Annotated in this window: 50 protein-coding genes, 1 tRNA gene and 1 riboswitch (1 of these 52 running past the window's edge); of the genes, 31 read left to right on the top strand and 20 right to left on the bottom strand. The window is 66.7% G+C overall.

Annotation, left to right across the window (positions count from 1 at the left end; translation table 11 throughout):
- A protein-coding gene (locus ACIRA7_RS00255) for a hypothetical protein (RefSeq protein WP_396218780.1) crosses the window boundary here: on the top strand, positions 1–141 show its end. Its footprint begins 732 nt before the window's first position; 141 of the gene's 873 nt are visible here — the last part of the coding sequence; its start codon lies off the left edge, out of view; the stop codon is at positions 139–141.
- Between the two features lie 18 nt (positions 142–159).
- Here ACIRA7_RS00255 and ACIRA7_RS00250 read toward each other — a convergent pair whose 3' ends face one another.
- On the bottom strand, positions 160–330 hold the full coding sequence (locus ACIRA7_RS00250) for a hypothetical protein (RefSeq protein ID WP_396218779.1): 171 nt from the start codon (positions 328–330) through the stop codon (positions 160–162).
- Here ACIRA7_RS00250 and lepA point away from each other — a divergent pair.
- Together lepA and ACIRA7_RS00240 are read left to right on the top strand one after the other, a co-directional pair.
- Entirely contained in the window at positions 274–2,076 is a 1,803-nt protein-coding gene (lepA, locus tag ACIRA7_RS00245) for a translation elongation factor 4 (RefSeq protein WP_396218804.1), read from the top strand. The two genes, ACIRA7_RS00250 and lepA, sit on opposite strands and share 57 nt — an antisense overlap.
- Positions 2,077–2,212: 136 nt before the next feature.
- On the top strand, positions 2,213–3,196 hold the full coding sequence (locus ACIRA7_RS00240; RefSeq protein WP_396218778.1) for a glycosyltransferase family 9 protein: 984 nt from the start codon (positions 2,213–2,215) through the stop codon (positions 3,194–3,196).
- Here ACIRA7_RS00240 and ACIRA7_RS00235 read toward each other — a convergent pair.
- On the bottom strand, positions 3,193–4,362 hold the full coding sequence (locus ACIRA7_RS00235; RefSeq protein WP_396218777.1) for a serine hydrolase domain-containing protein: 1,170 nt from the start codon (positions 4,360–4,362) through the stop codon (positions 3,193–3,195). The two genes, ACIRA7_RS00240 and ACIRA7_RS00235, sit on opposite strands and share 4 nt — an antisense overlap.
- Positions 4,363–4,453: 91 nt before the next feature.
- On the opposite strand from ACIRA7_RS00235, the gene ACIRA7_RS00230 reads away from it, so the two are divergent.
- The 10 genes from ACIRA7_RS00230 (at position 4,454) to ACIRA7_RS00185 (ending at position 13,227) form a co-directional block, all read left to right on the top strand.
- Positions 4,454–5,461, top strand: coding sequence for an ROK family protein (locus tag ACIRA7_RS00230; RefSeq protein ID WP_396218776.1), 1,008 nt, complete (start codon positions 4,454–4,456; stop codon positions 5,459–5,461).
- Positions 5,458–6,501: a PfkB family carbohydrate kinase gene (locus tag ACIRA7_RS00225; RefSeq protein ID WP_396218775.1), complete on the top strand. Its 1,044-nt coding sequence runs from the start codon at positions 5,458–5,460 to the stop codon at positions 6,499–6,501. Before ACIRA7_RS00230 ends, ACIRA7_RS00225 begins: the two co-directional genes overlap by 4 nt.
- Positions 6,498–7,445, top strand: a complete 948-nt coding sequence (locus ACIRA7_RS00220; protein WP_396218774.1) for a hypothetical protein — start codon at positions 6,498–6,500, stop codon at positions 7,443–7,445. Before ACIRA7_RS00225 ends, ACIRA7_RS00220 begins: the two co-directional genes overlap by 4 nt.
- 7 nt (positions 7,446–7,452) lie before the next feature.
- On the top strand, positions 7,453–8,010 hold the full coding sequence (locus ACIRA7_RS00215) for a hypothetical protein (protein WP_396218773.1): 558 nt from the start codon (positions 7,453–7,455) through the stop codon (positions 8,008–8,010).
- Positions 8,007–8,339 (top strand): hypothetical protein, encoded by a 333-nt coding sequence (locus ACIRA7_RS00210; RefSeq protein ID WP_396218772.1) that lies wholly within the window; start codon positions 8,007–8,009, stop codon positions 8,337–8,339. Before ACIRA7_RS00215 ends, ACIRA7_RS00210 begins: the two co-directional genes overlap by 4 nt.
- Positions 8,340–8,402: 63 nt before the next feature.
- A complete protein-coding gene (locus tag ACIRA7_RS00205; RefSeq protein ID WP_396218771.1) occupies positions 8,403–9,422 on the top strand; it encodes a trans-sulfuration enzyme family protein in 1,020 nt (339 codons plus the stop codon).
- Between the two features lie 12 nt (positions 9,423–9,434).
- Complete coding sequence (gene ftsE / locus ACIRA7_RS00200; protein ID WP_396218803.1) at positions 9,435–10,136, top strand: cell division ATP-binding protein FtsE; 702 nt, start codon at positions 9,435–9,437, stop codon at positions 10,134–10,136.
- On the top strand, positions 10,133–10,993 hold the full coding sequence (locus ACIRA7_RS00195) for a cell division protein FtsX (protein ID WP_396218770.1): 861 nt from the start codon (positions 10,133–10,135) through the stop codon (positions 10,991–10,993). Before ftsE ends, ACIRA7_RS00195 begins: the two co-directional genes overlap by 4 nt.
- Before the next feature lie 11 nt (positions 10,994–11,004).
- Positions 11,005–12,219, top strand: a complete 1,215-nt coding sequence (locus ACIRA7_RS00190; RefSeq protein ID WP_396218769.1) for a murein hydrolase activator EnvC family protein — start codon at positions 11,005–11,007, stop codon at positions 12,217–12,219.
- An 18-nt stretch (positions 12,220–12,237) separates the two neighbouring features.
- Positions 12,238–13,227, top strand: a complete 990-nt coding sequence (locus ACIRA7_RS00185) for a deoxyribonuclease IV (protein WP_396218768.1) — start codon at positions 12,238–12,240, stop codon at positions 13,225–13,227.
- Positions 13,228–13,267: 40 nt separating this feature from the next.
- Here ACIRA7_RS00185 and ACIRA7_RS00180 read toward each other — a convergent pair whose 3' ends face one another.
- Together ACIRA7_RS00180 and ACIRA7_RS00175 are read right to left on the bottom strand one after the other, a co-directional pair.
- Entirely contained in the window at positions 13,268–13,840 is a 573-nt protein-coding gene (locus ACIRA7_RS00180; protein WP_396218767.1) for a type 1 periplasmic binding fold superfamily protein, read from the bottom strand.
- A gap of 109 nt (positions 13,841–13,949) precedes the next feature.
- Positions 13,950–16,346, bottom strand: a complete 2,397-nt coding sequence (locus tag ACIRA7_RS00175; protein WP_396218766.1) for a TonB-dependent receptor — start codon at positions 16,344–16,346, stop codon at positions 13,950–13,952.
- A gap of 186 nt (positions 16,347–16,532) precedes the next feature.
- Between ACIRA7_RS00175 and ACIRA7_RS00170 the strand changes: the two genes are divergently transcribed.
- Entirely contained in the window at positions 16,533–17,156 is a 624-nt protein-coding gene (locus tag ACIRA7_RS00170) for a hypothetical protein (RefSeq protein WP_396218765.1), read from the top strand.
- Between the two features lie 246 nt (positions 17,157–17,402).
- Complete coding sequence (gene pckA / locus ACIRA7_RS00165) at positions 17,403–19,025, top strand: phosphoenolpyruvate carboxykinase (ATP) (RefSeq protein WP_396218764.1); 1,623 nt, start codon at positions 17,403–17,405, stop codon at positions 19,023–19,025.
- A 111-nt stretch (positions 19,026–19,136) separates the two neighbouring features.
- Here pckA and ACIRA7_RS00160 read toward each other — a convergent pair whose 3' ends face one another.
- Both ACIRA7_RS00160 and ACIRA7_RS00155 read right to left on the bottom strand, forming a co-directional pair.
- Positions 19,137–20,780 carry a hypothetical protein gene (locus ACIRA7_RS00160; protein WP_396218763.1) on the bottom strand — a complete coding sequence of 548 codons (1,644 nt, stop codon included), beginning with the start codon at positions 20,778–20,780 and terminating at the stop codon, positions 19,137–19,139.
- A gap of 62 nt (positions 20,781–20,842) precedes the next feature.
- Positions 20,843–24,604 carry a carboxypeptidase regulatory-like domain-containing protein gene (locus tag ACIRA7_RS00155; RefSeq protein ID WP_396218762.1) on the bottom strand — a complete coding sequence of 1,254 codons (3,762 nt, stop codon included), beginning with the start codon at positions 24,602–24,604 and terminating at the stop codon, positions 20,843–20,845.
- A 196-nt stretch (positions 24,605–24,800) separates the two neighbouring features.
- On the opposite strand from ACIRA7_RS00155, the gene ACIRA7_RS00150 reads away from it, so the two are divergent.
- Positions 24,801–26,084 (top strand): HD domain-containing protein, encoded by a 1,284-nt coding sequence (locus ACIRA7_RS00150; RefSeq protein ID WP_396218761.1) that lies wholly within the window; start codon positions 24,801–24,803, stop codon positions 26,082–26,084.
- Between the two features lie 3 nt (positions 26,085–26,087).
- Here ACIRA7_RS00150 and ACIRA7_RS00145 read toward each other — a convergent pair whose 3' ends face one another.
- The 4 genes from ACIRA7_RS00145 to ACIRA7_RS00130 are packed head-to-tail and all read right to left on the bottom strand — an operon-like array spanning position 26,088 to position 29,821.
- The gene (locus tag ACIRA7_RS00145) at positions 26,088–26,780 is read right to left on the bottom strand and encodes a thioredoxin family protein (protein ID WP_396218760.1); all 693 of its coding nucleotides are present in this window, start codon (positions 26,778–26,780) and stop codon (positions 26,088–26,090) included.
- A complete protein-coding gene (locus ACIRA7_RS00140; protein ID WP_396218759.1) occupies positions 26,777–26,980 on the bottom strand; it encodes a hypothetical protein in 204 nt (67 codons plus the stop codon). The genes ACIRA7_RS00145 and ACIRA7_RS00140 overlap by 4 nt, the downstream gene beginning before the upstream one ends.
- Positions 26,973–27,764, bottom strand: a complete 792-nt coding sequence (locus ACIRA7_RS00135; protein WP_396218758.1) for a Stp1/IreP family PP2C-type Ser/Thr phosphatase — start codon at positions 27,762–27,764, stop codon at positions 26,973–26,975. Before ACIRA7_RS00135 ends, ACIRA7_RS00140 begins: the two co-directional genes overlap by 8 nt.
- A 59-nt stretch (positions 27,765–27,823) precedes the next feature.
- Positions 27,824–29,821 carry an ABC transporter ATP-binding protein gene (locus tag ACIRA7_RS00130; RefSeq protein ID WP_396218757.1) on the bottom strand — a complete coding sequence of 666 codons (1,998 nt, stop codon included), beginning with the start codon at positions 29,819–29,821 and terminating at the stop codon, positions 27,824–27,826.
- A 42-nt stretch (positions 29,822–29,863) separates the two neighbouring features.
- On the opposite strand from ACIRA7_RS00130, the gene uvrA reads away from it, so the two are divergent.
- From uvrA to ACIRA7_RS00115, 3 genes are all read left to right on the top strand, one after another.
- Positions 29,864–32,701 carry an excinuclease ABC subunit UvrA gene (gene uvrA, locus ACIRA7_RS00125; protein ID WP_396218756.1) on the top strand — a complete coding sequence of 946 codons (2,838 nt, stop codon included), beginning with the start codon at positions 29,864–29,866 and terminating at the stop codon, positions 32,699–32,701.
- A gap of 84 nt (positions 32,702–32,785) precedes the next feature.
- Positions 32,786–32,859: transfer RNA gene (locus ACIRA7_RS00120), tRNA-Asn, on the top strand.
- A 123-nt stretch (positions 32,860–32,982) separates the two neighbouring features.
- Complete coding sequence (locus ACIRA7_RS00115; protein ID WP_396218755.1) at positions 32,983–33,843, top strand: alpha/beta fold hydrolase; 861 nt, start codon at positions 32,983–32,985, stop codon at positions 33,841–33,843.
- On the opposite strand, the gene ACIRA7_RS00110 is transcribed toward ACIRA7_RS00115, so the two are convergent.
- Complete coding sequence (locus ACIRA7_RS00110; RefSeq protein ID WP_396218754.1) at positions 33,830–34,714, bottom strand: MOSC domain-containing protein; 885 nt, start codon at positions 34,712–34,714, stop codon at positions 33,830–33,832. The genes ACIRA7_RS00115 and ACIRA7_RS00110 overlap by 14 nt on opposite strands.
- Before the next feature lie 2 nt (positions 34,715–34,716).
- Entirely contained in the window at positions 34,717–36,087 is a 1,371-nt protein-coding gene (locus ACIRA7_RS00105; protein WP_396218753.1) for an APC family permease, read from the bottom strand.
- Between the two features lie 64 nt (positions 36,088–36,151).
- On the opposite strand from ACIRA7_RS00105, the gene ACIRA7_RS00100 reads away from it, so the two are divergent.
- The 3 genes from ACIRA7_RS00100 to ACIRA7_RS00090 are packed head-to-tail and all read left to right on the top strand — an operon-like array spanning position 36,152 to position 39,908.
- Positions 36,152–37,534: a M16 family metallopeptidase gene (locus ACIRA7_RS00100; protein ID WP_396218752.1), complete on the top strand. Its 1,383-nt coding sequence runs from the start codon at positions 36,152–36,154 to the stop codon at positions 37,532–37,534.
- Positions 37,534–38,991, top strand: coding sequence for a M16 family metallopeptidase (locus ACIRA7_RS00095; RefSeq protein WP_396218751.1), 1,458 nt, complete (start codon positions 37,534–37,536; stop codon positions 38,989–38,991). The genes ACIRA7_RS00100 and ACIRA7_RS00095 overlap by 1 nt, the downstream gene beginning before the upstream one ends.
- Positions 38,991–39,908 carry a sulfurtransferase gene (locus tag ACIRA7_RS00090; protein ID WP_396218802.1) on the top strand — a complete coding sequence of 306 codons (918 nt, stop codon included), beginning with the start codon at positions 38,991–38,993 and terminating at the stop codon, positions 39,906–39,908. Before ACIRA7_RS00095 ends, ACIRA7_RS00090 begins: the two co-directional genes overlap by 1 nt.
- 1 nt (position 39,909) lies before the next feature.
- Here the strand turns inward: ACIRA7_RS00090 and ACIRA7_RS00085 are convergent, their stop codons facing one another.
- Positions 39,910–40,893: an ion channel gene (locus tag ACIRA7_RS00085; RefSeq protein ID WP_396218750.1), complete on the bottom strand. Its 984-nt coding sequence runs from the start codon at positions 40,891–40,893 to the stop codon at positions 39,910–39,912.
- Between the two features lie 70 nt (positions 40,894–40,963).
- Here ACIRA7_RS00085 and ACIRA7_RS00080 point away from each other — a divergent pair, with 70 nt between their 5' ends.
- The 6 genes from ACIRA7_RS00080 (at position 40,964) to ACIRA7_RS00055 (ending at position 47,185) form a co-directional block, all read left to right on the top strand.
- Entirely contained in the window at positions 40,964–41,269 is a 306-nt protein-coding gene (locus ACIRA7_RS00080) for a hypothetical protein (protein WP_396218749.1), read from the top strand.
- Positions 41,270–41,565: 296 nt separating this feature from the next.
- Complete coding sequence (gene purE, locus ACIRA7_RS00075) at positions 41,566–42,069, top strand: 5-(carboxyamino)imidazole ribonucleotide mutase (protein WP_396218801.1); 504 nt, start codon at positions 41,566–41,568, stop codon at positions 42,067–42,069.
- Complete coding sequence (gene purK, locus ACIRA7_RS00070) at positions 42,066–43,253, top strand: 5-(carboxyamino)imidazole ribonucleotide synthase (RefSeq protein WP_396218748.1); 1,188 nt, start codon at positions 42,066–42,068, stop codon at positions 43,251–43,253. The genes purE and purK overlap by 4 nt, the downstream gene beginning before the upstream one ends.
- Positions 43,254–43,261: 8 nt before the next feature.
- Positions 43,262–43,639, top strand: a complete 378-nt coding sequence (locus ACIRA7_RS00065) for a hypothetical protein (protein ID WP_396218747.1) — start codon at positions 43,262–43,264, stop codon at positions 43,637–43,639.
- A 46-nt stretch (positions 43,640–43,685) separates the two neighbouring features.
- Complete coding sequence (locus ACIRA7_RS00060) at positions 43,686–44,927, top strand: acetate/propionate family kinase (RefSeq protein WP_396218746.1); 1,242 nt, start codon at positions 43,686–43,688, stop codon at positions 44,925–44,927.
- A 254-nt stretch (positions 44,928–45,181) separates the two neighbouring features.
- Positions 45,182–45,256: riboswitch (SAM riboswitch) on the top strand.
- An 81-nt stretch (positions 45,257–45,337) separates the two neighbouring features.
- A complete protein-coding gene (locus ACIRA7_RS00055; RefSeq protein ID WP_396218745.1) occupies positions 45,338–47,185 on the top strand; it encodes an alpha/beta fold hydrolase in 1,848 nt (615 codons plus the stop codon).
- Here ACIRA7_RS00055 and ACIRA7_RS00050 read toward each other — a convergent pair.
- From ACIRA7_RS00050 to ACIRA7_RS00040, 3 genes are read right to left on the bottom strand one after another with little or no spacing between them, the layout of a single operon-like run.
- On the bottom strand, positions 47,182–48,801 hold the full coding sequence (locus ACIRA7_RS00050; protein ID WP_396218744.1) for a hypothetical protein: 1,620 nt from the start codon (positions 48,799–48,801) through the stop codon (positions 47,182–47,184). The genes ACIRA7_RS00055 and ACIRA7_RS00050 overlap by 4 nt on opposite strands.
- Positions 48,801–50,012 carry a hypothetical protein gene (locus ACIRA7_RS00045; RefSeq protein WP_396218743.1) on the bottom strand — a complete coding sequence of 404 codons (1,212 nt, stop codon included), beginning with the start codon at positions 50,010–50,012 and terminating at the stop codon, positions 48,801–48,803. The genes ACIRA7_RS00050 and ACIRA7_RS00045 overlap by 1 nt, the downstream gene beginning before the upstream one ends.
- An 11-nt stretch (positions 50,013–50,023) precedes the next feature.
- Positions 50,024–51,235: a P1 family peptidase gene (locus tag ACIRA7_RS00040; RefSeq protein ID WP_396218742.1), complete on the bottom strand. Its 1,212-nt coding sequence runs from the start codon at positions 51,233–51,235 to the stop codon at positions 50,024–50,026.
- A 55-nt stretch (positions 51,236–51,290) separates the two neighbouring features.
- On the opposite strand from ACIRA7_RS00040, the gene ACIRA7_RS00035 reads away from it, so the two are divergent.
- The 3 genes from ACIRA7_RS00035 to ACIRA7_RS00025 are packed head-to-tail and all read left to right on the top strand — an operon-like array spanning position 51,291 to position 53,710.
- Positions 51,291–52,382 carry a hypothetical protein gene (locus ACIRA7_RS00035; protein ID WP_396218741.1) on the top strand — a complete coding sequence of 364 codons (1,092 nt, stop codon included), beginning with the start codon at positions 51,291–51,293 and terminating at the stop codon, positions 52,380–52,382.
- A complete protein-coding gene (gene moaC, locus ACIRA7_RS00030; protein ID WP_396218740.1) occupies positions 52,379–52,885 on the top strand; it encodes a cyclic pyranopterin monophosphate synthase MoaC in 507 nt (168 codons plus the stop codon). The genes ACIRA7_RS00035 and moaC overlap by 4 nt, the downstream gene beginning before the upstream one ends.
- A gap of 24 nt (positions 52,886–52,909) precedes the next feature.
- Positions 52,910–53,710 carry a lytic transglycosylase domain-containing protein gene (locus tag ACIRA7_RS00025; RefSeq protein ID WP_396218739.1) on the top strand — a complete coding sequence of 267 codons (801 nt, stop codon included), beginning with the start codon at positions 52,910–52,912 and terminating at the stop codon, positions 53,708–53,710.
- A gap of 41 nt (positions 53,711–53,751) precedes the next feature.
- Here the strand turns inward: ACIRA7_RS00025 and ACIRA7_RS00020 are convergent, their stop codons facing one another.
- From ACIRA7_RS00020 to ACIRA7_RS00005, 4 genes are all read right to left on the bottom strand, one after another.
- The gene (locus tag ACIRA7_RS00020) at positions 53,752–55,485 is read right to left on the bottom strand and encodes a transglycosylase SLT domain-containing protein (RefSeq protein WP_396218738.1); all 1,734 of its coding nucleotides are present in this window, start codon (positions 55,483–55,485) and stop codon (positions 53,752–53,754) included.
- 97 nt (positions 55,486–55,582) lie between these two features.
- Positions 55,583–56,008: a hypothetical protein gene (locus tag ACIRA7_RS00015; protein WP_396218737.1), complete on the bottom strand. Its 426-nt coding sequence runs from the start codon at positions 56,006–56,008 to the stop codon at positions 55,583–55,585.
- Positions 56,009–56,213: 205 nt separating this feature from the next.
- Positions 56,214–56,747: a phosphatase PAP2 family protein gene (locus ACIRA7_RS00010; protein WP_396218736.1), complete on the bottom strand. Its 534-nt coding sequence runs from the start codon at positions 56,745–56,747 to the stop codon at positions 56,214–56,216.
- Positions 56,748–56,816: 69 nt separating this feature from the next.
- Positions 56,817–57,503: a response regulator gene (locus ACIRA7_RS00005; RefSeq protein ID WP_396218735.1), complete on the bottom strand. Its 687-nt coding sequence runs from the start codon at positions 57,501–57,503 to the stop codon at positions 56,817–56,819.
- Between the last annotated feature and the right edge of the window lie 168 nt (positions 57,504–57,671).

Below are 57,671 nucleotides of genomic sequence, written 5' to 3'. Positions count from 1 at the left end.
ACGCTGAAGGGCGGCGCGGTGGCGGCGATCGAGGGCGGGCGCATTGTCTACCTGCCCCCGCCGCCGAAGCCGCCCACCGCCGAGCAGCGGGCCGGCCAGCCTGGCGCCGGGGCCGGGACGACGCCGCCTCCGCCTCGCTAACCGAGTCATCCCAACGTGTTACACGGCGGCCGCTCTCTCGTGACGGCCGCCGTTTTCACATCCGGGCACCAGATTGCCGCCGGAATCGATTATCTTGAAAGGCTGTCCACGCATCGCCCCTTCTAGCAAGGCATTCCGTTGGAACTCAGTCACATCCGCAACTTCTGCATTGTCGCGCACATCGATCACGGCAAGTCCACTCTCGCGGACCGCCTGATCGAGAAAACCGGCACGTTACAGAAGCGAGAAATGAAGTCTCAGGTGCTCGACACGCTCGACCTCGAGCGCGAACGCGGCATCACGATCAAGCTCAATGCCGTGCGCATGAGCTATAAAGCGGGCGACGGGGAGAACTACGAGCTCAACCTGATCGACACGCCGGGCCACGTCGACTTCACGTACGAAGTCTCGCGGTCGCTCGCCGCCTGCGAAGGCGCGATCCTGGTGGTCGATGCGTCGCAGGGCATTCAGGCGCAGACGCTGTCGAATCTGTTCCTCGCCATGGACGCCGGCCTGGAAATCATTCCGGTGCTCAACAAGATCGACCTGCCCGGCGCCGAGCCGGAACGTCGGCGGCAGGAAGTGGTGGATCTCATTGGCTGCATGCCGGAAGACGTGCTCTGTGTGAGCGGCAAGGAAGGCACCGGCGTGCCCGAACTGCTCGAAGAGATCGTGCGGCGCGTGCCCCCGCCGAACGGCGATGTGAACGGTCCCCTGCGCGCGCTGATCTTCGACTCGTACTACGACAAGTATCGCGGCGCCATTCCCAGCATTCGCGTGGTCGACGGCTCGATGCGGAAGGGCACCAAGATCACCTTCGGTGCATCGGACAACGTGTACGAAGTGGCCGAGGTGGGCTACCTGCAGCTGCGTCAGGTGCCCACCGACGTGCTGCATGCCGGCGAAGTGGGCTACGTGCTTGCCGCCGTGCGATCGGTGCGCGAAACGCGCGCCGGCGACACGATTTTCGACCAGGACAATCGCGCCCCCGAAGCGCTCCCCGGCTACCAGGAAGTGAAGTCGTTCGTATTCGCCGGTATCTACCCGACCGACACCACGCAGTACGAAACGCTGCGTGATGCGCTCGAGAAGATGAAGCTGAACGACGCGTCGCTGCAGTACGAGCCCGAAACGTCCACCGCGCTCGGCTTCGGATTCCGTTGCGGATTCCTCGGACTGCTGCACATGGAAATCGTGCAGGAGCGCCTGGAGCGCGAGTACAACCTGGATCTCGTGACCACGGTGCCCAGCGTGGAGTATCAGGTCACGAAAACTGACGGCACCGAACTGCTCATCGAGAACCCCGCCCTCATGCCCCCGGCGGTGGTCATCACGCGGGTGAAGGAGCCGTACGTGCGCGCGCGCATCATGTGCCCGTCGGACTACATCGGCCCCATCATGACGCTCGGCATGGAGCGTCGCGGCATCTACAAGAACACGCGCTTCCTCGACACCGTGCGCGTGGAGCTCGACTGGGAATTCCCGCTCGGCGAAATCATTCTCGACTTCTTCGACAAGATGAAGACGGTGAGCCGCGGCTACGCCTCACTGGACTACGAGATCCTCGAGTATCGCGAGAGCGATCTCGTACGCCTCGACATGCTGATCAACGGCGACGCGATCGACGCCTTCTCGGTGATCGTGCACAAGGACAAGGCGTACGAGTGGGGCCGCAAGGTGGCCGAGAAGCTCAAGGAACTGATCCCGCGCCAGATGTTCGAAGTGGTCATTCAGGCCACGATCGGCATGAAGGTCATCGCCCGTGAAACGGTGAAGCCGTTGCGCAAGGACGTGACAGCGAAGTGCTATGGCGGCGACATCTCGCGGAAGCGGAAGCTGTTGGAGAAGCAGAAGGAAGGAAAGAAGCGCATGAAGCAGGTCGGCAGCGTGGAGATTCCGCAGGAAGCATTCCTTGCAGTCTTGCAGGTCGACTGATTCTCACGTGAGTTTCGAGTGGCGGGTGAGGGTTTCGAGTGCTGTGTAGCAAACACTCACCACTCGAAACTCGAACTCGCAACGCGAAACTCACGTGACGACGTCGGCGATACTCCAAACCTCGTTCTTAGGCGACATGATCCTCACGACCCCGCTCATCGAGCGGCTGGCTCGTGAGGGCGAGGTGCACGTGGTGGCGACGCCGGCGAATGCGGCGGTGCTGGCGAATCACCCGGCGGTCGCGTCGGTCCTTGTGTACGACAAGCGAAAGTCCGACGCGGGCGTGGCGGGGCTGCGACGGGTGGCGGCGCGATTGCGGGCGACCGGCGCGACCACCGCGTACATGGCGCAGGGCTCGTGGCGTACGGCCGCGCTGGCGAGACTGGCCGGCGTGCAGAGCGTCGGGTTCGACACGTCGGCGGGACGGTGGCTGTACTCGCGCCGTGTGGTATACCGGACAGACTGGCACCACGCACGGCGGCTGTGGGCGTTGGCGAGTGATCCGCGCGAGCCTCCCGGGCCACTACGACCGTCGCTCTTTCCCGGCCCGACTGATCAGGCGCAGGTTGCCGCCCTGCTGGACGCCGCCGGCGTTCGTACCGGCGATCCGCTGATTGCGCTCGCACCGGGCAGCGTCTGGGCCACCAAACGCTGGCCGTCGTACGACGCACTGGCAGGTGATCTCGTGGCGCGCATGCCCGACTGCCGCATGGTGGTCATCGGCGCGGGCGGCGACGCGCCGTTGGCTGCCGCGATTCACGCGGCGGTGCAGGAGCGCGGCGGTCCTCCCGTGATCGACGCCACCGGCAAACTCTCCCTGCTCGGCTCGGCCGCCCTGCTCTCCCGGTGCGCGGTGCTCGTCACCAACGACTCGGCACCGCTGCATCTCGCGAGCGCGATGAACACGCCCACGGTGGCGCTATTCGGGCCCACGATACCGGCCATGGGCTTCGGCCCGTTGGCCGAGCGACAGCACGTGCTCGGGCGCGAGGAACTCACCTGTCGCCCCTGCAGCGCGCACGGCGGATTGGCGTGTCCACTGGGACACTGGAAGTGCATGCAGGACATTTCCGCGAGCAGCGTCGCCGAGCAGGTGGAGCGGGTCGGGCGCGCAGGCTAGTATCGAAATGCCGGCTTGAGCCTGCGCCACCACTGCTCGTCGAAGGCCGAGATGGCGAGGGGATTGCCCACCGAGGCATCCGCTTCCTCGCCGTGCCGCACGACCACGAGTTCGAGACTGGGCACCACGTAGATCTTCTTGTCGCCCTTCCCGAGCGCCGCTACCAGATCCGCGGGCGCCGACGGAATGAGCGGCCCCGATTGCGAGGGGAGCAGATACGGCCCGGGCGTGCGATAGCTGCTGCTGCCGTTGAGCCACCAGAGCAGGCCGTATCCGGCATTGTCCGGCGGTGTGGCGCGCCAAGACGCGGCGAACCATGCGCTGTCGGCGAGCACGGGCACGCCGTTCCATCGGCCGCGATGGAGTGCCAGCAGGCCGAATCGCGCCATGTCGCGGGCCGTGCTGCTGAGAATCCAACCCAGTTCGCCAGTGTCGACGTTGGGGAACCAGGTGGAGGCGGACATGCCGATGCGATCGAACAGCAGACGCCGCGAGACCGTGTTGATCGACTCACGGCTGGCTGCCTGCACGACCCCGAACAGCTGGTAGTAGGCGGGATTGTTGTAGTAAAAGCGCGTACCGGGGGGCACGATGGTTTGCAGGGAGTCGTTGAGCCCGGACATCATTCCCAGAAGGTGCCGCACCGTGATGCGGGACTCGGTGCCGGGGCTACGCGACCAACCCACACCCAGGTACCGTGTGACCGCGCTGTCGAGCGAGAGTTGTCCCGACCGCGCGAGTTCTCCCGTGATGGCGCTGAGCACCGACTTGCTGGCTGACGCGATGATGGAGTCCTTCGTTGGCGTCCAGCCGTTCCAGTACCTTTCGGCGACGATCCGTCCACGCCACAGCACCACGACGGCGGTGGATCGTTGCGTGCCCGCCCAGTCGAGGGCCGAGGTGAGGGCGGCCATGTCGTAGCCGAGTCGCGCGCCGGAGACCGTGTCCCACGACACCCCCGTGGTCGGGGGGAAGTAGGCCGCCAACGTGCGCGGATCGATCGCGCTGGGTGGCGACGGCGGTGCTGGCGCCGTTGGTGTGCCGGCTCCGTCCGGGCTGGCGCACGCGGTGGCGGCTCCCAGCCCGACCGTGAAGGCGAGCGCGAGAACTCGGGACAGCCGCATGGCAAGCAGGCACGGTGTGCGACGCGTGGGCAGAAGGCGCATGCCCTTTGGACGACCGACCGCGGCGCACGTTAACCGTGAGAACCACCGGCACCACCGCCGCCGCTGGGTGGCCGCATTATCTTTTCGGCTTATGACTGCCCTTCCAGCCAATCAGTTCATTGTCGGTGTCGACCTCGGCGGCACCAACATTGTCGTGTGCGCGATGTCCGCCGATGGATCGCACCAGTACGGTCTCCGCTCCGAACCCACCGGCGCGCACGACGGTGCGGACGGCGTGATTCGACGGATGGCCCGCATGGTGAACGAGGCGGTGGCTGACACGATGCGTGAAGCCGACGTGTCGCGGGAAGCGTTTCTGGGCGTTGGGGTGGGAGCTCCCGGTCCGCTCGATCGCGAGCAGGGCATCGTCCTCGTGGCACCAAACCTCAACTGGCACAACATCCCGCTGCGCGATCGTATGACCGAGCTCACCGGCTTGCCGGCGGCGCTCGACAACGATGCGAACTGCGCGACGTACGGCGAATGGTGGGTGGGCGCGGCGAAGGGGGCGAGGAACGTGATCGGCATGACCATCGGCACCGGTATCGGTGGCGGCATCATCCTCGATGGACGCCTGTATCACGGTTCGAGCGACGTGGCCGGCGAAATCGGCCATACCACGATCGACCAGACCGGTCGTCGCTGCGGCTGCGGAAACTACGGCTGCCTCGAGGCCTATGCGTCGGGCACGGCGATTGCCGAACGCGCGCGTGAGGCGCTGTCGTTCGATCAACAGTCGATTCTGCCGGAGCTGGTCAACGGCGACGTGTCCAAGATCACGGCGGCCACCGTGTATGCCGCGGCCGCGCAGAGCGACGCCGTGGCCATCGAGATCGTGCGCGACACGGCCCGCTTTCTGGGCACGGGGATCGCGAATCTGCTCAACGTGTTCAATCCCGATTGCGTCGTGATCGCCGGTGGCGTGACACAGGCTGGCGAAGCGTTGTTCGTGCCGCTGCGTCAGGAAGTGCGTCGTCGCGCGTTCAAGCCGGCGGTGGATGCCTGTCGAATCGTGCCCGGTACCCTGCCCGGCACGGCCGGTGTCGTGGGTGCCGTGGCCACGTTCATCGCGCAGCACACCGGTCGGCCTCCCGCGTGACGGCCGCTCCGTCGCCCACCGCCACGCGAAAGAAGCGGGTCGGCGTGATCGGCTCGTTCGTGTGGGACGTGCTGCACGGCCGTGACAAGCGCAGCGTACCGGTTGAAGAGTGGGGCGGCATCACCTACTCGCTCTCGGCGCTCGATGCCGCGTTGCCCGATGACTGGGAAATCGTGCCGCTGGCGCGCGTGGGCGACGATCTGGTGGATCGTGCGCGACTCTTCTGCCGGTCGCTGCGGCACATGGCACCCGACGCCGAGATCATCGGCGTGCCCTATCCCAACAATCGGGTGGAGCTACGGTATCTCGATGACGAACGTCGCACCGAACATCTCACCGGCGGTGTGCCCGCCTGGACGTGGGTGGGGCTCAAGCCGGTGCTCGATGCGGCTCGACTGGATGCGCTCTACATCAACTTCCTGAGCGGCTGGGAGCTCGACCTCGAGACGACGCAGCTGGTGCGGGCGCATTTTCGTGGCCCGATCTACTGCGATCTGCACATGAAGATCATGGCCGTGCTTCCCGACGGATTGCGCGTGGCACAACCGCTGCCCGACGTGGCGGCATGGTGCGCCTGCTTCGACGTGCTGCAGGTGAATGAAGACGAGATGCAGATGATGGCGCCCGACTCGATGGCGTTGGCGGCGACGGCCGTGGCGGCGGGGGTGTCGTGTCTGTGTGTCACGCTCGGCAAGCGCGGGGCGGTGTACGTGGCGGCGCCTGGCTTCGAGGGGCTGAGTGATCTGCCACCAGCGCGAGGTCACACATCTGCGCTATCCACATCCTCCCGTGGTGGTAGTGGTGCCCTCGGTGCGCTGCGCACGGGGCTGGTGCCAAGTGTTCCGCCACGCATCGATGGCCCCGGCGATCCCACCGGCTGTGGCGATGTCTGGGGGGCCACCCATTTCTCGCGGCTGCTGGCGGGTGATAAGTTGACGGAGGCGATTGCGACGGCCAACGCGGCCGCGTCGCGCAATGTCGAGCATCGCGGGGCCACCGGGCTCGCGAATCATCTCCGCGGAGAGCTGAGTCTTTCGTGACGACTGTCATCAGCGTGCCGCCCTCCCTCGATGAGCAGAGCGTCGAGCAGGTCTTCGAGCAGTTGGCGTTGGTACCCGACGGCGCCAAGATTCTCGTGGACGCGCGCCATGCACGGTGGGCGTCGCCATATGGGCTGACCGCCCTGCTGTGCGTCGCACAATCGCGCGCCGACCGGATGGGCTTCGCGGTGCCTGACCATGCCGATACGGTGTCGTACTGGTCGCGTGCCGGCTTCTTCCGCCACGCGGCGGAGTTGTACGACCTGCATGGAACCGTGCCGCGGGCGCGCGAGGCGCACGAGTCGGACGTGCTGCTGGAGATCACGCCGATCACGAAGAGCGACGACGTCCACGGCGTGGTGGGGCGCATTCAGCAGAAGGCCGCAGATATTCTGCACGGCCAGCTCAATCTCGACACGGCCATCACCGGCGCGTTCGGCATGACGCTGAGCGAATCGTGTCAGAACATCGTGGAGCACGCCGGCCTTGGCGGATGGGTCGGGGTGCAGACGTACAAGTACGCCCGCCGTCTCGGACGTCGCGTGGTGGTGATCGCGGTGTGCGACGCCGGCGTGGGGTTCCGGAAATCCCTCGAGAGTTCACCGGGGCATCGTCGGAACGATCGCTGGGACGACGCGATGGCGCTGGAAGATGCCGTGCTGCGCGCAGTGAGTCGCTTCCGGCACGGCGACAAGGGGCGTGGTCAGGGGCTGGCCGGCATTCGTCGCTTCGTGGGCCGGTGGGATGGCAAGCTGTCGGTGCGCAGCGGCACCGCACGCATTGCCATCACACCCGATTGGGACGAGGACGTACCGATGACCGAAGGGCTCCCGTTTTTCCCCGGCGCGCAGATGCAGGTCACGATCCCTGAACGCCTCGGCGACGCCCCCGTGCGGGCGCGTAACGCCGGCGCGTCGCGCGCCCGTCCGCAGGCCGCGCGGTGAGGACACGGTGACCGTCAACATCGACGTCGGGACCGTGCTGCGTGGGACCGTGTGCGACCTCTACTCGAATCTGGTGACGCGCCCCACCGGCGCGGCCGTGCGCACCGCGATCGAGGAGCAGGTCACGGAACTTGGCGCGTCCGTCGTGACCACCATCGATTTCTCACAGGTCAATCTGCTGGATTTCTCGTGCGCCGACGAGATCGTGGCCAAGCTGCTGCTGCGCTACGCGACCGACGACGGGCTGCCGGGATTCCTGACCTTTCGTGGAATTCACGATGGCCACATCGATCCCATTGAAACCGTCCTCGAACGTCATGCGCTGGCGTTGGTATCATGGCATGAAGGGGCGGCCGAGCTGTTCGGCCACGTGGATGACGACGAGCGGCGGCACTGGGAAGCGGTACGCGACCACGGACCCATCTGGGCCGAGGCGCTGGCCCCGATGTTGGCGGTCACCGAAGCGTTCGCCGCACAGCAGTTGGACCGACTCCGGGGCCGCCGTCTGATCATGCGACGGGACGACGGATTCACGGTGCCCGGCACCGTAGCGAGGACAGCGTGAACGACGACGAGAAGGCCAAAGCTCGCAAGCTGGGGATGTTCAGCGGATTTTCCCCGGTCCTGCAGGTCGTGGGATTCATCAGCAGCCGCCCGGGCGACGCCGAACGTGGGCCGATGGTTCGTCTGCGCTCGGACGACGCCTTGGTACGCCTCGTGACGGGACACGAGCTGGTGCGTGTGGTATCGGATCGACGCTCCGAACTGGCCGAGCTGCAGATTGACGACACCCTGCCTCGCGGCGGGTGCGTACTGCGGGATGTGGTCGGGGCCGCTCCATCCGAACTCGTGCGGGTGGTCAAGTTGGATACCGACTCCCGGACCCGCGTCTGACCGCGCCCGGCCAGAGGCCGGCCAACGCCGTCGCCATGCCGCATTCACCCCGCTGTGCCAGAGATGCGTGATATCGCTGCGATGCCCCCCTTGGCGTTGAACGGCGGCCCGGACGAGCGGGCCGACGAGGCGGTGGTGCGCGAGCTGGCGCAGTTGGAGCGGACCGAGTCAGCGCTCGTGCTGGCCAGCGGCGCCGCCGCACTCGCCTGCACGATGCTTGCCCTGCTTCGCCCCGGTGATCACCTGCTGGCGAGCCGCTGGCTGCGCGCCGACACGCGCCACTTCTTCGAGCACGAGCTGCCGGCGCTTGGTGTGCGGGTGAGCTTTGTCGATCCCGCCGGCACGCGTAGCTGGCGGCGGTCGCTCACGCGGACCACGCGCCTCGTGTACCTGGAGTCACCGGTCGATCCCACCACCCGTTTGGTGGACATGCGCCCCGCCCGCACACTCGCGAGGGAAATCGGGCTCGCGCTCGTGGTCGACGCGACGCTGGCCAGTCCCGTCAACTTTCGACCCGTGGAACACGGCGCCGATGTGGTCCTGCATTCCGCGCGCCCGTGTCTGGACGGGCATGGAGAGGGTTTCGCGGCCGGCGTCGTGTGCGGCAGCACGGCCGTGATCGACGAGGTACGCACCAAGATGCGGTCGTGGGGCGGTGAACCGCATCCGGCCGCCGTGGAGCAACTGGCCCGTGGGCTGAAGACCCTGCGTGTGCGCGTCGCGACGCAGAATGCGACCGCGCTCGCGGTGGCTCAGTGGGCTGCCGAGAAGACGATGACCGACGGTCCCCTGCGCGCCGTGTACTATCCCGGCCTCGCCACGCACCCCGATCACGCGGTGGCCACCGAATGTTTCTCGGGGCACGGTCATCTGATCACGATCGCCCTGCGCGGTGGTGATTTCGCGGTCGGTACGGCGCTCAACCGCCTGCAGTGGTTTCGCGTGCAGGACGCCGCGAGGGCCGCACGCCTCGGTGGCGTCGAGTCGGTCGCCAGTCCCCTCGAGGACGGATCGATCCGGCTCAGCATCGGGCTCGATGCGGCATCGACCCTGATCGGCGACCTCACCCAGGCATTGGAGTAGGCGGTGTCCGTCATTGTTCGCCTGACCAACGTCAGCAAGGAATATCCCCGCTCGGGCGCGATCCTGCGCGATATCTCGTTCGAGATGCGCAAAGGCGAGTTCGTGTTCCTGGTCGGTCACAGTGGCGCGGGCAAGAGCACCCTGTTGAAGCTGTTATCGATGGCCGAGCGCCCGACCACGGGGGAACTGCGCATCTCCGGGTTTTCGAGCCTGTCGATCAAGGCGCGAGAAATCCCTGCCTTGCGTCGACGGCTGGGGATCGTGTTTCAGGATTTCCGGCTGCTGCCTGATCGAACGGCGGAACAGAACGTGGCGTTCGCCCTCGAAGTGACCGGCGTCCCGCACGCGCAGATCCGCCCGAAAGTCGCACGGCTGCTCACGCAGGTCGGGCTGGCCTCCAAGGCCACGGCGTTTCCGCACGAACTCTCCGGTGGTGAACAGCAGCGCGTCGCGATCGCCCGCGCCTTGGCGAACGACCCGTTCGTGCTGCTGGCCGACGAACCCACCGGGAATCTCGACGACCGCGCGACCCATGCGATCTTCCTGCTGCTGCGCGAAATCAATGCGCAGGGCACCGCCGTGCTGATGGCCACGCACGATGTGGCGATGATTCAACGCGCGAATCTGCGCTTCCTCGAGCTGGACCACGGTGCGCTGGTGCACGACGGCACCGATGTGACGCGGCTGCTGGCCGATATGCGAGGCCGCCGATGAGGCTCGCCCTTCGCGAAGTGTTTCTGGCGTTCAAGCGCGCCCCCCTGCTGGCCGTACTCGGCATCACCACGATCGCGTTCTCACTCTTTGCCTTCGGCCTGTTCGGGTTGGTCGCGATCAACATCAAGGCCGCCCTGCTCGAAATCGAGGACCGTGTGGAGATCCGCGCCTTCCTGACGGACGGCGCGCCTGATGCGCAGGTGCTCGAACTGATGCAGGGGATCAGCAAGCTCCCTCAGGTCGCCGACGTGGGCTATGTGAGTCCCGACTCCGCACTGCAGCGCGCCCGCGCGGAGCTCGAGGAGTTCCGTGATGTGATGGACGGGGCGATGCTGCCCGGCTCGGTGGAGCTGCGCCTGAAGGAGGGGGCGCGCGACCCGGAATCGATGCAGATGATTTCGCGGCGGCTGCAGACATATCCGGTGGTCGAGGAAGTGCGCTACGGGCGCGAGTGGGTGGAGAAACTCTATCGCATCCGCAACATCGCCGGCATCGCCGGGTCGGTGCTGGGCAGCGTGTTCGCGCTAGTCGCGGTCATCATCATCGGGTCCACCATCCGCATGGCGATCCTGGCGCGCACAAAGGAAATCGAGATCATGCGGCTGGTGGGCGCCACGAACACGTTCGTGCGCCTGCCCTACCTGATCGACGGTACCCTCAAGGGACTCGCCGGTGGCGCGATCGCGGCGTTGCTGTCGTGGGCCGCCGTGCAGCTGGTATCAATGAACCTCATGGGCGCGCAGTTCTTTTCGGCGCAGCAGGTCGCGCTCGGCATCGCCGCGGGTGGCCTGCTGGGGCTGGTGGGCAGCTGGGTGTCGGTGGGGCGCCACCTGCGCCGCGTCTGGCGCGACGCGTAGTGCCAGGCGTCGTGCCACGCGTTGCCCGCCGTCGCGTCCTGCTCGCGTGCATGGTGGCTGGGGCCGCGATCAGCGGTGCCCCGTCGCTCACGGGGGCGCAGGGGACCGGCGCAGCCGAACAGCGACTGCGTCAGCAGCAGGATGAACTCGACAAGCTGCGGAAGGAGCGCGCCGACCTCGAGTCGAAGATGGACGCACTCCAGCGCAGCGCGCGCACGCTGGCCGACGAAGTGAACAATCTCGAGGAACAGCGCAAAGCCACGGCGCGGCTCGTAGTGGCGCTCGATCGACAACTCGAGACCATCAACACCGAGGTGATCAAGGCCGGCGCCGGCCTTGGCAATGCAGAGCGTGAGCTGCTCACCAAGCGCTCGGCGCTGCAGCGGCGCATGGTGAAGATCTACAAACGGGGCAGCCTGTACGACGTGGAGGCCATGCTGTCGGCCCAGTCCTTTGCCGGGCTGGTAGCCCGCTACAAGTATCTGCACGATCTCGCGCTGCACGACCGCAGCCTTGTGCGTCGGGTGGAAGGACTGCGCGACCAGATCATCTCCCAGCGATTGCTGCTGGTACGCCTGCAGGACGAGGTCGCGCGCAACCGCACGGAGAAGGATCGTGAAGCGCGCCGGCTGGCGGAGCTTGAATCGCGACGTCAGCGCAGTCTGACGACAGTGCAGCGCAGCGCGGCACAAACGCGTGAACGTCTCACGCAGCTGTCGCGTGATGAGGCCAAGGTAGCCAGCGTCATCGCGTCGTTGGAAACGTTGCGACGCCGCGCCGAAATGTCGCCGAACGCGCGACCGGCGGCGCCGTCGAGTCTTCGCACATCGGATCTCGGCAAACTCGATTGGCCGGTGGATGGTTCGATCCTGTACCGCTTCGGTCGGGTGGTCAATCCCAACAACACCACCACGCGCTGGAACGGCATCGGTATCGGCGCAGCGGTGGGTACCGCCGTGAAGTCGATTGCGGCCGGCGAGGTGGTGCTGGCCGACAACGTGGGCACCTATGGGCCGACGGTCATCGTGCAGCACGGCGGGGGCGACTACTCCGTGTACGGATCGCTGGCGCGCATCGATGTGCGGAAGGGGCAGCAGATCCCGAAAGCGCAGATGATCGGCACCGTGGGCGCGACGGACCCTGATTTGCCGCCGCATCTGCACTTTGAGATCCGCCCGAAGGGGCGCTCGGTGGATCCGCTGGAGTGGCTGCGCGGACAGCGCTAGACGCTGATATTCTTGGTCATGCCTGCCAAGAAATCCGCCAGCGCGGCGTCCGCCACTGCGGCGCCTGCACCGAAGGGCTCCACCCGCAAGGCGCCGTCGCCGCCTGCCCCGTCACTTGCGGCGCCCATCGTGGTCGATGCCGGCGACTGGACGAAGGATCGTGCGCCTCTCGGTGCGCACGTGTCCGTGGCCGGCGGGACGTGGGAGTCGGCGGCGCGCGCGCGCGAGATCAGCGCGACCGGTTCGCAGATTTTCACCAAGCAGGCGAACCGCTGGCTCGAGCGCGACATCGACGACGTCGAGTCCTCACGCTATCGCACGGCGATGATGGAAACGAACGTGCGTTGGACCTGTGCGCACGACTCGTATCTCATCAACCTCGCATCGCCGGATGATGCGCTCAGGGCGCGCTCGCTGGAAAGCTTCCGCGCCGAACTGCGTCGGTGCCATGCGCTCGGCCTCGATGCCCTGGTGTCGCATCCCGGCAACTTCATGGACGACCGCGCCAACGGCATCGCCCGCAACGCCGAAGCCATTACCGCCGCGCTCGAGGCCGAAGTGGGTCCGACGCGCTTGCTGATGGAGCTCACGGCCGGACAGGGCACCGTGCTCGGCTCGACGTTCGAGGAGATGGCCGACCTGCTCTCGCGCATTCCGGCGGCGCTGCGGCGTCGGGTGGGCGTGTGCCTCGACACCGCCCACATCTGGGCCGCCGGCTACGACCTGGTCACCGACTACGACGGCGTGTTCGCGAGGTTCGGGGACGTGATCGGCTTCGAGACGCTCGGCTGTCTGCACCTGAACGATTCAAAGGCCAAACTCGGGTCGCACCTCGATCGCCACGAGCTGATCGCCGAAGGCACAATCGGTGATCAGGCCTTCCGGCGCATCATGACCGACGAGCGGATGGCGACCACCCCCAAGGTGATCGAGACGCCCAAGGGCGATACACCGGCGGAGACGGATGGGCGGATGCTGCGGCTCTTGCGGAGTTACGCGGCGGGGTGAACCGCCAGCCGCCGTGGCGGCGGCTGGCGGTTCCTGTTCGTCACGGCGCGATGGTGTAGTTGAAGGTCACGTCGATGTCCGTTTCGCCCGTGCAGGTCGTGGCCGTTGCCACCTTGGGGGCCGAGTCGTAGTGGCAGAGCACCACGCGCATGGTGCCGTTCCCTGCCGCGGTGCCGGCCACGGCGGTGTTGAAGCGCACCCCGAGCGGACGGTTCTGCGAGTCGACGTCCGTCGTGGTGACGGTGACACCGTTCCCCGTCACCGTGTAGAACACACGATGCTCGTTGCTTTCCTTCTTCACTTCCTCGGTAATGTCTTCGGCTGGCGACGCCAGACGATTCTCGAACTTGACCACGCCGCTGTAGGTGACGCCCTTGACCAGCGCCGGCACCGCAACCTGAGCACTCGGCGCCGTCGGGCCGTTTCCGTCGCTGTCGTCGATGTAGGTGGTGAGTGCGACGCCGGCCGGCGACGTCAGCGTGAGCGTGACGCGTGAGATAATCTCACTCTCTCCACCGGGGGCGGTTGACGAATCGCCACAGGCTGACGACACGAGTACGAGGGCACCGCTGCCAAGCAGCATGATGCGACGGGATACACGCAGGAAAACCATGACACGACTCCATGGGCCAGGCAGGGGGAAAGAGATCGAATGCGACGACCCTGCGTCATCGCGATCCGTGGTGCAACACTACGACATGCGGGAGGCTTCGAGGCCGTACTCACCATGGCATCGTGAGGCGAGCGACCACATCGCGGCCGGCGTCATTCACGAACAGCCGATAGCGGCTGAGATAATCACGATAGCGCGTATTGAGTGCGTTGTTCACCGACACCGACAGCGACGCCTGGCGTCCCAGAAGCGCCAACGTGCGGCTTCCCGCTTCCAGCTGTAGCAGCGCGTAGCCCGCCGTGGGAAGTGTGTACACCGTTCCCTCGGGTACGCCGTCCTGCGTTCGAACCAATTGCGTGCCGGTGCCGACGAACCACTCACCCAGCCGCGCGTGTTGCCCCTGCCACCGCGCGGTCAGGGACAACCGATCGGCTGGCATATCGAAGAGCGGACCACCGTTTGCGCGATCCGTGCCGCGCACCGCCGTGCCATTCGCGATGAACTGCCACCGCGTTCCCGGATTCCACGTACCCGAGAGTTCAAGGCCACGGAGCGACGCCTCGGTTTGCGCGTAGCGATAACCGGGGAAGGCCCCACGGATCGTTTGCACCGGTGCGCCGGGCTGCAGAAACATGAACCCGGCAATGCGGTTGGCGTACGAAGCGGCCTCGAGCTGCAGCGACGGCCGGTTGTAGCGAATGGTGGCCTCTACCCCTTGCGACCGTTCCGGCGTCAGCGCGGCATTGCCAAGCTCGTACTGCGCGGTGCCATGATGCACGCCCTGCGCGTAGCGCTCGTTGACCGTCGGCGGGCGCCACGCGCGGGCCACACGTACCGCTACGTCGAGCCCATCGGCCAGCAAATAGGCCGCGCCGACCGACCCTGAAAAATCGCGCCACGTGCGCGTGCCGGCGGGGCTGCGGATACCCTGATCGGCATAGGGAATGGTGGTCTGCGCGATCGCGTCGCCACGGAGCCCGCCACTCAGCGACAGACGGCCAAGGGCGAGCTCTTCCTGCGCGTAGAGCGCTCCTTGCCACAGGTCGAAGCCGGGAATGAGGAACGCCTTGCCGAGCGTCTGATTGCCCTGCGCCAACGCACTGACGCCAATCGTTCCCTTCGTCCCGCGCCAGCGCTGATGCGTCCAGCGCAGGTCCAAGGAATTGCTGAACAGTTTCAGGTTGAATGCCGCCACGTCGCGGAACCGCAACGGGCCGTGGTTATCGTATTCCCGTCGATGATTGAACTGCAGCCCGTACACGACTTCGAACTCGCTCGCGTGCGGGGCCAGGAAGGTGAGCCGGGTGCGAAGCGTCGTGTGGTTGACCCGCTGGCTTGGGCGACCGATTCCGTACGTGAAGGCCGAGTCCGCGGGCGGCGAGGTCATCGAACGTGTCAGGTCGTCGGCATTGCCGACGTGCGCCTGACGCAGGATGCCGAGCTCGGTCCCGAAGCGACTGGCCGTGATCTCCGCCGTTCCCCACGGGCGTGACACGCCGGCGGCGACGCTGCCGTTGAGTTCACGGAAGCCCGTGTTCGAGAGAGCGTAGTCTGGCGCGCCGGCGTTGCCGGCCACGCGCGTCGTCAATCGGGCGCGGTACCCAACACGGCCAACCCCCGGAAGGACGAGATTCCCGCCTTCGGCGCTCAGGGACAGCGCTCCCTGACGACTGTTCGAAAACGTGTTCAGGGCCACATCGCCGCGGATCCCCCCGGAATCGGGAAGCGTTGCCCGATCCACGCGCACGACACCGCCAAGCGCATCGGCCCCATAGAGGACGGTTGCCGCGCCACGCACGACGGTCACCCCACTGGCCTCGAAGCTGTCGATGTTCGGCGCGTGCTCGGTGCCCCACTGCTGATCTTCCTGCCGCAGTCCGGCGTTCATGACGAGCACGCGCTGCGAGTTCAGGCCACGGATCACCGGCTTGGCCACGCTCGGGCCGAACTGGATCACGGCTACGCCCGGCAAGTTCTTGATGGTCTCGCCGAGCGTCTGACCACGCGTCGCCGCAAGGGTGGCCGCATCCAGCGATGAGGTGGCCGCCACGCGTCCGAGTCGCTCGACGAGCGTATCGGCCCGCACCGCTACCTTGTCGAGTCGTGTGGCGGCGCTCTCCAGATGCACAATGAGCAATCGGTCCGCGACCGTGAGATCGATGCGCTCTTCATATGGGGCGAAGCCGACCGCGCGAACTCGCAGGCGGACGACGGCAGCCGGCAGGTCACGGAAATCGAAGCGCCCCTTTGAGTCCACTCGAAGCGTGCGGGACGTCGGCACCGCGCCGGCGAACGCTCCCGGCATCTCGACGACGATGGTGGCCCCATCGACCGGACGACCGGTCGTCTCCTCCTCGACGACGCCATGGATATGGCGCGACAAACCGTGAGGGGTCGCCTGCGCACCGAGATCCCCGACCGGCGCGATCGAACAGACGCTCAGGGTCGCAAGGGCGACGACGGCCCGCGCGCGGCGGACGAGTGAATCGAGAAGGGCGAGTGGCATAGTGGCCTCTGGAAGCTAATGAGAACTCGACATCGTGTAAGCCGTGTTCGTGAGGGGCATCGGCTGGACGCGCCCGCACCGGTCAAACAGGTTTCCACTATGGAGAGTGTTCACCCCAGCATCGTACACCGGACGCGCCACCCGACGCCAAGTCGGCTGACGGGCCGCTCTGTGGTGCACGCCGTCATGATGTCGATGCTTCTGGTCGGATGCGAGAGTTCCACGGTGGTCCGCCCGGAGTTCGCGTACGATCCCACCTCCCTCACCGGCGGCCTGTTGTATCGGTGGAGTACCGGCGCGAGAGTGCGGGTATTCATAGAACCCATGGCCGCCGCCGGCGTGGATCTCGCGGCCGCCGTACAGCGCGCGACGATTGCCTGGAACGCGGTGCCGCAGGCGCGCGAGTTCACGCTCGAGGTCGTCGCGAACCGCGATGCGGCCGACGTCATTATGTACGATCGGAGTATCCCTCAGCCCGTCGTCACCGGCTCCTGCCCCTTCAATCCCTCGGGCGCCGCCGGCTACACCTACTTCTGCCCGCTCAATGGCCGCGCCGAGCGGCTGCGGCCCGTCGGATCGACCGTACTGACCACGTCCATCGTGATTCGCGTGGACATGACCACGACCGCCACACAGGCTGCGTTGGATGCCCTCGTGGCGCACGAACTGGGACATGCGGTCGGCATCGGTGGGCACAGTCCGGAGACCAGCGATGTGATGTACACGCGCCCGAGTGTGCGTGCGCCCAGCGATCGCGATCGGGCCACCCTGCGCAACCTCTTGGGGCGAGCACCCGACATTACCCTGTGAGACCTGCGTACCGACGGCCGACGTGCTGAGGATTCATGCAGGGAAAAGGGAGCACGGCGCTTGAGCCGAAGGGCCTCGTCCGTCATGTTTCAGTTTCGGTTCAAGAGGCTCCCGAACGAACACCGAAGTTCGTTGGCCGCAGTTTCATCATCACTGAAGTACACCTTCCGCAGGACAGGCCAAGCGCTGCACCGTGCGCGCTCAGTCGTGCCTGTCCCGCCGTACGTTTTCCGTGAGGGTCGCACCATGGCGACACAGGTCATCCCGTCCGCTGCCGTTCGCCGCGAAAGTCTCGAAGGGCTCGCCCCCCAGGGACTGAAGCCGTCCGGTGAGGTTCACTGGAACTTCGTCGCGCCCGAACTCGTCGAAGCGGCGATCCGCCGCGGCGAAGGTCGCTTGGCCGAGATGGGGCCGTTCGTCGCGGTCACGTCGCCGCACACGGGCCGTTCGCCGAACGACAAGTTCGTCGTCCAGGAGTCGTCGAGTGAAGCCGACGTGGACTGGGGCAAGGTGAACCAGCCGATGGCGCAGGCGCATTACGAAGCGCTGAAGGCAGACGTCAAGAACTATCTGAGCACGCTCTCCGAGCTGTTCGTGCAGGACCTGTATTGCGGCGCCGATCCCTCCACGCGATTGAGTGTGCGCTACGTGCTGCCGAATGCCTGGCACGCGTCGTTCGTGCGCAACATGTTCATCCGCCCGGCCGTCGAGGATCTGGCAACCTTCGCGCCCAACTTCACGGTGTACCACGCGCCGGAGTATCAGGCCGACCCGGCAAAGCACGGCACGCGCACCGGCACGTTCATTGTACTGAACATCGCCGAGCGCACGATCCTGATCGGTGGCACGCGCTACGCCGGTGAACTCAAGAAGGCGATGTTCACGGTCATGAACTACCTGCTCCCGAAGCAGGGCGTGCTTTCGATGCACTGCTCCGCCAACATCGGAGCCGCTGGCGATACGGCCTTGTTCTTCGGCCTGTCGGGCACAGGCAAGACCACGCTCTCGGCCGACCCCACGCGCGGACTCATTGGCGACGACGAGCACGGCTGGTCGGCGGAAGGCACGTTCAACTTCGAAGGTGGCTGCTACGCGAAGGTGATCAACCTGTCGCCCGAGAACGAGCCCGACATCTACCAAACCACGCAGATGTTCGGCACGGTGCTCGAAAACGTGGTGCTCAACGAGCCGTCCAGATCGGTGGACTTTTCGAACCAGTCGATCACCGAGAACACGCGCGCGTCGTACCCGCTGCACTACATCAAGAACCACGTTCCGAGCGGCCGTGGTGGTCACCCCAAGAACGTGGTGTTCCTGACCGCCGACGCGTTCGGCGTGTTGCCGCCGATCGCCAAGCTCACGCCGGAACAGGCGATGTACTACTTCCTGTCGGGCTACACGGCCAAGGTGGCCGGCACGGAGCGCGGGGTCACGGAACCGCAGGCCACCTTCTCGGCCTGCTTCGGTGCGGTGTTCCTGGTGTGGCACCCCACGAAGTATGCCGAGATGCTGGGCGAGTTGCTGCGCACGCATGGCTCGCAGGTGTGGCTGGTGAACACGGGCTGGAGTGGCGGCGCCTATGGCGTGGGACAGCGCATGAAGCTCAGCTACACGCGCGCGATGGTGCGTGCGGCGCTCGACGGCTCGTTGGCCAACGCGAGCTTTGCGGCCGATCCGATCTTTGGGCTGCACCTGCCGAACGCCGTAAACGGCGTACCGAACGACGTGCTCAACCCGCGCAGCACGTGGGCCGATGGCGCGGCGTACGATGCGCAGGCGAGCAAGCTGGCGAGCATGTTCCGCGACAACATCACGAAGTTCGGCGCCGCGGTGTCGCCGGCCATTCTGGGAGCGGGACCGAAGGGCTGACATTGAGCGGCCTTTCCGCGGATTGGCGCCGATGATCGCGGATAAAAAGGAAACGCCCCGGAGCAGCGTGCTCCGGGGCGTTTCCTTTTGCGCGATAGGCGATACGCGGCCTCACTCCTTCCGCATCACCTTCTCAACGATGATCTGTCGGCCATCGCGAGCGCCGAGGAAGATGGCACCGTTCGGGCCGAAGCCGAGGAGCTGACGACCAGCAGGCAGCTTCACACGCTCAATCATCTTGCCGGCGGGGCTGATGATGTCGTACACCAGCGGCGGCTGATTCATCATGGCCGCCATCATGCCCATCGCGGCGGCAGGAAAGGCGCCACGGGTAGTGTCTCCGGCGGCACGGCCAGCGCCTCGGGCACCGGCGGCACCGGCGGCACCCGCGGCCGGGGGACCACCACGACCACCCATACCACCCATGCCGCCGCCCATCCCACCCATGAACTGCGCGGCGAGCTGCGCCGAGAGGTTGGACGTGGCAGGCAGTACCCACAGGTTGCCGTCGAAGTCCGCCATCGTCGTCCCCGCCTTGATGGGCGGGTAATAGTCGGGAAGCTTCTCGGCTGCGACCGGCTCGAAGGACATACGGAAGCCACCGCCGCCACTGCCACCCGACCGTTCCGTCGCGGCCTTGGCGAGCGTCTGCAGTGAATCCACCAGTTTCGTCCGGTCGTCGTCGGTGATGCGCTTCCAGTCAAACGGCAGCTTGTCCGACGCCACATGCGACCCATCGGGATGGTAGTAGTCGACATGGAAGTCGAGCACGCGCATGATGGCCACCGTACCGTCGTTCAACAGCGCCCAGTCGTCGGCCTGCGGCAGCGGATTGATCTTGATCGTGAGCTTCGTGCTGCCGTCCTCGCCCCGCGTCATCTGCGATTCGCTCTTGGGCACCTTCACGTACGCGACGGTGTCAGCCTTGCGCGTGTCGAAGTCGACGCGCACGATGGGCACGGAATCCGGCTGGTTTGCCGGATTGAAACCGCGCCCACCCGGCCCACCGAACGGCTGACCGCCGCCCGGCGCACCACCACGGAAGGCCGGATCGTCACCGGCCGTGGGACGCGCGGGCTGCGCGCCACCACGCCCCTGCTGCTGGGTGTTGCCACCCTGCCCGCCCGGCTGACCGCCACGGCCTCCACCACCGCCACCACGGTCGTTGCCGCTGCCGAACATCATCGCCGCCGCGCCGCCGCCGGGCCCGCCGCCGGCGTTGCCCTGCCGATAGTACAAGCGACCCTTCTGATCGAAGGCGTGCGACCCGAGGTTCATGTTGGAGAGCGTGTTCACATCGTTCGTGCGCGGCGACGCCATCACGCGCACCGTCTTGCCGTTCTTGTCCAGCACGACCATCGACAGCGTGGCCGGATCGACCACGATCGAGGAGTCGCCCAGATACGGGATCAAGCCGATCGGACGTTGCCCGTACGGCATGAGGGCGCCAGGCGCGGTATCGGCCACGACCACCACGTTCTGCAACGTGGGGTCGAAGCGCAGCAGCTGGCGACGCTGTACGTCGTTGATGAAGATCGAGCCATCGGGGAGCGCACGGAGCATGTTCGCGCCGCCGATCGGGCGCGTGGCCTTGGCCAGCGGCGCGGTGACGTCACGCACGGGCACCGTAGCCGTGGACGGCGTCTCCGGCGACACCTGCGCCGACGCGGTCGAGGCGGTGGCGGCCAGGATCGACACACCAACCATCGTCCACGCCGCGAACTTCGTGCGCGACATGTTCATGCTGATGCTCATGCGAGTACCACGCTGTAGTCGAGAGAAATTTCGGTTCGTCAGGTTGATCATGATCAGTTGCCTCATCGGCCACCACCACCGCCACGACCCATACCTCCCATGCCGCCGCCGAACTGATTGCCTCCCGCCGTTCCCGAGCGCAATCCCTGAAGGGTGCGCTTGTCGAGGAAGCTGACCAGAGACGCGGGGAGTATCCGGATCTGCGCCGGCGTCAACAGGCTCTTGATGCCCGGGGCGAACTTGATGAGCATGTCGACCGTCTGTTCGCGGGCGTCCCGGTAGCGCGCGTACGCGTCATCATGATTGTACTTGTCGGGCAGCTCGGAGAGGAACTTGGTGACCGGATTCCAGATGCTGTCGGAGCGGAGCACGAAGTAGCGGTTGAGCGTGGCGAGACTGTCGGCCTGCCGGCGCGTGAGCTTGAGCGTATCCGACTGCTGGAGCAGCTGCTGCATCGGGTTGATGATACCCGACGTCGCCGTACCGCGAAGCTGCTGCAACGACGGCTTGTTGCCGGCACGCGAGCGACCACGGTCGAGTTGCTGCAATAGCTGCTGCTGTTCGCGTGTCGGGCCGACGTCGATGCTCATCGTCATGGTGATCGACACCGGGGTGGAGCGGAGCGTGGTCTGCGCCGGACGTGTGGAGCCGAAACGCTCGTTCACTTCATACTTGAACGTGTTACTCGTGGCATCGAAGCCGCGCACGAAGAGCAGCTGGCCGCTCGGGCTCGGATTGGCGCCCCACCCCTTCAGTCCCGCCTCGCCGTTGATCAGGCGATCGAGACCATTGAGCGGATTGGCGATTTGCAGATTCAGGTTCGCGCGCTGCGGCAATCCGATCTTGAGCGAGTTGAACGAGATGTTCAGGTTGCCCTGCATCGTCCACGGGCTCGTGCAGGAATTGCGCGCCGCGAACTGGCCGATCTGGCTGCGCAGGCACGACACCGCTTCCCGCGTGCCGGTCGCGAGCAGGTTCTCGAGACCGGCCTTGAGCGCCGGATCGGTCACCGTGGCCGGATCGTAGATGAAGGCGCGGTCGTTGCCATAGCTGTCGCCGTTCACGTCCTGATTGATCGTGGGCGTGTAGTTGATGCCCGAGCGGAAGTTGCCGTTCCACGAGATGCGCACCGCATCCCAGGCGTTGTAGCTGAACGAATACTGGATCTGATGGCGCGAGAAGAACGCGCTCTTCGACCATTCCGTACCGGTCGGCGACCCCACGGTGCTATTGAAGCCAAGGAACTGTTCACGCACGTCGGCCAGTACGTACGCCAAGCTCCAGTTGTAGTGCGAATTGAACACCGCCGGGCGCAAGCTCATGTTGATCTGCTTGCTCTCCGACTCGAGCGTGGACGTCTGCCCGGTCACACGACCGAACGCGTCGGCAACGCGCGACTGACGCCACGCCACCTGTCCGGTACTCGGTACGATCGCCGCGGGGGTGACAAAGACGGGTCGGCCGAGTTCGTTGGCCAGTGTGAACCGCTGGATGCCCGGGAAGTTGAGATCCACACCACCCTGCTGGCGCTGATTGCGCGAGAAGGTGCCGTCGACCGAGAACATGAAGCGATTCTTGAGGACGGCGCCGGCCCACTGCAGGTTGCCGCGAATGGAACGCTGGGCGAGGTAGTCGGGGACGAACAGCGTGATGTTGGGTGAGCTGTTGGCGAAGACCGTACCGCTGGTGCCGTCAGCGCAGGTACGTGGGATGTTCGCTTCGTCCACCGAATACGCCGACCAATTCGGTCGCGGCGTCGCTGCACCAAAACAGGTGAGCTGCTGCAGCGCCGAGGGAAGACCCGTGTTGTCGATGGCGTTCGAGATGAGCTGGACGCCGGGGGTGTTCTGAAAGACGCCGACACCACCGCGGATGACGGCGCGCGGCGCGCGGATCATGCCCGGAAGCAGCGCCATCTGGTCGGCCTGTCCTACCGTCCACGAGAAGCCGACGCGCGGACTCACGTAGAGCCGATTCGGTGTCTCGGCATTGTCCAGGCCGAACGCTGACAGCACGGCCGGATTCGACTGCGGCCCCTTCGAGAAATGGTTACCATCGACGCGGACGCCGTACTGCACCTGCAGATCGTTCGTAGGACGCCAGGCGTCGCCGAGCGACATGGCGCCGACGATCTGGCTGCCGGTGCGCGTGCGGGGTGACAACGTGCGGGTGAACGAGGCCGGCGTGTTCGTCTGGAGGTCGGTCAGCGAGTTGTAGCTGAACGACCCGTATTGATTGAACGCGACGTTCTGTGAGAACTCGTCGCGGCGCAGCTCCGTGGTGAGCTTCACGCGATGACGGTTGTCGTTGGAGAACCAGGACAACGTGTTGTTGGCCGCCAACGAGGCGTTGGTCGACGCCGTGTTCAGACTTGGCGACCCACCGAACAGCAAGCTGCTGACCGCGGCCGATCCATCGACCAACTGGGAGTTTACGCGAACCGAACCAGCCGGAAGAATGGTAAACGGATCAGACGCGTTGTGGCTCATGCTGTAGCCGATCGTGCTTTCCGTGAAGATGCCTTGGAAGCCGAGCAGGCCACTGTGACGCGCCTGCAGGGCGCCGCCGTAGCTGTCGCGCGTGCCGTCACGCGTGGGTGTGAACAGACTCGCCGCGCCGCCACCAAAGCCACCAAACCCGCCGCCACCGCCGCCGACCGGCGCCGTGCCCGAGTAGTTGCCCGAGAGCGTAATCGCGAAGGTGTTGCCGCGATTTGAATTGGGCTGTACGTAGTCGAAGCTGTTGAGTACGGTGGCGCGATTGACGATGCGCTGCGGGGAGTAACCGCCCACCGTGATCGGCACATTACTGGAGCCGAGAATACTGAGCAGACGCGCGACGGAGTCGGCGGCCACGCCGGCCGTCTCGAAGCCCAGCGAGCTCTCGCTCAGCAGCGTCTGCAGGTCCTGCAATCGACGATCGTACTGGAACGACGAGTTGAAGAAGGCGCGATCGGCTTTGATCGGTCCCGACGCCGAGCCGCCCACCGACATGTTCGTAAACTGCTGACCGGTGGCGAGCCCAGTCTGGTCGAGCCACTGCATCTGCGGCGTAATCAGGTTGCCGCTCAGGCTGCGCCGGATGAAGTTCGAGCCCGAGCGCGTGCGCACCTGCAACTGACCACCGGAGAAGCCACCGCGCGATACGTCGTACGACGACGTGGCGAGCGAGGTCATGACGCTGGCATCGCGCGGCAGCGCCGCATCACCGAAGTTGAGCCCGTTCAGTTGGGTATTGTTCTGGTCGCCTCCCAAGCCGAACACGGAGAACGCGTCGGCGGCACCGTCGGCGCCCAGCAACAGCTGAACGCCTGGGATGGCCGAGGCCATCGCGGCCAGATCGCCCAATTGATCGGCGGTGAGGAATCCGGCCGCGGCATCGTCAACCGCTTTCTCGGTACCAGAGACATCGGTCACGGTATCGCTGCGCGACGCGGCAGCACGCTCGGTGACCTGCACCGCGTCGAGCGTGATGGTCGCCGGCGCCATACGGGCGTCGGCGATCAGGATTTCCTGGTCGGCCGTGCGCTTCACCTGATAACGGCGGGGCCCAAGTCCGACGGCCGAGAAGGTCACCCAGTAATCGCCTTCCCCACCGGGAAACGAGATCGTGTAGCGACCGTTCTTGTCGGTACGCGACGAGCGGCTGACGTTACCGCTGAGTGTCGTCGCCGTGACGAGCACATTGGGAATCGCTTGCGCATCCGTGCCGACAACGCGGCCCCGGATGATATCGACGGCCTGCGCGGCCAACTGCAGACTGCACACGAAGAGCAATCCGATGGCGCCGAGGAGCCGTCTGAGAAATGGAGAAGTATGGGTCACGACAAGGTAGACGGGGAACCTGCACCCGCGTTAAGAGCGGATTTGAGACGTCGATTCAACGGGAAATCCGACGTCGGCCTGCCTAATCCCATTACACGGGGCTTCGGTGTTTCGTTGGAATGTCGGTTCGAACCGGATTGAGCCGGAGCGGCCCCCGATGACGCCCCGATGACGGCTCCGCTTCATATCTTTCAGCATGGAGATTCTTCGCGATCCGCTGTGGAACAACATTCGCCTCGACCCGCTCGCGCTGGCGCTGCTGGAAACACCCGTCGTGCAGCGCCTGCGCTACGTGCGCCAACTGGGACTCGCCTTTCTGGTGTACCCCGGCGCCACCCATTCGCGGTTTGAACACGCATTGGGCGCGTGGCACCTGGCCGGCGTCGCCCTGCGCCTCCTCGAGGAGCGCAATGCCCTCGAGGGCATCGATGCACGGGCCCAGCAGATCGTGCGGGCGGCCGCGCTGCTCCACGACGTCGGGCACTATCCGTTCTCACATGCGCTCGAGGAGATCGGCGTCACGCACCATGAACAAGTCGCGCATCCGCTGATCACGTCGGGGCCCGTGGCCGACGTGCTCCGGCAGGCGCTCGGCGACTCGGCGCCCGAGGAAGTGTTCGCGCTCATCACCGGTCGCAGCACGGACGCCTTGCAGGGGTTGATCTCTGGCTCACTCGACCTCGACAAGATCGAGTATCTGAAGCGCGACGCGACCATGTGCGGCGTGCCGTACGGCGAGATCGATGTGGACCGGCTGCTCAACTCGCTCGTGATCGTGCAGACACCCGATCGCACGTCACGCGTGGTGGGCGTACACGAGAAAGGGTTGTCAGCGCTCGAATCGTTGCTGTTCGCGAAATACCAGATGTACCGCAACGTGTACTGGCATCACGCCGTGCGGAGCGCGACGGCGATGTACAAGCGCCTCGTGGCGGTGGCGCTCGACTCGGGGCATGTGGCCGCCGATGCGGTGGCGCACTTCACCGACGAGGGGCTCCTGGTGCATCTCGACGTCCCATCGTTGCCCGTCGAGGCGCGGGTGATGCTGGACGGCCTGCGCTTCCGACGGCTGCACAAACGGGCCTACGAGTGCCCCGCCGCCACGCTCGGCGAAGAGGTGGGCGAATGGATCGCCAGCGATTTCCGCCTCACTCGCCGCGTGGAAGATGCGTTCGCCCGTGAGCTCGGGCTCCCGGCGGGCGCGGTGCTCCTCGACTATCCGGCCAAGACGCAGATGCTCGGGCTCGATATTCCGATGCAGCGTCGCGATGGGCGGGTGGAGCAGCTCACGGCGGCTGGCTGGGAGGGCGCGATCAACCTCCCCCGGCTCAGCGACGAACTCTACCGCAGTGCGCGACGACTTCGCGTGTTCACGACAGACCGGGCCCCGGTCCCGGAAGCCCGAGTGCTGGCGGTCCTGCGCGAAGAGGCCGATGTGGTGCGGGCCCGACTCGATGCCGGGACCGCGCTGCTCGGCTAGGCGCTACGGCCGGGTTCCGCGCGCACAGCGCGGGGATCCGGCCTTCGCCGCTTCCAACAGCTCCACCGCTTCGGTGGTGATGGCGGCGCCGCGATTGGCGGCGTAGAACGCGCGGATGCCGGCGTGCAGCGAATCGCTGCTGACCGTGCCGCGCACGCCGTGGGCCCACTCGCGGATCTCACGCGGCAGCTCCACGATGCAGCCCATGTCGTTCCCCTTGCCGTCCAGAAGCACGATCGTCGGCGTGGCGGTGCGTCCGTCGAGCGAGCGGTGGGTATCCTGCACCGGCCGGCCGTTCACGGGCAGCACGATGCGCAGGTCGAGCCCGGGCACCAGTTCCGACAGCTTGGCCAGATACGGCACGTTGTTCATCGAGTCGCCGCAGGCGTCGATGGCGACCACCAGCAGATGCCAAGTGCCCCCCACGGCCTTGGCGCGCGCCACAAGCGCATCGTCCACTCGCGCGCTGTCGGCCATCTTGAGCCACCCCTCACGGCGCGCCTTGGCAGCGGCGAGAAAATCCGGGAAGCTCTGCCCGCTGCCGAACAACGCGAGCAGGGTGCTGTCCGGCGCCGCCGCGCACCTCGGCGCACGAGCGGCCGCCGTAGCGGCACGCGCCGGAGTGGCCGCCAAGGTCATGACGGCCGCCGAGAGGCCAGCGATGACGCCGGCGCGAAGACGCGTATGGGACATCATGGGCGGTCGGGTGAGGGGGAGTCTGGGAATCGGGGCTTCGTACGCCCGTGCGCATCGGCCATTTTGCGCCCGATGCCACGGTAGAAGGCGGCGTCGAGCGGCTTTTCGTCGGCTTCGAGCGACAAGGCGCAGCGCTCGATCGCATACAGAAGATTGCCGAGGTAGAGCTCGGCAACCTCCCCAACCGACTCCTCAGGCATGCGAAACGGCAGGCTGCTCGCCCGTGGTCCCCGTGCTGCTCGTGCCGTGCACTTGGAGCACCTGGACCACGATTGCCGTGATGTTGTCGAGACCGCCACGGCGATTGGCTTCGGTGATCATCGCATCGACCATGCGGCCGGGCGTCTGCTTGGACTCGAGGATCTTCTTGAGCTGCGGATCCTCGACCATGCCGGTGAGGCCATCCGACGCGACCAGATAGAGATCGCCGTTGAGGATCTCGCCGTGCAGTACGTCGGCTTCGACCGCCGCATTGGCGCCTACGCAGCGGGTGATCACGTTGCTGTAGGGATGGTAGCGCGCCTGCTCCGGGGTAAGGAAACCGGCGTCGACCTGCTCCTGCACGTAGGAGTGGTCCTTGGTGAGCTGGCGCAGGGTGCCGTCGCGCAGGAGATACACGCGTGAATCGCCGATGTGGCCGATGACCCAGCGACCCTGACCGATCATGATGCAGGAGGCGGTGGTGCCCATGCCCTGCTTGTCGGCTTCCTGGATCGTGCGCTCGTAGATGGCCAGATTGGCGGCCCTGAGCGCATCCCCCACCCGCGCGAGCACCGCGCTGCCCGTCAAGTCGCGAACATCGGTGAGGTCGCGCGCCACGATTTGCACTGCCATCTCGCTGGCCACTTCGCCGGCGGCGTGCCCGCCCATGCCATCCGCAACGATAAAGAGCCCTCGCTCCTGATCGGCGTCCGCATAGAGGCTGTCTTCGTTGCCGGCCCGAATGCGCCCGACATCTGTGCCGGCGGCGACGGATAGCTGCACGTGGATAGGAAGAGGTCTGACCGAGAAGGACGAACGAGACAGGGAACGACGAAGCGAAGCTACCCGAGAGTCGCGTCGGTTGGCAAGCGTGTCGTCGAGCTCGCCGGTAGATCGGCGCCCTCCGCGGAAGGCGCCTCCTCTGGCAGAGAAGCCCGCTGATCGCCCGGGGCGAGCCCTTCCGGATCACCCACCTGCAAGCGGAAGAGCCGATCGTACAGCCCCCCACCGGCGAGCAGCTCGCGATGCGTGCCGCGCTCGACGACTTCGCCGTGGTGCAACACGAGGATCTCATCGGCATCGACGATCGTGCTCAGTCGGTGGGCGATCGCGATCGTGGTCCGGCCGCGCATGAGCTCCGAGACCGCCCGCTGGATCTCCGCCTCGATCTGCGAGTCGACGGCGCTGGTGGCTTCGTCGAGGATCAGCAAGGCCGGATCGGCCGCGACGGCACGGGCAAAGGCCAGCAGCTGCCGCTCTCCCACGCTGACCCCGCCACCACGTTCGGCCAGCTCGTGCTGCCAGCCCCCGGGGAGACGGGCGATCACCCGGTCGGCACCAACCCGGGCCGCGGCCGACGCCAGCGCAGCGTCGTCGAGGTCGGCGTCGAGCCGGAGATTGCCCGCCACGTCGCCAGCAAAGAGGAAAATGTCCTGCTGCACATACCCGATGACCGATCGGAGCACGTCCACCGGCAGTTCCCGGATGTCGACGCCATTCACCAGAATGCGACCGCGCTGGGGCTCGTAGAAGCGGAGTAGCAGGTTCACGATGGTCGTCTTTCCGGCACCCGTGTGCCCCACCAGGGCGATCTCCTGTCCCGGGGCGACGGTGAAGCTGACCCCTTTGAGCACCCAGCGGGCCTCGGCCGTCGGCGTGGGTCGACGGGCTTCGGCGGCACGCTGCGCCGGCGGCGCATGATCCTCGACTACGCCTTGCTCCTCACCGTAAGCAAACCAGACCTCCTCGAACACCACCGTGACCCCGGCCGATCGCAAGGCGCCGACGCGGGCCTCCCGATCGGGGGTCGATGCGACACCAGCCGCCACCGGCGTGTCGAGGAGACCGAAGATCCGCTCCGACGCGGCCATCGCCGCCTGCAAGATGTTGTACTTCTCGGACAGATCCTGCAGCGGTTGGAAGAAGCGGCGGACCAGCTGCAGGAAGGCGGCTACCGTTCCCACCGTAATGGCGCTGCTCCCCACCCGGAAGCCGGCCGCCACGAGCAGACTGGCCAAGGCGAACGTGGTGAGGAACTCGATGACCGGGAAATACAGGGCGTAGACCGTGATCGACTTCAGATGCGCGTCGAGGTGCGACTGGTTGAGCCGGTCGAACCGACCCAGTTCGTGCGCCTCCCGCCCGAACAGCTGGACGATGCGCATGCCACCGAGGCGCTCGCCGATGAAAGCGTTCAGGCGCGCCAGGCGGGTCCGGATATCGCGATAGGCCGTGCGCACCGAGTTCTGAAACAGCCGCGACGCGATCAGGACCAGCGGAATGACCACGAACGCCGCCACGGCCAGCCGCCAGTCCACGTACAGCATCACCACGCCGATCGCGAGCAACGTGAACAGGTCGCCCACCCCGGCCACGACGCCGGCGGTGAACAGCTCGTTGAGCGCTTCGACGTCGCTGGTGACCCGGGTGACCAGACGCCCCACCGGATTACGGTCGAAGTAGGCCACCGGCAGTCGCTGCAGCCGTTCGAACAGCTCCCGCCGCAGATCACGCATCACCCGCTGCCCGAGCAGCGAAGTGAACAGCGTCTCGCCGAAGGCCGCCCCGAACTGGGCCACGAGCAGGGCGGCGTAAAGGAGCGCCACCTGCACCACCAAGCCCGTGTCCCGGGCGGGCAGCGCGCGGTCGATGACCCAGCGGGTGAGCAGCGGTCCCACCAGCTGCATGCCGGACTGGAGGACAATGCAGGCCAACGCCACCACCACCAGCGGGCGATACGGGCGCACATACGCCAGCAACCGCCGCACGAGGCGCGCGTCGTACGCCTTGCCGAGCGCGTCGTCGTCGGTGGATGCCGTGGTGTTCGCGGAAGCGGCCATGAAGTGCGGAATCTAGCGGGCCGCCCCGATAGTTTTCACCGCATGAAGGATCGCATCCGCATTCGTGGCGCCCGCCAGCACAACCTGAAGGGCTTCGACCTCGACATTCCGCGTCGGGCCATCACGGTCGTGACCGGGGTATCGGGCTCCGGCAAGTCGTCGCTCGCCTTCGATACGATCTACGCCGAAGGGCAGCGGCGGTATGTGGAGTCGCTGTCGGCGTACGCGCGTCAGTTTCTGGAGCGGATGGAGAAGCCGGCGGTCGACTCGATCGAGGGGCTCTCACCCGCGGTCGCGATCGAACAGAAGAATCCCACGCGAACGTCGCGATCCACCGTGGGCACCGCGACCGAGATCTACGACTACTTACGGCTCCTCTGGGCGCGCGTGGGGCGGACGTACTGCCGGGTGTGCGGCCGCGAGCTGCGCCCCGATACGGTGCAATCGGTGACCGATGCGGTGATGGCACTTCCTGACGGCACGCGCTTCATGGTGGCGTGTCCGTTGATCCGCTCCACTGAAGTCACCCACGCCGTGATCGCCGAAAACCTGCGGGCGCGCGGCCTGGTACGCGTGGCCCTGGGGGAGCGCATTGTGCATCTGGACGAGGTGGACGCCGAAGGGCTCGACCTCGCGGCCGCTCGCGATGTGCTGATCGTGATCGACCGACTGCGCGTGGACTCGGCGGCGCGCGGGCGGATTGCCGACGCGGTGCAGACATCGTTCACGGAAGGCGACGGTGATGCCGTGCTGCTGTTCCCCGAGCCGGTGCTGCCCCCCGACGCATTGCGCGCGAGTACGGGGAACAAGCCTGTGTCGCGTCTGGCGTTTACCGAGCGCTTCGAGTGCCCCAACGACGGCACGCGCGCGCCCACGCCGTCGCCACAGCTGTTCTCGTTCAACAATCCCCGCGGCGCCTGCCCCACCTGCAACGGGTTCGGGGCCACGCTCGATTATGACGAGGCGCTGATCGTGCCGAATCAGGATCGATCGGTACGCGACGGTGCCATCGACCCGTGGACCGCCCCGCGCTACGAGAAACAGCGACGCACCGTGGTGGAGTTCGCGCGATCGCTTGGCGTGTCCCCCGACGCGGCGTGGAAAACGCTGCCAGCCAACGCGCGCGAACAGTTGCTGCGCTCCAAGTCGCGCGCGTATACCGGGATCTTTCCGTTTCTCGAGGCGCTCGAGGAAAAGAAGTACAAGCAGTACATCCGCATCTTCCTGCGGAAGTATCAGAGCGCGCGCACCTGCCGCGACTGTGGCGGCAGCAAACTGCAGCCCGACGCCATGGCGGTGCGCATTCAGGACCGCACGATCGCTGACGTCACGCAGATGCCGGTGCGCGATCTGCATACGTGGCTGGACACGCTGTCGCTGTCGCCCAGTGAAACGCAGATCGCCGAGGCCGTGTTGCGCGAAGCGCGCAGTCGTACGCGTTTCCTGTCGGATGTGGGGCTCACGTATCTCACCCTCGATCGCGCCACCCGCACGCTGTCGGGGGGGGAGGCACAGCGCATCACGCTGTCGAACGCCCTGGGGGCAGCGCTGGTCGATGCCACGTACGTGCTGGACGAGCCCAGCATCGGGTTGCATCCGCGCGACCTGGACAAGCTGCTATCGCTGCTCATGCGTCTTCGCGATCACGGCAACACGGTGATCATGGTGGAGCACGATCTCGAGGCGATGCGCATCGCCGACTACATGGTGGAGCTGGGACCGCACGCCGGCGAGCGTGGCGGCGAGGTGGTGTTCGCCGGACCGATCGCCGAGATCATGAACAGTCCGCTCACGGGGCAGTACCTCACCGGGGCGCGCACGATTCCTCTGCCGGCCAAGCGGCGGGCGGTGGGGCCGCGCTGGCTCGACCTCAAAGGCGCCAGCGCGAACAACGTGAACCACGTTGACGTCCGCTTTCCGCTGGGCGCGATGACCGTGGTGACGGGCGTCTCGGGATCAGGCAAGAGCACGCTGGTGCACGACATTCTGTTCCACGCCGTCGAAGCACGGCTGCACGGCGAGCACTCGGCCAAGGAACATCTGGGCGAGACCGTGGGCACCTTCACGTCGCTGTCGGGCGAAGAGTTTCTCGACGACGTGGTCTTGGTGGACCAGAGTCCGATCGGCAAGTCACCGCGGTCGAACCCGGTGACGTACGTGAAAGCCTACGACGAGGTGCGCAAGCTGTTTGCCGAGATGCCGCTGTCGAAGACGCGCGGGTACGGACCCGGGCACTTTTCGTTCAACGTGGCCGGCGGCCGGTGCGAGCAGTGCGAAGGCGCGGGGGCGATCGAGGTGGAGATGGTGTTCATGGCCGACGTGTTCGTGCCCTGCGATGCGTGTGGCGGCAAGCGCTTCAAGCCCGACGTGCTCGAGGTACGGGTGCGCGGCCGCAACATTGCCGACGTGCTCGAGTTCACCGTGGACGAAGCGATCAAGTTCTTCCCCCGCGAGGACAAGCTGGCGCAGGCACTGTGGCACGTTCAGCAGGTGGGGTTGGGGTACCTGCGTCTGGGGCAGCCGGCGACCACGCTCTCGGGCGGTGAGGCGCAGCGCTTGAAGATTGCCCGCGAGCTCGCCCTGACCGCCCGCGGCGGCGCCCGGAAGCTGTATGTGCTCGACGAGCCCACCACCGGCCTGCACCTCGAGGATATCCGGAAGCTGGCACAGGTGTTCGAGCGGCTGCTGGACCAGGGGCACACGCTGGTGCTGATCGAACACAACCTCGACGTGATCAAGCTGGCCGATTGGATCGTGGATATGGGCCCCGACGGCGGCGACGGCGGCGGGCACCTGGTGGCGATGGGCCGACCGGAAGAGATCGTCAAGGTGGCGGCGTCGCACACCGGGCGATGGCTCCAGACGGTGCTTCCCGCTTGACTCAGTCGGGTGGGACGACGATACTATGAGGCTCTCGCATGGCCGTTCGCGGCGGTGTGAGACGGCGGCGACGGCCGTCGATATTCCCGGGTAGCTCAGCCAGGTAGAGCAGGTGACTGTTAATCACCCTGTCGGGGGTTCGAGTCCCTCCCCGGGAGCTGAACACGAGGTCTGCAGCAGGAAAGGTCACCGCCAACGCGGTGGCCTTTTTTGTGGTCCGTCACCCGTCGGGCGATCGCCAAATGGTGGTCGCCCTTCGTGCATATGAGCGATACTTCAGTATGGCCAACGACATCCCTGCCGGCATCCGCATCATCCGCGGCGCCAACCGCACCCTCGGCCGGGTCGCGCCGTCGCTGGCCTCCCGGCTGTGCCGACGGATCTTTTCGACACCGCGCAAATTCACGCCGCGCGAATGGGAACGGCCGTTCGAGGCAACTGCCCGGCGCGAGCGCCTGCCCGGCGGCCTGTCGGTGCTGCGGGCCGGCGAGGGCCCCGCGGTGGCCCTGATCCACGGTTGGGAGGGACGGGCCACGCAGTTCGCCGCCATGGCCCCTGCCCTGCTCGCGCGGGGATTCAGCGTGATCGCCATCGACGCCCCCGGACATGGCCAGTCGCGGGGGCGAGAATCCGATCCCTATCGGTTTGCCGAGTCGCTGATTCAGGTCAGTGCACGGTTCGGCCCCCTGCACGCCGCAGTTGGCCACTCCATGGGTGGCGGCAGCATCGCACTGGCCCTCGCGTCGGGGCTGGCGGTGACGCGGGCGGTACTCATCGCCAGTCCCTCGTCACTGCACGACGTGTTGCACCGGTTCTCGGCCGAGATGCACCTGCCGCCCAAGGCGGCCGATCACTTCGTACGCGATGCCCGACGGCGCATCGCCGCCCGCGGCTATCGCGTGGAGGACATCGAGGGCGTCTTGCGGACCGTCACCATACCGGCCCTGGTGGTCCACGCGCGCGACGACAAGGAGGTCCCGTTCGCCGACGCGGTGCGGATCGCGGGATTCTGGCCCGGCGCCACCCTGCAACCGGTGGAGCAGGTGGGGCATCGACGGATTCTGCGCGACCCGATCACGATTGACGCCGTCACCGCGTATCTCGCGGCCGATCACGCGGCCGACGGCACTACCGGAAACTGATCACCTGCACCGCGTCGCCCACCCGGATCCCCCCGGGCGCGCGATGCGTGGTGTTCATGCCGAAGATCACGCCGCCGTCGGCACGGCGATACTGCGCGAACGTGCGCAGCGGCTCGTGGCCACTCTCGGCGGAGTCGGGATCGACGGTGGTGAGCACACAGCGGGTACACGCCGACCCCACGCTCAGCGCCACGTCGCCGATGCGGAGATCGCGCCACGTGTCTTCGTCGTGTGGCTGTGTTCCGGCAACGAGCACGTTGGCGCGAAACCGTCGCGGGTCCATGACATCGGCATGACCGCTCTCCAACAAACGCGCGTTCAAGGCATCGACGCTGGCCAGCCCAATCAAAAGCAACGGGGCACCATCGGTCATGGCCACGTAGCGAGACTGCGGGTCGATCGACCCGGCGAAGCGCGGCGCGAGCGGTCGGCGGTCCACGTCGGCGAGTCGCAGGAGCCGGCAGGCGCGACCGACGGCCGCTGAGCACCACGCGGCCGCGACGTCGCCCGCGTCGTGCGCCGCGACGTCGTCGTCCCACACCCGCACCGAGCGCGTGGGCGCCGTGCGATTCACCAACGCCATCGGCACGTCGAGCGGCGGCAGTCCGGGCGCCGTGAGCCGGATGCCGCCGTCGCGGTCGTCCGACAGAAAGGACGGGCGGATGAGCACCAGGCGGTGCGTCTCGCGCGCTGTAATCATGTCGCCGTTCGCGCTGGCGTTCGCCTCCGCGAGCACCCAGCGCCGGTCCCCCACGGCGCCGCGCTCGTCGAGCGTGATCTCGTCCACCCGAATGCCCGCCGCCGACTTGAGCGGATGGACGAATAGCGCCGCGATGCGCGCGGTGCTGGAGGTGGCGGAAGCGACGTCCATGCTCACGACGCGCGCGGAGGCTGCGGCACGGAACGACGCGCGTTCCAGTACAGATAGACCGGCACGCCGAGCGCGAGCAGGCCGGCGCCGCGGGCGGCATTGCCGGGGTTCGAGATGATCGAGCCCACCACGACATAGATCGCGGCGGCGATGAAGAGCAGCGTGGTATACGGATGCCCGGGGGCGTGCACGCGCGCGTCCACACCGCGGCGCGCGTCGCGGGTACGCAGCACGAACAGGGTGGCCGCGGTGGAACCGAAGAAGATCCAGTCGGCGAACACCACGTAGTCCAGCAGCTGGCCATACGTGCCCGTGAGCAGCAGCGCCAAGGCCACGGCCCCCTGCGCCACCAGCGCCACGACGGGCGTGCGTGTTTTGGGATGTAGCGCGGCCATGCGCTGAAAGAACAGCCCGTCAGCGGCCATAGCCTGGTACACGCGCGCCGACATGAGAATCACCATGCCGAGGAAGCCGATCGTGGACGCGACGATGCCGCAGGCGATGAGCGTGCGTCCGGCCGGACCGAGGTAGACGAACATCGTGTCGGCGGCAGGCGCACTGCTGGCGGCCAGCCCCGCGACGCCGAGAGCGCGCAGGTAGGCGAGGTTCACCAGCAGGTACGTGGCCGCCACGATCAGCACCCCGAGGATCAGCGCCCGCGGCAACGTACGCGCGGGGTCGCGCAGCTCCTCGGCCACGGCATTCGTTTGCTGCCACCCGCCGAACGAAAAGAGCACCGGCACCAACGCCGCCCCCATCGCGACGACCGTGGCCGTGATGCCCTGCGGCGGGACCAGCGGCGCAGCCGCGACCGATGGCAAGGCATTCGCCGGGGACATGAGCAACGCCGCGACCACCAGAATCGCGATGGCCGACAGCTTGAGCACGGTCAGCACGTTACCAGTGGCGGCGCCGATGCTCACGCCGAGCACGTTGAGCAGTGTGAGGATGACGATGAGGGCGATCGCGATCGCCCGCGCACTTTCTGGCGCGAGGCCGAGCAGTGTGGCCAGGTAGCTGGCCCCGGTCATGGCCACGGCGGCGATGGCTCCGGTGGCCATAATGAGGAACAACGCCCACCCGTATAGAAACGCCGGCAACGTTCCGAAGGCCTCACGCAGGTACACATACGTCCCCCCCGCCTGCGGACGACGGGCCCCCAGTTCGGCGTACACGAAGCCGCCAATGATGGCCACCACGGCGCCGATGCCCCACGCGGCAAGGGTGAGCGGGGCAGTACCGACCCGCTGCGCCACCACCGACGGGGACAGGAAGATGCCGGAGCCGATGATGCCGCCGACCACCAGCATGGTCCCGGAGAAGAGGCCGAGGCGGGGGGCGTACCCGACTGGCTGGGGGGCGTGGATATCCATGGCGCCAAAGTGGCTTGTGTACATTTCCAGCGCTACCAGTGCCCTCTCCCCGACTTTCCGAACCATGACTCTGCGGTATCGCGTCGGTTCCCTCACGGCAGCCTGCCTGCTGGCGCTCGGAACCATCGTGGGAGTCGCCTCGGCCCAGAAGGCGCCGGCGATTCCCTACGAGAAGTTCACGCTGCCCAATGGGCTCGAGGTGATCCTGCACGTGGATCGCTCGGTCCCCATCGTGGCGGTCGAAAACTTTTATAAGGTCGGCTCCGGCGACGAAAAGCGCGGCCGCACCGGCTTCGCGCACCTGTTCGAACACGTGATGTTCATGGGTTCGCAGAACGTCCCCGTGGGCAAGTTTGACGAATGGCTCGAAGCGGCCGGCGCCAGCAACAACGGCTCCACCAACTTCGACCGTACGAACTACTACGAAACCGGACCGTCGAATGCGCTGCCGCTCATGCTGTGGCTGGACGCCGATCGCATGGGCTGGCTCCTGCCCACCATGGACAAGGAGAAGCTCGATCTGCAGCGCGACGTCGTGAAGAACGAGCGTCGCCAGAGCTACGACAACGTGCCGTACGGACGCGCCTACGAGACGATCCTGCCGGTGATATTCCCGTCGAATCATCCGTACTCGTGGCCCGTGATCGGATCGCTGGCCGACCTGAGCGCCGCGTCGGTGACCGACGTGAGTGACTTCTTCCGGCAGTACTACGCGCCGAACAACGCCACCATCACCATCGCTGGCGACTTCAATGTCGACTCGGCGAAGACCTGGGTGCGCACGTACTTCGGCCACATTCCCCGCAATGCCGACATCGCGCGTCCGACCGTGCCCGCCGTGGCGCTCAAGAAGGACACGGTGATGATGATGGAAGACCGCGTCCAGCTGCCGCGCGCGTACTACGTGTGGCACAGCGTGCCGGCGTTCAGCCCCGACGACGCTGCTCTCGATGCGCTCACCGACATCATTGCCGGCGGCAAGAGCTCGCGCCTGTACCGCACACTCGTGTACGAAAAGCAGATCGCGCAGGACGTGAGCATGGGCAACAGCTCGAGCAAGCTCGATGGCATGATCATGCTGACGGCTACCGCGAAACCGGGCGTCCACCCGCGCGAGCTCGACGCAGAAATAGCGAAGGCGATCGCCGACGTGGCCGAGCGTGGCGTGACCGAACGCGAGTTGGTGCGCGTGAAGAACGGCATGCGCGCCAGCACGATCGACCGCTTGTCGAGCGTGCTCGGGAAGGCGACGCAGCTCAGCTACTACAATTACTTCACGGGCACGCCCGATTACATGGCCAAGGATCTCGCACGCTACGAATCGCTCACGCTGGCGGACATTCAGCGGGTGGCGACGCGGTATGTCGCCGGCCAGCCGAAGATCGTGCTGACCGTGGTGCCCGAAGGCAAGAAGGACCTCGCGCTGACCGCAGGAGATCTCCGCTGATGCGCCGCACATTTTTGCTTCTCGCGTCGATGGCGTCGGCGCCGGTGATGCTGCCCGCGCAAGCCTCCGCGCCGCAAGCGGCATCGCCCACGCCGCCCAAGCTGGCCGCGCCCAAGGCGCTCACGCTGCCAACCATCACGGAGCGCGTGCTGCCGAATGGCCTCAAGCTCGTGATCGTCGAGCAGCATGAGATTCCGGTGGTGGACGCCTCGCTGGTGATTCGCACCGGTGCCGAGGCCGACCCCAAGGGGAAGGCCGGGCTGGCCACGCTCACGGCGAACCTGCTCGATGAGGGCGCCGGCACGCGCGATGCGCTCGGCCTCGCCGAGCAGATCGGTTTTCTCGCGATCGGCCTGCGCACAAGCGCCGGCTTCGAGCAGAGCACCGTGGCCATGCACTCCACCACGGCCACGCTCGACAGCGCGATGGGGCTGATGGCCGACGTGGTGCTGCGTCCCACCTTTCCCGAGAAGGAGTTCCTCCGTCTCAAGAGTGAGCGCACCACCGGCCTGCTGCAGGAGCAGGATCGCGGACCGGCCATGGCCGACCGCGCCTTTGCGGCGCTGGTGTACGGCGAAGCGCATCCCTACGGCCAGAGCACCATCGGCACCAAGGAGAGCACCGAGAGCCTCACGCGCGACGATGTGCAGGCGTTCTGGAAGTCGTGGTATCGCCCGAACAATGCGACGTTGGTAATCGTGGGCGATCTGTCGGTGGCCGACGCCGAAGCACTGGCCCGTCGCGCCTTCGGCGCGTGGACGCGCGCCACACTCCCCGTGCTGGCGGCCACGCCGGCGCCGGCCAGCGCGGGCGGCAAGCCGACCACCATCTACATCGTGGATAAGCCCAAGGCCGCGCAGTCCAGCTTCCGCCTGGGCGGGCTGGGCGTCGCCCGCAGCACCCCCGACTACTACCCGCTGATGGTCGTCAACACGGTGCTGGGGGGGTCGTTCACCTCGCGACTGAACAACACCCTGCGGGAGAAGAAGGGCTACACCTACGGCGCCGGCTCGAGCTTCACGATGCGCCGGGCGGCCGGTCCGTTCCGCGCGAATGCCGAAGTGGTGTCGGCGAAAACGGATTCGGCGCTCATCGAGTTCATGCGCGAGCTCAAGGCCATCCGCGAGCCCCTACCCGCCGACGAACTGGCCAAAGCGAAGCGCTACTTGCAGCTTGGCTATGCGGAAAACTTCGAGTCCACCGGCGACATCGCGGCGCAGTTGTCGCAGTTGATTCCCTACGGCCTGCCACTGACCACGCTCGGCGCGTTCAACGCGGGCATCGGCTCCGTCACCGTGCAGTCGGCGCGGCGTGTGGCCACCAAATACCTCGACCCCACGAAGATGACCATTGTAATCACGGGCGATCGTACCACGATCGAACCCACCCTCAAGGCGACCGGCATCGCACCGGTAGACGTGCGCGATTCACGTGGTCGTCCGGTGATCACGCCGTGATGCGCCGCCTGACCACGTCGCTCGTGTTCGCCGCCGGTGTGCTGGCGGCGGGCGCCTGCCATCGTGCGCCGCCGCGCGCCATGCCCGCGCCGAACCCGGCCAACATGCTCGTGACCACCGCCTGGGTGGCCGAACACCAGAACGATCGCGACCTCGTGATGCTGCACGTGGGCACCAAGGCACAGTACGACAGCGGGCACATGGTGGGCGCGCGGCACACCACGCTCGATGAAGTGGCGTTGCCGACCGTACCCGGCGGCCTTACCCTGCAGCTGGCCGGCGCTGAACAGCTCACGGCATGGGCCGTGCGCAACGGCATCGGCGATCGCACGCGCGTGATCGTGATCCCGCACGACGGCGCGCTGCAATCGGCCACGCGCGTGTTCATCACGCTCGCCTATCTGGGCGCGATGGACCGCATCTCGCTGATGAACGGCGGCTACCAGGCGTGGAAGAGCGAATCCCGCGCGGTGACCACGGCGCCGGCGCCGGCCGCGGCATCCGTGACGTTCACGCCGAAGCTCCGCCCGGACATCATCGCCACCATCGCGCAGGTGGAAGCGGCCACCAAGGACGGCACGCGGCACATTGTGGATGCGCGCCTCACGCGATTCTACAATGGTGACGGCGGCGGCTATCCGCGTCCGGGGCACATCCCGACGGCGGTGAACGTGCCGTTGTCGAGCGTGAGCACCAACGGCTATCTGAAGTCGATCGGCGAGTTGAAGACGCTGTTCGCCGAGGCGGGCGTGGACCAGAGCAAGCCGGTGATCACGTATTGCCACATCGGGCAGCAGGCCACGCTGTTGTGGTTTGTGGCGACGATGCTGGGGCACGATGCGCGGATGTTCGACGGCTCGTTCCAGGAGTGGAGCGGCACGCCCCGCTTGCCGGTGGTGGGTCCACCGGGGAAGTAGGTCAGGACGGATCGAGCGACGTGGTCGACACGGGAAGGTCGACCACGTCGTGCAGATCGAGCTTCGTCACATCGACCGCGGCGCGCCCGTCAGCGCGCGTCGTATCCAGGATGTTCCGGAACTTCGCGCCCCACACGATTTCGTCGCTGCTGTACGACCGCCGTGACGAGACCCGCGTCGCGAATGTTTCGTCGGTGCCGTGCATGAGTACGAGGATCTCCACCTCGCGCGCCTCCGCGTCGCTGGCCGTCATCCCCCACAGCGGGCTGCCCGCGGTGATCGGGTGGACCAACGTCCACGTGGTGGGCAGGAAGCTGACCGCGCGCCGGTCGAGCGGCAGCGGATAGTAGCTGCGACCGCCTCCGGCGCCCGCATCCCGCATCGTCACCGTCACCTGCGCTTCCAGCTCGATCAACTCGTTCCGGCGGCGGTTGGCGATGCGAAACATGAGCGCCGTGCCACCGTTGAACGGAGCGATCACCGCCACTGAGCTGAACTGCAGGGCCATGGTGGGACGCGCGAATCGCGCGAACAGCAGCCCCGTGATGAGCGCTTGCGCCATGAGTCCAATCAGCGCCTCGACCGTCACGAGGAGATTACCGGCCATGCCGTTGGCGACGATTGTGCCGTAGCCGATCGTAGCGAACGTCTGCACGCTGAAAAAGAACGCGCGCCAGAAGCGGCCGCCGAAGTGATCGACCGGCGCCCCGGTCAGCCCGTCGTTGCCGAGGAGCACGAAGAGCACGGCGAAGAGCAGATTGATGCCAACGTAGACCAGCACCGTCCACGCCAGGAAGCGTCCCCACGACACCGTCAGCGCATCGTGATAGAGGCTTCCTCCCTGCGACCACGAGAGGCCTTCCCGCCGGACGTTGAACGTGCCGTCGGCATTCAGCATACGTTGACCGCGCCTCTCGGACAGGGCGCGCCCGAGACCCAGGTCGCCCTTGTCTTCGCGAGGCGTTGGGGGAGGTGTCGTGGACATCAGCGGAAAATAGCGCGGCCGGTCGCTATCGTACGCCGATGACGACTTTCCCCTTTCCGCCGGAGCGGCCGTGAATCTGACTCGCGTGAACGTGCCGGCGCTGGTCGCCCTGTGGGCGCGCCTCGTGGACGACGCGGCGCGCACCGGGACCGTGAAGGACATGGCCGAACTGGGCATGGTGCGCCATGAAATTGCCCAGCGGCTACGGGTGCGCCCCGCCAGCGCGGAAACGCGCGATCTGCTGAAGGAGTTCGACGAGGCCTTTCGCGCGCTCACGACGGCAACGACCGAATGCGTTCACGGCACCGATCGTGCGACAACCGAGGGATGGACGGCCACGCGCGAGTGGTATTTCTGGCGCGCGGCGCGGCCATGAGCACACCAAACGACGTCAGTCCTGTTCGGGTGGCCCCGGGATGTCGAGTGCCAGCCCCATCCCGCCACGGGCGTCCGGGGCCGATGCGGGGGGCGCGCCGTCGCGGACGGTGGGGCTCCGGCCGCGCGGGCGCGTGAAACGCGGGCCCGGCCGGGTTGGAAGGCGTCACCTGCGCGCGTAACTTTCACGCGCTGCGTGGCCCCGTGTGGGCTGCCGATTCCCCTGACGGAGTGCACGTGACCGCTGCTGCCGACAGCTCGATCGCTGCCGCGACCACGCCACTGATCGGTGTGGTCATGGGTAGCGCGAGCGATTTCGACACGCTCGCCCCGGCTTGCGAGATTCTCGCCGAGCTCGGCATCCCCTACGAGGCGCGCGTGGTCTCGGCGCATCGCACCCCTGACTGGCTGTTCGAGTACGCGGAAACGGCGTTCCCGCGCGGACTGCGGGTAATCATCGCTGGTGCCGGTGGCGCAGCGCACTTGCCGGGGATGCTCGCCGCCAAGACGCTGGTGCCCGTGCTGGGCGTGCCGGTGGTCGCGACGCCGCTCAACGGCATGGATGCGCTGCTGAGCATCGTGCAGATGCCGGCCGGTGTGCCGGTCGCCACCTTCGCCATCGGGAAGCCCGGCGCGGCGAATGCGGCCCTGTTCGCCGCGCAGCTGCTCGCGGCCACCGATGCTCCGCTTCGCGAGAAGCTGGCGGCGCGGCGGAGCAGCAAGGCCATCGACGCACTCGCCCGACCGCTGGCCGCACCAAACGCGATTCTGGCGAGCGACTTTATCCCGTCCGCCACGTGACACCGATTCTTCCCGGAGCCACCATCGGTTTTCTCGGTGGCGGACAGTTGGGGCGCATGACCGCGTTCGCGGCGCGCGCCATGGGCTACGACATTCAGGTGCTCGATCCCGACGCCACCTGCGCGTCGCGCGCCGTGGCCTCGCGCACGATCACGGCGCCGTTTGATGACGTCGCCGCGGCCGTCGACCTGGCGAAGGGGTGCGATGTGGTGACGCTCGAAATCGAGCAGATCCATCCCGATGTCCTCGACGCGGTCGCGGCGCACACCGAACTCCGTCCAGGTCGTGCGCCGGTGTACATCATCCAGGATCGCATCCGCCAGAAGCAGTGGCTTCAGGCGCAGGGCTTTCCACTCGGGGCGTTCGTCGCCGCCGCGTCGGCTCACGACGTGGAGTTCGCTGTGCGCACGCACGGGGCCTGCATCGCCAAGTCCACGCACGGCGGGTACGACGGGCGTGGCCAGGTGCGCCTGCATGAGCCGGAGCAGGCTGCGGGCGCGTGGGACGCACTCGGCGGCCGTACCTGTCTTGTCGAGAAGATGGTCTCAATCGACTACGAGATCTCCGTCATGGTGGCGCGTCGTCCGGGGGGCGAGCTGGCGGTGTATCCGCCGTCGCGTAACCACCACACGAGCGGCATTCTCACGTGGGCGGTGGTGCCGGCGATGATCTCACCAGCGATGTCGGACAAGGCGCAGGCGCTGGCATCGGCCATCGCCGACCGCATCGGGATCGTGGGGCTGCTGGCCGTCGAGTGTTTCGTGACAACGGACGGCGAACTGCTGGTCAACGAACTCGCGCCGCGTCCGCACAATACGTATCACCACAGTGAACGCGGCCTTGCCACCAGCCAGTTCGAACAGCTGGTGCGCGCGGTGTGCGATCTCCCGTTGGGCAGCACCGCGGTGCACGCCCCATCGGCGATCGTGAACCTGCTGGGCGAAGTGTGGCTGCAGCACGAGCCGCCGCACATCACGCAGGCCCTCGACGTGCCCGGCACGCGATTGCATTTGTATGGCAAGGCCGGCGCGCGCGGCGGCCGGAAGATGGGGCACCTCTCCGCCGTCGGCGAGAGCGCCCAACAGGCGCTCGGGCGCGTGCTCGAGAGCTATCGGCGACTGTCGCCGGCCACGATAGCGAGCTTCGATGTGCACGAACCCGTGCTCGCTCGCTCCACCAACTGACGCGACGCATGTTTCCACGCGATTTCTACGAAATTCTGCACATCATCGGCATCGCCATGCTCTTCGTCGCGATTGGCGGCGTCGCAACACATGCAGCCAACGGCGGCACCAAGACCGCCAGCTCGACGCGCCCACTGGTCAGTTCCATTCATGGCATTGGGGCGTTTCTCATTTTGTTAGGCGGCTTCGGCATGCTGGCCCGACTCGGCTTCATGCACGGCGCCAACTTCCCAGGCTGGCTCTGGGTCAAGATCATCGTCTGGGTGATTCTCAGTGCCGTGGTGCTGCTGCCGTACCGTTGGCCCGCGCTCGCCAAGCCGTTTCTGCTCGCCCTCCCGCTGCTGGCGGGGCTCGCGGTGTACATGGCGCTCTACAAGCCCTTCTGATTCGCGCAGAACCTGTAGTCTTCCTGTCGCCACGGCGGGTGCCCTCGTGAACATTCTCGTGCTCAACGTCGGCTCGGCGACGCTCAAGTTCCAGGTCGTCGTGACCGACGCCGAGCGGATCGCCACCGATCGCGACGAACGACTGATCCGGGGACAGATCGAACGGATCGGCGGCGAGTCCATCATCACCATCCGCGGCGCCGATGGCGCGTCGCGTCGACACACAGCGCCCTTGCGCGATCTGCGGGCGGCGGTGGAGTGGCTGGTCGGATTCGTGTCCTCCGACGAGAGCGGCACCGGACTCACGAGCCGCGGGGAGCTGCACGCGGTAGGCCATCGCGTGGTGCACGGCGGCGAGCGATTCCGCCGCAGCGTCGCCATCGATAGCGGCGTGCTGCACGGCATCGAGGAGACCATCGAACTTGCGCCGCTGCACAACCCACACAATCTCCGTGGCATCGAGGCCGCCCGCGCCGCCCTCGGCAGCGGCGTGCCGCAGGTGGCCGTGTTCGACACCGCGTTCCACCACACGCTGCCCGAGCACGCGTTCCTGTACGCGATTCCGTATCCGCTCTATCGGCGGCACAAGGTGCGCCGCTACGGCTTTCATGGCACATCGCATCGCTCCATCGCGCATCGCTGGCGGACGCTCACGGCTCGCGACCGCGCCGATGTGCGCATCGTCACCCTGCATCTCGGCAACGGCTGCTCGGCCTGCGCGATCAGGGGAGGCGAATCGATCGACACCAGCATGGGCTTTACACCGCTCGAAGGCCTCGTGATGGGCACACGGTCGGGCGACATCGACGCTGCGCTGCTGGATTACATCGCGGCCAAGGAAGGCCTCACCCTGCCGCAGGTCGAGGCGCTGCTGAACAACCAGTCGGGACTGCTCGGCATTTCCGGGCTCACAAACGACATGCGCGACTTGCTGGCGGAAGCGCACGAGAATCAGGACCGTCGCGCCACCCTGGCCATTGAGATCTTCTGCTATCGAGCGCGCAAGTACGTGGGCGCGTATCTCGCCGCACTCGGCGGTGCCGATGCCATCGTGTTCGCGGGCGGGATCGGGGAGAACTCGCCCGAGATCCGCCGACGGATTTGCGATGGGCTCCAGTGGGCCGGGGTGCACGTCGACGAGACCGCCAACGACGCGCTGGTCGATGGCAAGGAGGGACGCTTCTCCACCGAGGCGTCGTCGCTCGCGGCGTGGGTCGTCCCCACCGACGAGGAGTTGTTGATCGCTCGCGATACGTTCCGCGTTATCTCCGGTATTGAGCCGACCTGAGGTATCCCGGTCGCGAGGGGTTGCAGATTTCACGACAGCAGATGATACTGGTTTGTGCGCGGCGGTTTCCCCGATTTGACGGGCCGCGTACGCAGTGCCTGTGGCACTGACTATCCGTCTAAGTCGAGGTCCTGACGGCCTGCGACGAGAAATCGGCGCAGGCCGTCAGTGGTTTCAGGTCAGTCGACGTTGACGGACTGCCCGCGCGCGTCGAACAGCAAAACTGAAGGTGAAGAGGCATCGGTATCCGCCGGTGTCGCTTCCGTGGTGATTTGCCGCCGATTGCCGCCACGTTAAACAAGGAGCTAAACTGCGATAGCGCCCGGCGGCCATCTATCCGCCCGGGCGCGTTCGTGTTGTTGGGCGGCACTCACCCCTCTTGGAGAGTGCCACGATGTCCGATTCAGCACGTGAGTAGCGTCGCCTCACCTCCTCCCGTTGGAGGCCCATCGGCATGGCCGATTCGCGATGAGACGATCACGTTCCACGACGTCGTGCTGGAGCGCGGAGATCGCCTCGAGCGCGTCGATGTGCGCTATCGGCTTGAAGGCACGATCAACGCTGCACGCGACAACGTGGTGCTCGTGGTGCATGCGCTCACCGGTACCACACACGCCAGCGACTGGTGGAAGGGCGTGATCGGCGCCAACGAAGCGATCGATCCAACCCGGCACGCCGTGCTGTGCGCCAACCTGCTGGGTGGCTGCGACGGCACCACCGGGCCGAGCAACGAGACCCCCGATGCGTTACCGCCCTTCAGCACTCGCGATCAAGCGGCACTGCTGGCACGACTGCTCGACGCGCTCGACGTCGCGGCACCGCTGTTGGTGTGTGGTGGTTCGCTGGGTGGCATGGTCACGCTCGAGTTCGCGGCCAGCTTTCCCACGCGCGTGCGATCGGCCGTCGTGCTGGCAGCCCCCGCAGCGCAAACGGCACAGGGTATCGCCTGGAACGCCATCATGCGTCGCGCGATCGCCTTGGGCGGCGCACGCGAAGGCCTCGCGTTGGCGCGCATGGTGGGCATGCTGAGCTATCGCACCCCGGATGGGCTCGAGCGTCGCTTCGGCCGGTCGCGCAGCGAGCACGGCACGTTTCAGGTGCAGGACTGGCTCGACGCGCATGGCGAGAAGCTGGTCGCCCGATTTGATGCCGCCAGCTATGGCGCGCTGATCGATGCGATGGATGAACACGATGTGGGCCGCGATCGCGGAGGGCTGTCGGCCGCGCTGTCGGCTGTCGGTGACCGGTTGATCGGCGTCGGGATTCCCGGCGACTTGCTCTATCCCGCCGAGTGTGTGCGCGAATGGACGACGGCCGCGAACGCGACGTATGTGGAGCTCCCCTCCATCCACGGACACGATGCATTTCTGCTGGAAGTCGATCGCGTGTCGGCGGTGATCGCGAAGGCCGTGGCGGATTCGGAAGCCCGTGCGGTGTCACCGGCACCGGTCGTGGCGATCGCGACGCCATCGGTTGTCACCGCCGTGTCGCCGCGCGTCCGTCCGTTGCGCGTAGCACTCGCCGGCTGCGGCCATGTGGGCGGCAGTTTGCTCGATCTCCTATGTGAGCGCGCGCAGCAGCTGGGGGATGCACAGCCGGTTCACGTGAATCGCGTGCTGGTGCGTGACGCCGCGCGCCCGCGCCCCGCCCTCGCGCAGGCCATCGCACGTGGCATCGCCGGGCCGGATGCCTGCATCACCGACCCCACGCTCCTGCTTGGCGACGACATCGACGTATTGGTGGAGGTCATCGGTGGTACCACCACCGCCCGCACGCTGGTTGAAACGGCGGTGCGACGTGGTATCCGCGTGGTCACCGCCAACAAGGCCCTGCTCGGTGAGCGCGGTGCGGCGCTCTCCGCCCTGGCGCGTCTTACCGACACGCGCCTCGACTTCGAGGGCGCCGTCTGCGGCGCGATTCCGATCGTGCGCTGTGTACGCAGCGGTGCGGCCGGCGTGGGGATCACGAAGGTCAGCGGCATCCTGAATGGCACGAGCAACTACGTGCTCGAACAAGTCGCCGAGGGGGCGTCGCTGGCCGATGCGGTCGCGACCGCGCAACGGCTGGGCTATGCCGAAGCGGATCCCACGCGCGTCACCAGTGACGATCCATGGGCCCGGGTTGCTGGTCCGTTCAATCGCATCGTGGTGGAGAGCGAAAGCGCCGGGTCACTGGTATTTCAGGGACCTGGCGCCGGTGGGCGCGCCACCGCGGGGGCGGTGCTGGCCGACATCGTGGCGCGTGAGCGTCAGGACTAGCGCCCCCGCTCCCCCACCGAGACGTCGAACGCGGCCGTCTCCACCACGCCATTGCGCCGCACCTGTACGAACACGCGGTATGCGCCGGCAGTCGGAAACGCGAAAGGGAACGCGAGCGCGGTGCCACCGGTGTCGGTCGGCCCCATCGCGTGCATCGCGTGCGCACCGCTGTCGGCGGCTTCGGCGGTCGCCATCGCCGCGGCGATCTGCGCCGAGTCGAGCAGCAGCGTGTCACCGCGCTCGCGGCGCATGAGCTGCGCCTGCGCGGTCATACTAGCCGTACCCATGGGATGCAGGTGCATGAACACGCCGGCGTCTCGGCGCAACACCATCGCGTGTCCGCCCATGCCCATGTACGGCGCGAGCATCGACGGCGAACCGTCGGCATTCGTGACCGTGGCGACCAGCCGGAGATCACGCCCGGCGTCCACGCGCGCGTCAGCGGTGAGCACCATCATGCCGCCGCTCGCCAGTAGATAGGCGGCGCCCAGTGACACGGGCGTGACTGCGCTCCACGCGTCGTCGGTGTCGACGGCCGGAACCACGGTGGAACTCACCACCGCAGCGGCCGCACCATCGTCGCCAGGTACCACCGGGGCTACCGGCACGTCGATCGTATCCACCAACGTGCGCTGTGCCCCGCTCTGCAACAGCAGGTCGCCGAACAGCAGGTACCGTCCCGCGGGCAGTGACGGTACGCGCGTCACGAACGTGTCGGCGTGCACGCGCAACGGATGCAGATGCGCCAGGGCGCTCTCCGTCTCCGCGCCATCGGCGCGAATCAGGAACAGGTGCATCAACTTGCCGTGGTCGGGCATGAGGGGCGCGAAGCGATTCGTGCGCCACAGCGAATCGGTGATCGCCATCGTGAGCACGCGGTCGGCATCGACCAGGCGCACGGTACTCTGCATCGCGATCGGCTTCAGTAAACGACGCTGGAAGGCTCGCTCCTCCGCGTCCCACCACTTCGACCCACCGAACAGCGCGAGCGCGAGCAGTACCGCGCCCGAGGCCATCGCCACGCGGCCACCACGCGCGCGCGCCGGCGACGGGGATTCTCCCGGTGGCACCGGACCTTCACGCACCGCTGCGCCGATGATCGTGAGCATACCAGCCACCAGCAGCGTGCCGAGCGCGATCAACACCGCGCCCATACCGCGTTCCATGCCCAGTGTGCGCGTGGCGCTGGTTTGCATTGGCACCACAACCGTCCCGCTGCCCGCCGGTCCCTCCACCGCGACGTACACGGCGTAACTGCTCGCCGTCATGATCCACAAATCGTGCGCCCACACGCCGGGGTCGCCGGGCACCACGGCGGCGTCTTCCGCCGGCGGCGCGCCCTTCGTGCCCACGTTCCACTGCGCCGCTCGCACCGTGACGCGTTTTGGGGTTCCACGCAGCACGCGCACGGTGATCGGCACCTGCGCCGGCACGACGCCGGGCGGCGTGATCAGCACGCGCACGGGATAGCCGCCCGCCTGCCCTTCGAACACCACCTGATTGGTGCCGATATGTGCCGACAGCAGCACGAAGGCCAACAACGCGCTGCCGAGCACCGTGAGCCGCGCGCCAAGGCGCGATACCATGCCACCACGTCGCGTCATGCCGTCAGTCATCACCGACGCACCGAGCGCAGCCAGCTGCCCCATCCGAGTCCGGCCCGTGCCGACAACATGGCCAGTATGACCGCCACCCCGAAGGCGCGCACCGTCTCCATGGTCGACTCGCTTTCGAACTGACGCAGGGATCGCAACCAGTCGGGCGGCATCATGTACGGAATGTTGTCGGTATTGAAGAACCAGTTCCGCGACGCGTCGCTCATGAGAAAGTTCGCGAACGGCCACTGGGTGGCGGCGTGCACGACGAGGAACAGCACGCCCAGCGCGGCGGCCTGCAGCCAGGCTCCGCGCTCGCGCAGGCGCGGCATGAGGAGATCGATGGCGATTGCGGGGAACAGCAACAGCAGCGGGAAGTCGAGCGAGACCATGTGCGTGACCGCCGTGCGAATGGGACCCAGCTTGGGCGACCCTTCGAACAGCGGCAGCACCCAGGTCTGGATGCCCATCACGAGCGTATACACCAGCGCCGTTGCCGTGGCACCGTACCGCAGCCTCGTGCTGCGCGCCGCTGCCACCAGCGCGAACGGAAAGACCAGCGACGACACCACGTAGAAACTGCCCAGGTGCATCGCTTCGCGATCGTGATACTCGGTGGTGAAGATCGACAGCATCGCGAGCACGAGGCCGCCCGCATACGCGACGACGTACGGCGCGATCCCCGACGGCTCAGCGCTATCGATGGCGCTCGCGTCACGGCGATCGGCCTCGCGTCCCTGCTCGGCCACCGCCATGATCAGCGCGCCACCGAGGATCGTGATGAAACCCAACGCCAACAGCGCATGCGGCGGACTGATGATCTTCACGTCGAGACCGTACGCCGCATGCCACCAGTCATCGAACGGCGCCGAGGTGAGCATGGCGACGCCCCCCCAGATGCAGAGCCAGCCACCGAGCGGGCCATTGAACAGGCGCCACACGGTCACGCCATCGACCGGCTTCACTACCGAGAAGAACGAACGACGGAGCACCTCGAAGCCGCACGCCAACCCGGCCACCGCCCCACCGGTGTAGATCGCCAGATGTGCGGGCGTCCAGAACGTGTCGCGGCCGATCGTCATGTGCCACGAGATGTCCCAGATCAGCCCAACGATCACGCTGGTGGCCGCGAACACGACCGCCGCCAGCTGCCACGGGAGCACTCCCGCCGTCGCGCGCGCATCGACGCGCGTCCGGTCACGGGTCGCCATCCGGAGCGATGCTGTATCCATGTTCAGGTCCATTATCGGGGGGATCGAATACCGCGGGCCTCCAGCAGCACCCGAACGGAATCACGCGGCAGGGCGGTCACGCGTCCAGCCCGCGTCGAGACGGGGGTCGCCATGAGCAGCGCGTCGTACAACGCCTCTTCCGTGGCTTCCGTTACCGCTTGAAACAGCGCAGACATCGCATCGTTCCCGAGCTCGTCGTTGGTGGACACCGTGGCATCCGGCGAACGGCGCACCCGCGGTGCGGTGGAGAAGGCAATGACGTAGTCACCGGACCCGTTCGAGGCGCTCGATCCGGTGCGCGCCAACCCCATCACCGCGCGGGCACCCAGCCGCTCGAGATTGCGCGACAATATCGGGGCGTCGGTGGCGATCACGATCATGCACGACCCATCCCCTCGCTCGGCGCCGAGGTCCCCCGGCAGCATGCCCCCGAAGGCACCGCCAGGCGGGCTGCCAGCCGCGCGCTCGACATCGCGCTGGAAGGCATAACGGCCCAGCAGCTGCCCAACCGGCACCCCGGCCATCTGCAGCACCCCGCCGTAGTTGCCTTGAACGATCACCCCCACGGTATACCCGCCCAACGACGCGGGCAGCCGGCGCGACGACGTGCCGATCCCGCCCTTCCAGCCGAACATCACGGTGCCGTGCCCCGCCCCCACGCTCCCCTCGGTCACCCGCCCCGTGTCGGCGCTGGCCAGCGCCCGGTTCACGGCGGCCGCGATACCGGGCCGCGCCCGCGTGGCATTCAATTGACCATCGTTGGTCTCGCCCACCACCGGGTTGATCGACCGGACGTTGGCGTTCTCCGGCTTGCTCAGCATGTACTGGGCGAGCGCTTCTCCCGCCTGCCAGATGCACAACGTGCAGGTAAGGAGGACCGGTGTTTCCAGCTCACCCAGCTCCCGCAGCTGCGTCACGCCCAGCAGCTTCCCGAATCCATTGCCCACGTGAAGCGCGGCCGGTACGCGATCGCGATAGAGGTCGCCCCCATGGGGAATGATGGCCGTGACGCCGGTGCGGACCGAATCGCCCAGCGTGACGGTTTCATGACCGACGCGCACGCCGGCCACATCGGTGATGGCGTTGTTGGGGCCTGGCGTGAAGACACCGGGAGCGAGTCCCATCGCGCGGGCCCGTTGTTGCGCGCCCACTGGTGCCGACGTGGCGATCACCGCGCAACCGACGGCAACAAGGCGAGCGCATACCTGAGAGATCTGAATCATCGGAGTCGGGAAGGCGGACTGACGGGGAGGACCGTGATCCCTGCATATTGCGCGCATGTCGCTTCGCCCGCTCTACGGACATGCCGCGCTGCGGCATCGGCTCACGGCGGCGGCCGCCGATGACCGGCTGCCGGCCAGCCTCATGCTGCAAGGTCGACGCGGTGTCGGCAAGCAGCGCCTCGGTCTGTGGCTTGGCCAGTACCTCCTTTGCGAACGCGCCCTGCCGGAGCACCTCGCGGAGCCGTGCGGAGCGTGCCAGCACTGCCGCTACACCGTGCGGGGCATGCACCCCGACCTGCACTGGTTCTTTCCGCGCCCCCGCCTGAAGGACGGCGATGCGTCGCCGGACGACGTGAAAGCCGACTATAGCGAGGCGATTGCCGAGCGCATGGAGGCCGAGGGGCTCTGGGCGCCGTCGCTGGGCACGGAGGCGCTCTACGTGGCGACCGTTCGGGCGCTGGTGCATCAGGCATCGCTTCGACCGGCCATGGCACGACGGGCGGTCTTCGTGGTGGGGGACGCCGAACGGATGGTAGCACAGGAGGGCGCCGACCAGGCGGCCAATGCCTTCCTCAAATTGCTCGAGGAGCCGCCTCCGGGCACCACCATCATTCTGACCACCAGCGAACCGGGCAACCTCCTGCCCACCATCAAGTCACGCGTGGTCGCCGTCCGCGTCCCCCCTCTCGGTCGCACCGACATCGAGGCGTTTCTCGCTGACTCGGTCGTGGAGCGGAAACTGGCCCGTACACCGCGCGACGAAGCGGTGGCACGGGTGAACGGCGCCCCCGGTGAGCTGTTCGCGGGAGAATCGATGGCGGCGGCCTTCGCCGCCGCGCGGATCATCCTCGAGGCCGCGTTGCAGCCGTCCACGCCGGACGGTGCCGCCGAACGGATCAAGGCGGCTGCCCGTCAGGGGGTGGCCGGCGCACGTGGTTCGTTCACCGATACCCTCGAAGCGTTGACGCTGTTGCTGCATGCGCGCGCCAAACAGTTGACCGGGATCGGACGCGACACCGACGCGCGACGCACCGCCTCGGCCGTGGTCCTTGTTGAATTCGCGAAGGCCAAAGCACAAGGCAATGTGAGCCCGCAGCTGCTGGGTGCCTCCCTGCTCTCCTCCCTCCATCGGACCCTCCGCTCGTGAGTCCAGACAAGCCGGAAACACCCGGGCGCGAGTTTTCGCACCTCGATACGGCAGGAAATTTCATCATGGTGGACGTCGCCGAGAAACCGTTTTCGGTGCGTTCGGCGCTGGCCAGTGGCTCCATCCGGATGAACGAGAGCACACTTAAAGCCATACAAGACAATACGTTAAAGAAAGGCGACGTAATTCCCGTGGCTCGCCTCGCGGGCATCCAGGCCGCCAAGCGGACCGCCGACCTCATCCCGCTCTGTCACCCGCTCCCTTTGTCGGGGATCGAGGTCCGGGTTAACATTGATGAGTCCCTGCCTGGCCTTCGGGTCGAGGGATTCGCCAGAACCACCGCCCAGACCGGGGTGGAAATGGAAGCGTTGACGGCCGTTGCGGTGTCGTTGCTCACGATCTACGACATGGCGAAGGCAATCGACCGGACAATGGTGATCTCCGAGATCGTGCTGCGCGAAAAGCGCGGCGGCACGAAGGGGGATTTCGCCCGGGGTCCTTGAGTGTCCTGCTGATCGAGAGGTGTCATGATCGATTCGACCGATAAAGTACCGAGCCGCGACGCCGTGGCTCGCCGGCGACGGATGCATCGTCGTCATGCCAAGCGTCGCGTGAAGAATGTGTTCGTGACGACGGCCGTGGTGTTTACGCTGGCCGTATTGGCTGCCCCCGAGGCATCCACCCCGTCCACCGTGGCGCCGGCATCAGCCGGCATCGGGATGTCGCCGGCGGCTGCGGCCGTCCCCGGCACTTCTACCCTGCCGATCCAGCCGCTGTGGCGTCGTCCCGGTGATGTGCTGAAGCGCTCGAGGGGCGTTACCGCCGTCAAAGCCCTCCCCTTCGGCCTTGATCCGAAGGAGCGGGAGCGTCGCGAATCGCTCGGCCGATGGCACCGCATCTATACCTACAGCGCCACCTACCGGATCAAGCCGGAGCTCGCCCGTCGGATTTATGATGCCGCCACGACCGCAGGAATCGAGCCCGAGCTGGGCTTTCGCCTGATCCGCGTAGAGAGTGTCTTCGACACGCGGGCCGTCAGCTCGGCCGGCGCCTTGGGGCTCACCCAGCTGATGCTCGGCACCGCGCGGGAGTTCGAACCCCGTGTCACTCGTGAGCAGTTGCTCGATCCCGACGTGAACCTTCGGATCGGCTTCAAGTATCTGCGTGGCCTGATTCGCGAGTATAAGGGCGATCTCAAGCTGGCCCTTCTCGTCTACAACCGCGGTCCGGTCGCCGTGCAGAAGTCGCTCAGCATGGGTATGAGCCCAGCCAACGGCTACGAGAGCATCGTGACGAAGGGCTACCGCGGTCGCGGGTATCTCGACTGACGACCGCAGGCTTGGGAAAATGAAGCCGGGACGATCACGTCCTACTTCTTGGGCGGCGTCTTCTTCTTGGAGGACGTCGCCTTCTTCTTGGTGGATGTCGCCTTCTTCTTGGTGGAGGCGCTCTTCTTGGCGCTTGGCTTCTTGGCGCTCGCCTTCTTAGCGCTCGTATTTTTAGCGCTCGTCTTCTTAGCGCTCGTATTTTTAGCGCTCGCCTTCTTCGCGCTCGCCGACTTTGCAACGGGCTTTCTAGCCGACGACGACCTGCCCGAGGCCGTGGTCGTGCCGCCACGCACCCTCAGCGTCTGGCCCGCGATCACGCGCGAGCCGGTGATGCCGTTGAGTGACTTCAGCCGGGTCACCGTGGTGCGGTAGCGTTTGGCGATCGTCCCCAGCGATTCACCGCGCTTGACCACGTGGATCCCGCGGGAGCTCAGTGCCTTGGATGAGGCGCCGCCGTACCGTTCGATGGACGGATCCGGGATCTCGCGCGCGAAGTCGATCGCGAGGTCGCTCGGAATTCGCAGCGACTGACCGGGCACCAACCGGCCTTTCCTCGTGGTCTTGATCGTCGGATTGAACCAGCGGAGCTGCTTCAGCGTCACGCCGTGTTTGTCGGCAAAGCCGGCTGGCGTGGTGCTGGTGCCGCTGACCAAGGCCGAGCGGTAGCCGCGGCGATCCGCCTCGGGGATGCTGTCCAGCGCTAACCGGGTGCGCTCTGCCGACCCAACCGGTACCCGTACCCAGATGCTGGCGTCGGGCGGCGTGATGCCCCGCAGCACGGCCGGGTTGAGATCGCGGATCTCTGCCTTGGCGGAGCCGCTGGCCGATGTGATGTGCGCGAGGCTCGTGCCTGGCGTGACCAGTACGGAGTCGTAGCTGTAGAGCGGCAGCGAGTCGATCACGAGCCCGTAGCGGGCTGGCATCTTGGCCACGAGCGCCGCGGCGATGATCTGCGGCACGTAGTTCTTCGTTTCGGCGCGGAGGTAGTCCTGCTCGGCGAGCGCGAAGAAGCGATCCTCGCCTTCGGCGCCATCGAGTTCGCTGGCGAAACGGGTGAGACCGCGCGCCACGCGGCCCGGGCCACCGTTGTAGGCGGCGGCCGCGAGGTAGAGCGAACCGAACTGTTTCTGGAGGTCGCTCAGGAATCGGATGGCCCCGTCGGTAGCGCGGGCCGGATCACGACGCTCATCCATCCACCAGTCCACGCGCATGCCGACGCCGCGCGCGGTGCCGCTCATGAACTGCCACATGCCAACGGCCGCGGCTCGCGAGTACGCATTCGGGTCGTATCCGCTCTCGATCAGCGCGAGAAAGCGGAGGTCTTCGGGCATGCCGCTCGCCCGAAGCTTCGCCCGGATCATCGGCTCATAGCGCGTGCCCCGCGACAGCCGCGCCAGAAACCGATCCTTTGCGCTGTTCGAAAAGAGACCGACATAGTGCTCGACCCGGTCGTGCGTTTCATACGATCGCACGTCCATGTCCCAGATCGGATCGTCGGCGGCGCTGGTGGAATCGACCGGACGGAGCACGGCGCTGTCGCCGAACACGGCGACGACGGTGCTCACGACTTCATCGGGCGTCGCGCGATCGGCCGACGCGGCAAGCGCCGAGTCGGTCGAGGCCACCGGCGAGGGGATTGGCGCAGGCGCGCGGACTGGCGCCGGCGCGGCGGCCATCGGCGTCGGCGCGGCGAAGGGGGCGACCGATCCGGTGCGGCCGCAGGCGCCGGCCGCGAGCAACCACAGGATCGGTACCGAATGGGAAGGAAGCTTCACGCGAGGAACCTAACGCGAAGTGATCGATTTGGTGGCCAATCGGCCCCAGCTCCCCTCGTGACTGACCGTCAGGCTGGTACCGTCCGACGACGGACGGTCACTCTCTGAGCAGGGGCGTCGCGAACCGATTGGTAGCATGCAGCACGGCACGCGCCGTAGCGACCAATTGATCATCGTCAGCGATCGCTGCCCCCACGAGACGCGTCGTCTCACCGTCCCGCTGCAGGGAAATGCCCACCATAATCACGGTGGCCTCGAACGCGCGCACGGGTTTGACGCCGATCAAGACGAATGCCAACAAGCCGCCCGTGGCTTGGGTCAGGGCATTCAGCGTGGCCATCGCGGCCAAGCGGAGATCGCCGCCCGATGTGGCGAAGCCATCCTGATGGCACACGATCCGTTGTCCCGGCGCTGGTCCGTCAAACTCCACGTACACGCGCGAGGTCGTGTACTTCCCCCGCTCCATTCGGCAACCCAGCAGCCGCAGACGTCGGCCGGTCTCGGTGCTTTCACCAGTTGTCATTAGGCTGCCAGCAAGCATATCCGGAGGGTACTCGCGCGCTGATCGGGGGGGACGTTCGTCCCGCGTAAGACGCGCGACTCCTGCCGTCGTCACGGAAAGTTGTGACCTACGTCGCGACAGCTTCGTGAACTGGATGCTTCGGCGTCGAACGCCACCCAGTGCCGAGGGGCAGAGAGGAAGCTGTCGGCCGTGACCGGGCCGGCGGTCAGCCGGTCGGCAGCGCTGACCGCAGCACCGGATACGCCGACACCAACGCAATCGCCTGCCCCATGAGTACATCGCCGGGGTAGTGCACCCCCAGCATGACGCGGGAGAATCCGACCAGCAGCGCTACGAACAGCAGCGGTAGGGTAAGCGCCGGCATCGCGCTCGAGAGGCCGATGGCGACGGCCATGGCGGCGCAGGCGTGCCCCGACGGGAACGAGAAACGATCGGGAATGAGCACAAGGGCTTCGATCGACTCCGTGGCCGCCGGCCGTGGCCGCCCCACCGAGCGCTTCACCAGCTGCACCACGAGGTGCGACAGCCCCAGCACGCACAGGGTGCGCCACGCGAAAGCAAACGACCCGCCGGGCAGCAGCGCTTGCGTGAGCGCAAGACCGATGCTGGCGCGGGCGCCGCCAAGGTGGGTCAGGGCGGTCCAGAAACGGCGGAGCGAGCGCGCCGTCGTGGACGTCAGGGCGAGGCGGGAGAACAAGGCGCGGTCACGCGCGTCGAGTCGAATCAGCCATGGGCTCATGGGGGAGCATTCTCATGCTCACACGTGACAGCCCGCCGACAGAGAGATCACCAGCGAGACACGGGAATGTCACACGTCTGCGACGAGCCCGGCCTCCAGCGCGAAACGCGTGAGGCCGGCGACGCTGTGAATCTCGAGCTTGCGCATCAGACTCTCGCGGTGCGCCTCGACGGTGCGGCGACTGATGCCCAGTTCGGCCGCGATGGCCTTGTTGGTCAGCCCACGTGCCACGCCGCCCAGCACATCGCGCTCCCGCGGCGTGAGTTGCTCGAGTTGCCGAAGCGGCACCGGCACCGACACCGGCGCCGCTTCGCTGGCCGCTAGACGCTTCACCACGGCGGGGCTGAAGAACGTCCCGCCGGCGAACACGGTATGAATCGCCGCGCGCAGCTCTTCGCCGGCCGAGTCCTTCAGCAGATACCCGTGCGTCCCGATGCGCATGCCTTCGCGGACGTACTCGCTCTGGTCGTGCATACTGAGCAGCAGAATACGCACCGACGGCATCGCCTCACGAAGGCGGGCGGCCGCACGTAGACCGGTTTCCTCGGGCATCGTGATGTCGAGCACGACGACATCAGGCTGGTGCTCCTGTGCGAGTTCCACGGCGAGGCGTCCGTTGGCGGCTTCAGCCACCACCTCGATGCCCGGGTCGGCATCGAGCACGTAGCGCAAGCCTTCACGCACGAGCGCGTGATCGTCGGCGATCAGGACGCGGATGCGCGCGGGCGGCGTCCCGGCGGCAGTGGGTGGCGTCACGAGTGGCTCACGAGAGTGCAAGAGGTCGCGTTCAAGGGGTCCGTTCAAGGGGTCCGTTCAAGGGGTCCGTTCAAGGGGTCCGTTCAAGGGGTCCGTTCAAGGGGTCCGTTCAAGGGGTCCGTTCAAGGGGTCCGTTCAAGGGGTCCGTTCAAGGGGTCCGTTCAAGGG

The organism is Gemmatimonas sp. (assembly GCF_044376735.1).
GTDB lineage: Bacteria > Gemmatimonadota > Gemmatimonadetes > Gemmatimonadales > Gemmatimonadaceae > Gemmatimonas.
The sequence above is the reverse complement of the archived record's forward strand: the minus strand, read 5'-3'. Positions and strand labels throughout refer to the sequence as shown.

Coding starts and splice junctions, on each gene's coding strand:
- ACIRA7_RS00110 (WP_396218754.1), bottom strand. CDS start 34,714: ATGGACGTCGCTTCCGCCACCTCCAGCACCGCGCGCATCGCGGCGCTA.
- ACIRA7_RS00105 (WP_396218753.1), bottom strand. CDS start 36,087: ATGGATATCCACGCCCCCCAGCCAGTCGGGTACGCCCCCCGCCTCGGC.
- ACIRA7_RS00235 (WP_396218777.1), bottom strand. CDS start 4,362: ATGCGCCTTCTGCCCACGCGTCGCACACCGTGCCTGCTTGCCATGCGG.
- ACIRA7_RS00175 (WP_396218766.1), bottom strand. CDS start 16,346: ATGCCACTCGCCCTTCTCGATTCACTCGTCCGCCGCGCGCGGGCCGTC.
- ACIRA7_RS00065 (WP_396218747.1), top strand. CDS start 43,262: ATGTTTCCACGCGATTTCTACGAAATTCTGCACATCATCGGCATCGCC.
- ACIRA7_RS00095 (WP_396218751.1), top strand. CDS start 37,534: ATGCGCCGCACATTTTTGCTTCTCGCGTCGATGGCGTCGGCGCCGGTG.
- ACIRA7_RS00050 (WP_396218744.1), bottom strand. CDS start 48,801: ATGACTGACGGCATGACGCGACGTGGTGGCATGGTATCGCGCCTTGGC.
- purE (WP_396218801.1), top strand. CDS start 41,566: ATGGGTAGCGCGAGCGATTTCGACACGCTCGCCCCGGCTTGCGAGATT.
- uvrA (WP_396218756.1), top strand. CDS start 29,864: ATGAAGGATCGCATCCGCATTCGTGGCGCCCGCCAGCACAACCTGAAG.
- ACIRA7_RS00145 (WP_396218760.1), bottom strand. CDS start 26,780: ATGATGTCCCATACGCGTCTTCGCGCCGGCGTCATCGCTGGCCTCTCG.
- ACIRA7_RS00185 (WP_396218768.1), top strand. CDS start 12,238: ATGCCTGCCAAGAAATCCGCCAGCGCGGCGTCCGCCACTGCGGCGCCT.
- ACIRA7_RS00115 (WP_396218755.1), top strand. CDS start 32,983: ATGGCCAACGACATCCCTGCCGGCATCCGCATCATCCGCGGCGCCAAC.
- ACIRA7_RS00015 (WP_396218737.1), bottom strand. CDS start 56,008: ATGACAACTGGTGAAAGCACCGAGACCGGCCGACGTCTGCGGCTGCTG.
- ACIRA7_RS00090 (WP_396218802.1), top strand. CDS start 38,991: ATGCGCCGCCTGACCACGTCGCTCGTGTTCGCCGCCGGTGTGCTGGCG.
- ACIRA7_RS00010 (WP_396218736.1), bottom strand. CDS start 56,747: ATGAGCCCATGGCTGATTCGACTCGACGCGCGTGACCGCGCCTTGTTC.
- ACIRA7_RS00130 (WP_396218757.1), bottom strand. CDS start 29,821: ATGGCCGCTTCCGCGAACACCACGGCATCCACCGACGACGACGCGCTC.
- ACIRA7_RS00025 (WP_396218739.1), top strand. CDS start 52,910: ATGATCGATTCGACCGATAAAGTACCGAGCCGCGACGCCGTGGCTCGC.
- ACIRA7_RS00170 (WP_396218765.1), top strand. CDS start 16,533: ATGATGTCGATGCTTCTGGTCGGATGCGAGAGTTCCACGGTGGTCCGC.
- ACIRA7_RS00140 (WP_396218759.1), bottom strand. CDS start 26,980: ATGCCTGAGGAGTCGGTTGGGGAGGTTGCCGAGCTCTACCTCGGCAAT.
- ACIRA7_RS00205 (WP_396218771.1), top strand. CDS start 8,403: ATGCGTGATATCGCTGCGATGCCCCCCTTGGCGTTGAACGGCGGCCCG.
- ACIRA7_RS00150 (WP_396218761.1), top strand. CDS start 24,801: ATGGAGATTCTTCGCGATCCGCTGTGGAACAACATTCGCCTCGACCCG.
- ACIRA7_RS00085 (WP_396218750.1), bottom strand. CDS start 40,893: ATGTCCACGACACCTCCCCCAACGCCTCGCGAAGACAAGGGCGACCTG.
- ACIRA7_RS00040 (WP_396218742.1), bottom strand. CDS start 51,235: ATGATTCAGATCTCTCAGGTATGCGCTCGCCTTGTTGCCGTCGGTTGC.
- pckA (WP_396218764.1), top strand. CDS start 17,403: ATGGCGACACAGGTCATCCCGTCCGCTGCCGTTCGCCGCGAAAGTCTC.
- ACIRA7_RS00180 (WP_396218767.1), bottom strand. CDS start 13,840: ATGGTTTTCCTGCGTGTATCCCGTCGCATCATGCTGCTTGGCAGCGGT.
- ACIRA7_RS00045 (WP_396218743.1), bottom strand. CDS start 50,012: ATGGATACAGCATCGCTCCGGATGGCGACCCGTGACCGGACGCGCGTC.
- ACIRA7_RS00035 (WP_396218741.1), top strand. CDS start 51,291: ATGTCGCTTCGCCCGCTCTACGGACATGCCGCGCTGCGGCATCGGCTC.
- ACIRA7_RS00240 (WP_396218778.1), top strand. CDS start 2,213: ATGATCCTCACGACCCCGCTCATCGAGCGGCTGGCTCGTGAGGGCGAG.
- ACIRA7_RS00160 (WP_396218763.1), bottom strand. CDS start 20,780: ATGAGCATCAGCATGAACATGTCGCGCACGAAGTTCGCGGCGTGGACG.
- ACIRA7_RS00230 (WP_396218776.1), top strand. CDS start 4,454: ATGACTGCCCTTCCAGCCAATCAGTTCATTGTCGGTGTCGACCTCGGC.
- ACIRA7_RS00100 (WP_396218752.1), top strand. CDS start 36,152: ATGACTCTGCGGTATCGCGTCGGTTCCCTCACGGCAGCCTGCCTGCTG.
- ACIRA7_RS00195 (WP_396218770.1), top strand. CDS start 10,133: ATGAGGCTCGCCCTTCGCGAAGTGTTTCTGGCGTTCAAGCGCGCCCCC.